Annotated in this window: 40 protein-coding genes and 1 pseudogene; 26 read left to right on the top strand and 15 right to left on the bottom strand. The window is 43.0% G+C overall.

The window, feature by feature from the left end:
* Positions 1-961 (bottom strand): annotated as a pseudogene (locus BA81_RS17725) (collagen-like protein); the annotation flags it as partial.
* A gap of 182 nt (positions 962-1,143) precedes the next feature.
* Here BA81_RS17725 and BA81_RS17720 point away from each other — a divergent pair.
* Positions 1,144-2,163, top strand: a complete 1,020-nt coding sequence (locus BA81_RS17720) for an LLM class flavin-dependent oxidoreductase (RefSeq protein WP_034284055.1) — start codon at positions 1,144-1,146, stop codon at positions 2,161-2,163.
* Positions 2,164-2,201: 38 nt separating this feature from the next.
* Here the strand turns inward: BA81_RS17720 and BA81_RS17715 are convergent, their stop codons facing one another.
* The gene (locus BA81_RS17715) at positions 2,202-2,822 is read right to left on the bottom strand and encodes an acetate uptake transporter (RefSeq protein WP_024425703.1); all 621 of its coding nucleotides are present in this window, start codon (positions 2,820-2,822) and stop codon (positions 2,202-2,204) included.
* A gap of 142 nt (positions 2,823-2,964) precedes the next feature.
* Between BA81_RS17715 and BA81_RS17710 the strand changes: the two genes are divergently transcribed.
* Positions 2,965-3,786 carry a uroporphyrinogen-III synthase gene (locus BA81_RS17710; protein ID WP_034284054.1) on the top strand — a complete coding sequence of 274 codons (822 nt, stop codon included), beginning with the start codon at positions 2,965-2,967 and terminating at the stop codon, positions 3,784-3,786.
* A gap of 38 nt (positions 3,787-3,824) precedes the next feature.
* On the opposite strand, the gene uptA is transcribed toward BA81_RS17710, so the two are convergent.
* Positions 3,825-4,427, bottom strand: coding sequence for an undecaprenyl phosphate transporter UptA (uptA, locus tag BA81_RS17705; protein ID WP_034284052.1), 603 nt, complete (start codon positions 4,425-4,427; stop codon positions 3,825-3,827).
* Between the two features lie 322 nt (positions 4,428-4,749).
* Here uptA and BA81_RS17700 point away from each other — a divergent pair, with 322 nt between their 5' ends.
* Both BA81_RS17700 and BA81_RS19990 read left to right on the top strand, forming a co-directional pair.
* Entirely contained in the window at positions 4,750-4,980 is a 231-nt protein-coding gene (locus BA81_RS17700; protein ID WP_034284049.1) for an excisionase family DNA-binding protein, read from the top strand.
* 497 nt (positions 4,981-5,477) lie between these two features.
* Entirely contained in the window at positions 5,478-6,038 is a 561-nt protein-coding gene (locus BA81_RS19990) for a hypothetical protein (RefSeq protein ID WP_227001662.1), read from the top strand.
* 6 nt (positions 6,039-6,044) lie between these two features.
* On the opposite strand, the gene BA81_RS17690 is transcribed toward BA81_RS19990, so the two are convergent.
* From BA81_RS17690 to BA81_RS17665, 6 genes are all read right to left on the bottom strand, one after another.
* Complete coding sequence (locus BA81_RS17690; RefSeq protein ID WP_051627374.1) at positions 6,045-7,145, bottom strand: Ger(x)C family spore germination protein; 1,101 nt, start codon at positions 7,143-7,145, stop codon at positions 6,045-6,047.
* Complete coding sequence (locus BA81_RS17685; RefSeq protein WP_034284045.1) at positions 7,142-8,242, bottom strand: GerAB/ArcD/ProY family transporter; 1,101 nt, start codon at positions 8,240-8,242, stop codon at positions 7,142-7,144. Before BA81_RS17685 ends, BA81_RS17690 begins: the two co-directional genes overlap by 4 nt.
* Before the next feature lie 12 nt (positions 8,243-8,254).
* Positions 8,255-9,739, bottom strand: coding sequence for a spore germination protein (locus BA81_RS17680; RefSeq protein WP_034284061.1), 1,485 nt, complete (start codon positions 9,737-9,739; stop codon positions 8,255-8,257).
* 73 nt (positions 9,740-9,812) lie between these two features.
* Entirely contained in the window at positions 9,813-11,156 is a 1,344-nt protein-coding gene (locus tag BA81_RS17675) for a (Fe-S)-binding protein (protein WP_034284043.1), read from the bottom strand.
* Positions 11,153-12,562: a glycolate oxidase subunit GlcD gene (gene glcD / locus BA81_RS17670; protein WP_034284040.1), complete on the bottom strand. Its 1,410-nt coding sequence runs from the start codon at positions 12,560-12,562 to the stop codon at positions 11,153-11,155. Before glcD ends, BA81_RS17675 begins: the two co-directional genes overlap by 4 nt.
* Positions 12,563-12,640: 78 nt before the next feature.
* Positions 12,641-13,774: a CdaR family transcriptional regulator gene (locus BA81_RS17665; RefSeq protein WP_034284038.1), complete on the bottom strand. Its 1,134-nt coding sequence runs from the start codon at positions 13,772-13,774 to the stop codon at positions 12,641-12,643.
* A gap of 125 nt (positions 13,775-13,899) precedes the next feature.
* Here BA81_RS17665 and BA81_RS17660 point away from each other — a divergent pair, with 125 nt between their 5' ends.
* The gene (locus tag BA81_RS17660) at positions 13,900-14,478 is read left to right on the top strand and encodes a hypothetical protein (RefSeq protein ID WP_034284037.1); all 579 of its coding nucleotides are present in this window, start codon (positions 13,900-13,902) and stop codon (positions 14,476-14,478) included.
* 17 nt (positions 14,479-14,495) lie between these two features.
* On the opposite strand, the gene BA81_RS17655 is transcribed toward BA81_RS17660, so the two are convergent.
* Positions 14,496-15,260, bottom strand: a complete 765-nt coding sequence (locus BA81_RS17655; protein ID WP_034284036.1) for a DeoR/GlpR family DNA-binding transcription regulator — start codon at positions 15,258-15,260, stop codon at positions 14,496-14,498.
* 145 nt (positions 15,261-15,405) lie between these two features.
* Here BA81_RS17655 and BA81_RS17650 point away from each other — a divergent pair, with 145 nt between their 5' ends.
* The 10 genes from BA81_RS17650 (at position 15,406) to BA81_RS17605 (ending at position 27,520) form a co-directional block, all read left to right on the top strand.
* Complete coding sequence (locus BA81_RS17650; RefSeq protein WP_034284033.1) at positions 15,406-16,212, top strand: tyrosine-protein phosphatase; 807 nt, start codon at positions 15,406-15,408, stop codon at positions 16,210-16,212.
* Between the two features lie 24 nt (positions 16,213-16,236).
* Entirely contained in the window at positions 16,237-17,775 is a 1,539-nt protein-coding gene (locus tag BA81_RS17645; protein WP_034284032.1) for a glycoside hydrolase family 10-like protein, read from the top strand.
* A 147-nt stretch (positions 17,776-17,922) separates the two neighbouring features.
* Positions 17,923-19,065, top strand: a complete 1,143-nt coding sequence (locus tag BA81_RS17640; protein WP_034284029.1) for an acyl-CoA dehydrogenase family protein — start codon at positions 17,923-17,925, stop codon at positions 19,063-19,065.
* Positions 19,066-19,107: 42 nt separating this feature from the next.
* Positions 19,108-20,745, top strand: coding sequence for an AMP-binding protein (locus BA81_RS17635; RefSeq protein ID WP_034284026.1), 1,638 nt, complete (start codon positions 19,108-19,110; stop codon positions 20,743-20,745).
* Between the two features lie 8 nt (positions 20,746-20,753).
* Complete coding sequence (locus BA81_RS17630) at positions 20,754-22,103, top strand: acetyl-CoA carboxylase biotin carboxylase subunit (protein WP_034284024.1); 1,350 nt, start codon at positions 20,754-20,756, stop codon at positions 22,101-22,103.
* Positions 22,100-22,315 (top strand): acetyl-CoA carboxylase biotin carboxyl carrier protein subunit, encoded by a 216-nt coding sequence (locus BA81_RS17625; protein ID WP_034284022.1) that lies wholly within the window; start codon positions 22,100-22,102, stop codon positions 22,313-22,315. Before BA81_RS17630 ends, BA81_RS17625 begins: the two co-directional genes overlap by 4 nt.
* A gap of 11 nt (positions 22,316-22,326) precedes the next feature.
* Entirely contained in the window at positions 22,327-23,235 is a 909-nt protein-coding gene (locus BA81_RS17620; protein ID WP_024427768.1) for a hydroxymethylglutaryl-CoA lyase, read from the top strand.
* Positions 23,236-23,247: 12 nt separating this feature from the next.
* Complete coding sequence (locus BA81_RS17615; RefSeq protein ID WP_034284021.1) at positions 23,248-24,030, top strand: enoyl-CoA hydratase; 783 nt, start codon at positions 23,248-23,250, stop codon at positions 24,028-24,030.
* Positions 24,031-24,048: 18 nt separating this feature from the next.
* Positions 24,049-25,572: an acyl-CoA carboxylase subunit beta gene (locus BA81_RS17610; protein WP_108909009.1), complete on the top strand. Its 1,524-nt coding sequence runs from the start codon at positions 24,049-24,051 to the stop codon at positions 25,570-25,572.
* Positions 25,573-25,585: 13 nt separating this feature from the next.
* Positions 25,586-27,520, top strand: coding sequence for an AMP-binding protein (locus tag BA81_RS17605; protein WP_034284015.1), 1,935 nt, complete (start codon positions 25,586-25,588; stop codon positions 27,518-27,520).
* 28 nt (positions 27,521-27,548) lie between these two features.
* Here BA81_RS17605 and cysI read toward each other — a convergent pair whose 3' ends face one another.
* Together cysI and BA81_RS17595 are read right to left on the bottom strand one after the other, a co-directional pair.
* Positions 27,549-29,267 (bottom strand): assimilatory sulfite reductase (NADPH) hemoprotein subunit, encoded by a 1,719-nt coding sequence (gene cysI, locus BA81_RS17600; protein WP_034284013.1) that lies wholly within the window; start codon positions 29,265-29,267, stop codon positions 27,549-27,551.
* Between the two features lie 33 nt (positions 29,268-29,300).
* Positions 29,301-31,121 carry an assimilatory sulfite reductase (NADPH) flavoprotein subunit gene (locus BA81_RS17595; RefSeq protein WP_034284011.1) on the bottom strand — a complete coding sequence of 607 codons (1,821 nt, stop codon included), beginning with the start codon at positions 31,119-31,121 and terminating at the stop codon, positions 29,301-29,303.
* A gap of 260 nt (positions 31,122-31,381) precedes the next feature.
* Between BA81_RS17595 and BA81_RS17590 the strand changes: the two genes are divergently transcribed.
* The gene (locus tag BA81_RS17590) at positions 31,382-31,780 is read left to right on the top strand and encodes a DUF3221 domain-containing protein (RefSeq protein WP_227001733.1); all 399 of its coding nucleotides are present in this window, start codon (positions 31,382-31,384) and stop codon (positions 31,778-31,780) included.
* 69 nt (positions 31,781-31,849) lie between these two features.
* Here the strand turns inward: BA81_RS17590 and BA81_RS17585 are convergent, their stop codons facing one another.
* Positions 31,850-33,277, bottom strand: a complete 1,428-nt coding sequence (locus tag BA81_RS17585) for an aldehyde dehydrogenase family protein (protein ID WP_034284008.1) — start codon at positions 33,275-33,277, stop codon at positions 31,850-31,852.
* A gap of 212 nt (positions 33,278-33,489) precedes the next feature.
* Between BA81_RS17585 and BA81_RS17580 the strand changes: the two genes are divergently transcribed.
* The 3 genes from BA81_RS17580 to BA81_RS17570 are packed head-to-tail and all read left to right on the top strand — an operon-like array spanning position 33,490 to position 35,116.
* On the top strand, positions 33,490-33,915 hold the full coding sequence (locus BA81_RS17580) for a DMT family transporter (RefSeq protein ID WP_034284059.1): 426 nt from the start codon (positions 33,490-33,492) through the stop codon (positions 33,913-33,915).
* A gap of 13 nt (positions 33,916-33,928) precedes the next feature.
* Positions 33,929-34,609 (top strand): Crp/Fnr family transcriptional regulator, encoded by a 681-nt coding sequence (locus tag BA81_RS17575; protein ID WP_034284006.1) that lies wholly within the window; start codon positions 33,929-33,931, stop codon positions 34,607-34,609.
* 21 nt (positions 34,610-34,630) lie between these two features.
* Positions 34,631-35,116: a DMT family transporter gene (locus BA81_RS17570; protein WP_034284003.1), complete on the top strand. Its 486-nt coding sequence runs from the start codon at positions 34,631-34,633 to the stop codon at positions 35,114-35,116.
* An 8-nt stretch (positions 35,117-35,124) separates the two neighbouring features.
* Here the strand turns inward: BA81_RS17570 and BA81_RS17565 are convergent, their stop codons facing one another.
* Complete coding sequence (locus BA81_RS17565) at positions 35,125-36,531, bottom strand: phospholipase D-like domain-containing protein (RefSeq protein WP_034284002.1); 1,407 nt, start codon at positions 36,529-36,531, stop codon at positions 35,125-35,127.
* 159 nt (positions 36,532-36,690) lie between these two features.
* Here BA81_RS17565 and BA81_RS17560 point away from each other — a divergent pair, with 159 nt between their 5' ends.
* The 5 genes from BA81_RS17560 (at position 36,691) to BA81_RS17540 (ending at position 41,287) form a co-directional block, all read left to right on the top strand.
* Positions 36,691-37,467: a MurR/RpiR family transcriptional regulator gene (locus BA81_RS17560; RefSeq protein WP_034284000.1), complete on the top strand. Its 777-nt coding sequence runs from the start codon at positions 36,691-36,693 to the stop codon at positions 37,465-37,467.
* A gap of 130 nt (positions 37,468-37,597) precedes the next feature.
* On the top strand, positions 37,598-38,512 hold the full coding sequence (pfkB, locus tag BA81_RS17555) for a 1-phosphofructokinase (protein ID WP_034283997.1): 915 nt from the start codon (positions 37,598-37,600) through the stop codon (positions 38,510-38,512).
* Between the two features lie 13 nt (positions 38,513-38,525).
* On the top strand, positions 38,526-39,941 hold the full coding sequence (locus BA81_RS17550; RefSeq protein WP_034283995.1) for a PTS fructose transporter subunit IIC: 1,416 nt from the start codon (positions 38,526-38,528) through the stop codon (positions 39,939-39,941).
* 15 nt (positions 39,942-39,956) lie between these two features.
* Positions 39,957-40,415: a PTS sugar transporter subunit IIA gene (locus tag BA81_RS17545; protein WP_024427781.1), complete on the top strand. Its 459-nt coding sequence runs from the start codon at positions 39,957-39,959 to the stop codon at positions 40,413-40,415.
* A gap of 2 nt (positions 40,416-40,417) precedes the next feature.
* Positions 40,418-41,287 carry a class II fructose-bisphosphate aldolase gene (locus BA81_RS17540; protein ID WP_034283992.1) on the top strand — a complete coding sequence of 290 codons (870 nt, stop codon included), beginning with the start codon at positions 40,418-40,420 and terminating at the stop codon, positions 41,285-41,287.
* 38 nt (positions 41,288-41,325) lie between these two features.
* On the opposite strand, the gene BA81_RS17535 is transcribed toward BA81_RS17540, so the two are convergent.
* Entirely contained in the window at positions 41,326-42,846 is a 1,521-nt protein-coding gene (locus BA81_RS17535) for an MDR family MFS transporter (RefSeq protein WP_034283991.1), read from the bottom strand.
* A 170-nt stretch (positions 42,847-43,016) separates the two neighbouring features.
* Here BA81_RS17535 and BA81_RS17530 point away from each other — a divergent pair, with 170 nt between their 5' ends.
* Positions 43,017-43,436, top strand: a complete 420-nt coding sequence (locus BA81_RS17530; RefSeq protein ID WP_051627375.1) for a MarR family winged helix-turn-helix transcriptional regulator — start codon at positions 43,017-43,019, stop codon at positions 43,434-43,436.
* 320 nt (positions 43,437-43,756) lie between these two features.
* Positions 43,757-43,955: T7SS effector LXG polymorphic toxin (locus tag BA81_RS19490; RefSeq protein ID WP_218012064.1), on the top strand; the 199-nt coding region annotated here is incomplete at its 3' end.

The following is a 43,955-nucleotide window of genomic DNA, read 5'->3' as shown; positions in this document are numbered from 1 at the left end:
CACCCGTAGGACCGGTAGCTCCAGTAATCCCGGTGGCACCGGTAGAGCCAGTTGATCCAGTGATCCCCGTAGCGCCGGTAGAGCCAGTTGATCCAGTAATCCCTGTCGCACCCGTAGGACCGGTAGCTCCAGTAATCCCGGTGGCACCGGTAGAGCCAGTTGATCCAGTGATCCCCGTAGCGCCGGTAGAGCCAGTTGATCCAGTAATCCCTGTCGCACCCGTAGGACCGGTAGCTCCAGTAATCCCCGTGGCCCCGGTAGATCCGGTAGCTCCAGTGATACCGGTGGCACCAGTAGGACCGGTAGATCCAGTAATACCCGTAGCGCCTGCAGGCCCAGTTTCACCTGGTGCTGCTAAAAGTGTGTAATCTGACGACGTATCTGGCGTACCTGAAGGTGGTGCAGAATCCACTATATACGTACCACCACCATAAGTGACCACTTGCCCTACTGAATATGTTGTTGCCATAACAGGATCATAGGCTTCAACACCACTTAATCCGATCCCAGTAGGCCCCGTAGGCCCAGTTTCTCCAGAAGCAGCCAAAAGGGTATAGTCGGGGGAGAGTCCAGGTATTCCTGATGGATCGTCAACATTGGCAATGTAAGTACTGCCATTAAACGTGACCACTTGCCCTGCATCATAATCTTGTAATTGTGAGGGATCAAAAGGAAGAGCGCCGGTTAACCCGCCAGCAGGTCCAGTAGGTCCGGTTGGTCCAGGGGGACCTGCTGGGCCTGCCGGGCCTCTTGGTCCAGCTCTTTGATTTGGTTTTGATTGTTTTATTCCTTTTGCAATCTGGCAAGGTTGATTCCCTTGAGATATCTTTTGTGTTGGATATTCTTGTTTAATGAATGGACAGTCTCTTTTTCGAGGACGGTCATGACGTGATCTTTTGTAATGAGGCTGTTCATGGTATTTACCGCAAAAGGGACATTTGTGTTCGAATTGATTGTACAAATTGCCCATCTCCTAGAATTGATATTTCATTCTATGTGCAAATTTTCAAATTGGAAGTAAAACCTAGGAAATCATCATTTCGAAAATCATCGAATCAAATCATTTAAATCTTTCATGAATTTGTGTTATGGTGTTGAAAGTATAAAATAGTATGATTTTTGACAGAAATGGGGACATCATTTATGAGTCAATCAGTTTTACAAGGCAAAGCCTATTCCGTTTTAAATTTATCCTCAGTGACAGAAGGAGGTACCATTAAAGAATCTTTTGATCGTAGTATGGATTTAGCAAAGAAGGCGGAGAAGTGGGGCTATCATAGATACTGGCTGGCAGAACACCATAACATGGAAGGGGTAGCGAGCTCTGCAACGTCTGTTTTAATTGGATATATTGCGGGAGGAACCGAAAAAATTCGAGTAGGATCTGGCGGGATTATGCTGCCAAACCACTCTTCACTTGTCATTGCCGAACAATTTGGCACACTTGAGACATTGTATCCAGGGAGAATTGATTTAGGTCTTGGCAGAGCACCAGGGACGGATCAGTTAACAGCAAGAGCGCTTAGACGTAATCTTCATAACGGAGAAGATTTCCCAGAGCAGCTTGAAGAACTTCGTCAATATTTCAAGCCGACCGGTCAGGTTAAAAAACATGTAAGAGCTGTTCCAGGAGAAGGTCTGGACATTCCGATTTGGCTCCTTGGTTCAAGTGGTTTTAGCGCCAGACTTGCAGGAGAACTTGGATTACCATTTGCCTTTGCAGCACATTTCTCACCTAAAAATACAATTCCTGCGTTAGAGTTGTACAGACAGTCCTTTAGACCTTCTGATGTATTAAAAGAGCCTTATGCCATGGTCGGTGTGACGGTTTTTGCTGCAGATGAAACAGAACGGGCTGAATACTTGGCAACCTCTCATTATCAGCGGTTTTTAAGTCTCATTCGCAACACACCAGGAAAACTGAAGGCGCCTGTCGACAGCATGGACGGTCTTTGGAGTCCATATGAAAAGGCGATGGTGGATGAACAATTAAGCTCGACTATCATTGGGGATAAAGAAAAAGTAAAAATAGAATTAGAAGCCTTTATTGAAGCTACACAAGCAGATGAAGTGATGATTAATTCTGATATGTTCGATCATCAAGAAAGAATGCGTTCGTATGAAATCATCGGAGAGATCTTTCAAGAGGCACAAGAAAAATAAACATAAAAAAAGAACTGCACAGAGCAGTTCTTTTTTATTTAAGCTTTTGTAAAAATGCGAAATGGTTGTCCGATTGGCAGAACAATACGGCCAAAATGTGTATTAAGGACAACAGCTGCAGAACCATAAAATGAAAGCAGGGAAATAATCAATTCTGCAATACCAGCCATGGTATGAGTCACATCGTACATCACACCAAAAGTGCTAAGGGAAAGACCAATGAATAAGAAATCAATAAAGACGAAAATCAAAAATAATACTTTATGTGTTTCCATTGCACCAATCGTCATAAACAAGCTGAAAATCAAATAACCAATAAACGCAAAACCTAACTGTTTTGGATCTGCTGCTCCCGCAAGCGTTTTCCCAAAAACGCCGGCTTGAATGAGCCAAGTTGTTCCAACGCCCATCCAGAAAAGACCGAATGCGCCAAAAGCAGTGGCTCCAAAAATATTATGATGCTTTGAATCTTGTATGGACGCGATCAGCTGCGCGATTCCTCCAAGGAAGATAGCCCAAGGTAAAATAAGGGAAGTGCCATCTGTGATTCCTAGTTTTTGTGAGGACGCAACGAGCGTCACCATTGCTAAACCAAACAAACCAAGTGGTGTTGGGTCTGCAATTGATAATCGAATTGCTTGAACATTCTGTTTTTCCATAATGACCTCCTACAATTTGCACTTACAAAAGATACTCGAATTCGATAGAAACGTCAAGCTCTTTTTTAGTAGACACTTGCATCGTCTTCCAAATAAATCTATATTTAATACATATCAAATGTGATAGAAAAAGAGGGATAAAATGAGGAAGGGCTTATCTGGAAAAACGATTGCCATTTGTGGAACGAGAAAAATAGAAGAAATGCGTACACTTGTCGAAAAGCAAGGGGGACAAGCCGTTATTCGTTCTCTTCAAGGAACCGTATTTTTAGCCAAAGAGGAATTAAAGCCAGGCATAGAAACCTTTGTGAAACAAGGGGCCGACTGGGTGATCTTGACAACAAGCATCGGTACAGATACATTGATTGAGAGTGCAGAAGAGCTGCAGCTTGGTAAAGAATTTATGAACATTCTATCAAATGCCCATATTGCTTCAAGAGGGTACAAAACCTTTGCTGCTTTGAAAAAACGCGGAATTCAGCCTGAGCTCTCTGATGAAGACGGTACAGTTCGTGACTTGATTTCAAAGCTTGAAGACAAGGAATTTCAAGGCAAACGTGTGATGGTGCAGCTTCATGGTGAAAATGCACCAGCTCTCATTCAGTTTTTACATGAAAAAGGGGCAGATGTTTTGCCGCTTTTACCATATCAGCACACACCTCCTGAACCAGAGGCAGCTGAAACGCTGCTGAAAGAAATGAAAGATGGACAAGTACATGCCGTTTGTTTTACAACCGCTGTCCAAGTTCACGCCTTTTTCAAACTAGCTGCAGAATGGGGAAGAAAAGAAGAATTGCAAGCATTATTCGAGCAGCACGTGCTTGCAGTAGCAGTCGGGAAAGTCACTGCTGAAGCTTTAAAAGAAGAGGGAATAGACCGAATTCTTGCCCCGTCACTTGAGAGAATGGGTGCAATGATAATAGAGCTATCCCGATATATGGAAAAACAATCAGCACACTCATAAAAAAACGCCTTTCACCAGATCAGTGAAAGGCGTTTTGGTTAGATTGTCCGTTTTCGATTCGTCCGAATTTTTTTGAGTACAAAGTAGAGAACAATCAGGACAATGGCAATGACCATAATAGGGGTTGTATAAGCATGAGCAACACTTTGAATATGATCCCATTTTGTCCCAAGCTGCATGCCAAGATAGATAAATAAGATAGACCAAGGGATGGCAGCTAATCCTGTCAAGAAAACGAATTTCAAAAAAGGCATCTTGGCAATACCCGCTGGAATCGAGATGGCATGACGGACAACAGGGATAAAGCGGGCGGTAAAAACTACACCGGTTCCATACCGGTCAAACCAGCGCTCTGCAGTCGCGATATGATGTTCATGGATGAACAAATACTTTCCATACTTTGTTAAAAAAGGTCTTCCGCCGTACAGACCGATCCAGTAAATAAAACACTGGGCGAGCGTACCACCGATGACGCCGGCAATCACAGCTCCTACAAAACCAATTGTGCCTGTTGACACCATATATCCGCCATAGGCAAGTACAATTTCACTCGGAATGATTTCAATCATCAGCCCTAGTGCTACACCTACATAACCAAGGCTTGTCAGCCAGGTTAAAATTTCATTAAAAAAGGTTCCCATTCATTTCACTCTGCCTTTAAATACGATTTTTCTTCAAGCATCCTTATAAGAGCCTATGCTTGTTTTGCTTTTCTCATGAGTATGCTTTCTATATATGCCAGGATGGCTTGCGGCTCATACAGACACCACTGAACCTGCCTTTTTCATCAAGTCTATGTTAAAAAGCTCTCGTCTAGCAGATTTTATCATACCATATTTGCCGGCATTTAGACGATCTACTTGCTATGTGAAAAATAGTCACCATAAAAGAATAGGCTGCATCCGTTTTTTCAGCAGAACATGATATAATTTGCTAGATGAAACGAACGGGTGGTGCACAAACATGTATTTAACAATTGCAGAAACAGCTGAATACTTGGAAGTATCAGAAGCGTATATTAAAAAATTAATCCAGCAAAAAAAGATCCGTTACGTATTTGACGGGGAATCTTATCTTATTTATCAAGGGCAGTTTCAAACGCATTTAAAGCAGCTCGAACAATATAAAGAGCTCGTCCAAGAGATCTTAAATGAACCGATTCCGGAAGACCCTGATGTAAAGGATGAAGATTAGAATATTGTCATTTTTTCAATTGATTCAACATGGATCAATGTAGAAAGAATAATCTTTATATTAACTTATGCTCAAATGGTTCCCGCTCTTTCTCGAATGACAATCATTAGCAGTAAAAGTGAAAATGGTGGGGACAACTACTTTATGTGACGCCTGTCAAAAAAACGAAATGAATGTTGTAGAAGCGTCTGATGAACCGAAACAGCCTTATCACTTAGCCGTTCTCCATTCTCCATTCTCCTAACCAATTTTTACTGCACGATTATTTTTATGGAGAGGACGGACAGGCTTTCCAATCAGAGAAGGACGTCATCGTCACCAAAAGTGAGAAAGCACCAACATTACACGTCGTTAGGCATGATTTGGCGTCTTTAATAGACTTTTCAATTACTAGATGGTTTCTTGAGGATGATGTCATCGATGCGCTGAAACAGCACGACCGCCAAAAAATCTTGGATTCTGTTCATAGTAGGTTTTATGAAACGGAGCATGCCGAAGTGAAATCACGAATGTTAGAAATCGCAGCTGATGTTCTAGGTACAGTTGCCGCTGAATGGGTAAGGGAACTTTTGGATCAGGCGGACGAAGAATTCCTTTATCCGCTTTCGTGGGCAGCAGCCAGCTGTTTGCCAGAAGATGAGGGATTACACCATATATTGAAAAAAATGAAATCGATCAGTGAAAAAGAATTGCCGTTAGAGGCTTTTATTTGCCTGCACCGTTTCCGTTCTCACAAAATATTGGATTGGATGAAGTCAAATTGTACCCATTTTCACGATCAGTGGGGAAGGCTGGCAGCCGTCAGCTGTCCAACCTGGGAAAGAATGAAATCTTGGCTAAACAAAGGAAGGCCTTTCAGCTTAATTGCACTAGATACAATGGCAAACTGTGCAGGAAATAGACCGGCCCTAGTGGAACAATTTTCACCTAAAATCCTTAAAACTGATAAAAATGAAGTAGAGAAGATTTTACATGATGTTAATCAAAAAGATCAGGTTCCACGAGTGAAAATGAAATTGTCCAATATCTTGGAGAACAAACAAGACATATTTGATTAAGCCTTTTTATTGGCTGACTCCCGTTTGAACAATTTTCATGCGGCATTTCACTTTTACATCCGCATCAGGATAAATGTCTTGCCATTTTTCTGGTGTCATTGCCTTGTCTTTTGATCTATATCTAAGGCCCAGTCCAAGCGGGTCTATGTTTTGCTTTTTAAAGGACTGTACAAGATCTTCTCCTTGCTGAGTGATACGTTTTTCAACTTCTTTTTCGACTTGGTCCAATATATTCGGTTTATCAATTTTTTTGGACTTCATGAATTCTTTTAATTCGCCTTTTAGTTTGATATCAATCGTGATATGAGGCTTTTTTGTTAGGTTTTTCGTCGGTTTGATCTGGTAAGACACATGTGATTTGATATTTTCAATGACAACATGAGTCTTCGCTCGATCATGCAATTGAAACTCATAGATGCCATTTTTATGATTTTCAATCATCGCTTTAAATGTGAACGTGTCTTCTCCTGGAATATGACCCACCATTTTTTCTTGATCAAATAGAGCAACGCCCGAGACCTTGATGGCATTGCTTGTTCTTTCAATGTAAGGGAGATAAGCATCGACCCCTTTTGCCATCATCTGATTCATAAAAATATGCTGATTTGTGACTGGCTCATTGCCATTTCGCATATTTTGCGCTAACAGATCAGAGAGATATACACCTATATTTAAGTTCGTTTGATTCATTTTTGTGTATAATAATTCTTCGACTTCTCCGCCAACAATCGCAAACACTTGGCGTGAACCAATAATAGGATCACGATAAATGTAATTCATTAAATCGATCATGCCGACTTCTTTTGCTAACTTTTCACTGACTAAAATAACGAGCACCTGGCCCATAACCACCGGAAAAGGCGATTTTTCTGACACGAGAAATTGGATATTACTAATCGTGTTTGACTTTGCACTTAATATTTGATAGCTGCCTTGCTCTTCACTTTTAAAGACGGGAAAGACAAAAAAGCCCTTCATTTCGCCATCTTCCATTAAATCAAATCCTGCCGCCTGAGAGATATTTAATTCATCTAATAGCCGGGGCTGTGCACAGCTAGTTAACAAAAGACTAAACAACATGAGACCTATGAGTACATACTGTTTCATGTTCGTTTTTTCACCCACCTTTTTTTCAGAATCAGTCCAATGACCATACAGACAATCAATCCATAGATCAGAATGAATCCGCTATATTCCACCCATTGATTAAAGGTTTCAAAAGAAGTTGCACCGGCAAAAAACGAAAACATGATCAGAATGAGAATGCTGAGACCGATTAAATTGACGCGCTGGCTTGTATGAAATACTTGTTTCGCCATTCGGCTCGCAGCCCATAATGGAATCGCGATATTTGGAATAATAAGAAGCAGCCAAAGAGACACTTCAATAAATTCAAAGCGCTGAATGAAGGGAAGTTTCACAATGCTTGTTAACGTCAATGTTGGCCATTTTGTTAATTTAAGCTGAGCACTCGAATAATACGCAATGGATACGAGAAAGACAAGTAAATTTAAGCATGTCGTGAATAATGCTCCCATGTGGGCAAATTTTTGTGACGTTTGTGCTTTTTTAATAAAGGGATAATAGACAAGCAGCGTTCCAAAACCAAACATGGGTAAGGAGGCATCTTTGACACCCATTACCAGCTGCGAGAATGTATGATCAAACATTGGAAACATAAAGCGAATGTGACTATATTTCATGACGTAAAAGCAAATAAACGTCATCCAATATGTAAGTATAATGCTAAAAAACGCCCATCCTGCAATGGTTCTAAAGCCGCCGGTATGAATGTAATACACTAGCACAAGCAGTACAGCAGCAAACAAAAAACCCGGAATTTCTTTAAACAGCCACACATGGATTACATCCATATAATGGACGAGGACAGTAAGCGACAAACATGAAAAGTATAAGATGTAGAGAATATTGAATAATTGCCCAATCCATTTACCAAATACGAATTTTGTAATATGAACAAATTCATCCGAAGGAGCCTTTTTAAACATCAAGTAAATTAGAAAGATCATCACATTGACACTGATGCCAGAAATTAGAATGGCGATCCATCCGTCATTATTCATGGAACGGACAAGGTTCGTTTGAAAGTTTAAAATGCCGACACCTACTTGATTGGCATTAATGAGAAAAAACACAAAAAAAGGGGATACTTGAAATTTCTCTTTGACAGAAGAAGAGCTCATGCCTTCACTTCCTTATTCATAAAAATCATTTTTCCCCTTCCGGCCTTGCTTAGGCTTTGGCTGGTGAATGGTTTTATTTTGTCCGCGTAAATTATCAGGCCTTTTATTCAAAAAGCGAAGCTGAGGGCGAATCAAACTGCTCTTTAAATCAGCTAGACGAGGTGGATAAATGGGTTCAAGGTATGGCTGCCCAATAGAGGTTAATTTCATCAAATGGGTGATCAGAAAAGCGCCCATCAGTGAAATTCCTAAGGCTCCCCAAACCTGTGCTGCAAATAGAAAAGGGAACCTCAAAAGCCGGATGGCATTTCCCATTTTATAGATCGGGGTGACAAAGGAAGCTAGAGCAGACAATGCCACAATAATCAGCAGGATATTACTTGTTAAGCCCGCTGCCACCGCCGCCTGTCCAATGACGATCCCGCCAACAATCCCGAGTGTTTGTCCTACCTTTGTCGGAAGCCTGGATCCAGCCTCTCTTAGTAATTCAATCGAAATCTCTAAAAATAGTGCCTCAATGATCGGAGGAAATGGCACAAGATAGCGCGAGGACACAATGGTTTCTAATAAATCCTTTGGGATCAGCTCATAATGAAAGGTTAAAACGGCTACATATAAAGGTGTCGCAAAAATGGAAAATATCACAGCAAATATGCGTAACAGCCTAAAGCAAGAAGCCGCAATCCATGACATATTATAGTCTTCCATAGTGGAAAAATACTCAAGTAAAATAGTCGGGGCAAGCAAGACATGAGGCGAACCATCCACTAATATGGCAATTTTCCCTTCCGATAAACCTGAAGACACGCGGTCGGGTCTTTCTGTATTCAAAAACAACGGAAAGATCGTATTGGACACATCATAAAGCATTTGAGCAAGGTAATTCGCATCTAAAATCTGATCATAATTAACGTCCTCAATTCGCTGAAGAACCGTTTCGATGTTTTCCGGGTTGGCGATTTCTTCAATATATAACACGGCTACTTTTGTTTGAGACAGCGTACCAACCGTCTTTTCCTCAACTTTCAGGTTAGGCGTTGGCAGCCGCCGCCTGACTAAATTTAAATTGGTATCTAAAGACTCTACAAATGCTTCCTGTGCACTAATAATCCCAAATTCAATCTCAGGCGGACCTACTTGTCTGCCTTTCTTTTCTTCAATCGGCAAAAGAAGCGTTTTGCCCCAGTCTGTCTCAAGTCTAATGGCAATGCTGCCCCGGTGAAGGGCTTCTTCCACTTTTTGAAGATCGCTCGTGATGACAGCCTGCTCAATGGGAATTCGTTCTTTCAGCTCTTCAAGAGTGGGTGTCAGATGCATTTGTTTGAGGGAGGGGAGAATTTGTTCATGTAGAAGATGTCCATTAATCAATGAACGAAAAAAGGAAGTCCTATACAGAAAATCTCCATTTCGAGACAGCTCATTTGTAAAATCAGCAGAACGTGACAATGCTTCAAATACTGAATTTGGGTCCTTTTGTTGTTTGTTTTTCTTCAGCATTTGAACCAGCTCCTTCGGCGATTTGCCTCTATTATCTAACCAATTGTCTAAAGATATGCATGAAAAAAAGCGTTCAGCTTGATGGGCTGGACGCTTTTTTTCCATATAGAACGGCTTCTAATAATAAATCAGCTAAATGGACCGCGCGCATGCTCGGCGAGTGCCCTGAGCGTTTGATGCCTGCTGCCATTTGCAGCTGACAGCCTGGATTAGATGTAACGATGGCAGCCGCCTTTGTTTGGCTGGCTTCTGTCATTTTATGATCTAAAATTTGCATCGACATCTTTGGCTGCAAAATGTTGTAAATACCAGCTGAGCCGCAGCACCGGCCCGCATCCTTCATTTCTTTAAATGATACACCCTGAATGGCCTTCATCAGCACCCTTGGCGTATGCTGTACACCCATTCCGTTCCGCAAATGACAAGAATCTTGATAGGTGATGACTTGCTCTGGCAAAGCAAGCGGCATGCGGCGGTGAAATTCCAGCTCCACTAAAATGTCTGATATATCCGTGATTTTCTTTGAGAAGTCTTCACTTCGCTTTTGAAAATCCGGATCATCGCAAAGCAAATGATCGTAATCACTTAAAAAAGCGCCACAACCGCCCGCATTCATGACAATGGCATCCGCATCTATCTCTTCAAAAGCTTCAATATTCCGCTTTGCTAACTGTTTCGCTTGTTCTTTTTCACCGCTATGGCCATGGAGCGCTCCGCAGCACGTCTGAATAGGAGGGACGATGACGTCACAGCCTGCCAGCTGCAAAAGCTGGATGGTCGCTTCGTTTGTGCTGGAAAAAACGGTGTCCATTAAACAGCCAGTAAAAAAGGCGACCCGTTTTCTCGCTGGGCCGGCGGCTTTGTATTCCGTCAAACGGCTTTTCTGTTGACGCGGCACCTTTGGAAGCGCCTGTTCCATCAGGCGTAAGTGCGGTGGAAGCACCTTCAGCATGCCAGTTTTGCGGGCAGCCGTTTGCAGACCAGATGTTTGATAAAATCGAAGAAGTCCTGCCGCTTTCCGCATTCGGCTTTGTGAAGGAAAGAGACCTTTAAACACTACACGTCTTACAAGTTTGACAGGGATGGATTGTTTTTTGTGCTGCTGAATGATGTCTCTTGCATCCTCAAGTAACCTTCCATATTTGACGCCGGAAGGGCAGACCGGTTCACATGCACGGCAGCCAAGACAAAGATTCAGTGAATGCTCGACATCTTCATCTGGTTCCATGACACCGTCTCTCACCGCCTTCATTAAAGCAATTCGGCCGCGGGGAGAGTGTGTTTCTTGCTGACCAGATTCAATATAAGTAGGGCAGGAAGGAAGGCAGAAGCCGCAGCGCATGCAATTGAGCAGCTCTTTTTCGTCCATTTGCTGCTGAAATGTTTGCTGAATCTCTGTTTGTTTAGAGGAACTCATGAGAGCACCACCCGCTTTCTTGCGGCTTTTCCAAACACTTTATCAGGGTTCATGATATTTTCCGGGTCAAGCGCTTGTTTGATCGCTCTCATTGCCACAATGCCTTCTTTTTTAACCTTTAGTTCTAAGTAAGGGGCTTTCATAAGACCCACGCCATGTTCACCCGTAATGGTGCCGCCAAGTGAGACTGCTTTTTCAAAAATGGCCTGAAAGGCTTCCTCTACCCGCTTCATTTCTTCTTCATTTCTTGCATCCGTTGCACAAGTAGGGTGTAAATTCCCATCACCTGCATGACCAAACGTACAGATTTTCACATCGTACGCTCTCGCAATGTCTTCGATCGCCCGCACCATGCTGGCAATTTCAGACCGGGGGACTGTGGCATCTTCTAAAATGGTCGTCGGACTTAACCGGGCGAGAGCTGATAAAGCAGATCGTCTCGCTGTTAAAAGGGCATTGGCCTCTTCTTCAGAATGTGCGATATTCACTTCTTTTGCACCGTGCTGCTGGCACACTTTTGCGATGCGCTGCATATCACAGGTAACCGCCTCAGGATGGCCGTCTTGTTCGATTAACAGCACCGCTTGAACGTCAGTCGGCAAACCGATTTTTGCAAAGTCTTCAACGACTTCCAAAGTCGGCTGATCCATAAATTCTAATGTGGCGGGGATGATACGCTCTGCAATAATCGCCGACACTGAAGCGGCGGCTTCCTCTAAACTTTCATATAAGCAAAGCATCGTTTGTTTTGTTTCTGGAAGCGGCAAAAGCTTCAGCGTGGCTTCAGTGACAATCCCGAGCGTTCCTTCTGAACCTACGAACAAACGGGTCATATCATACCCAGCCACGTCTTTTGCAAGCTTGCCGCCTGTTTTGATGATATCACCGTTTGGCAGAACGACTTCAAGTCCAAGTACATAATCTCTCGTCACTCCATACTTTAATCCCCGGAGACCACCTGAATTTTCATTAATATTTCCGCCTAATGTAGAGATTTTCATAGAGCTTGGATCAGGTGGATAGAAGAGGCCTTTCGCCTCTACTTGGCGAATGAGTTCCTGTGTGATCAAACCAGGCTGCACCGTTGCTGTCAGGTTTTCTTCATCTATTTCTATTAATTGGTTCATTCTTGTAAACAGCATCACAAGTCCGCCTTGAGTGGGACATGTGCCTGCACAAAGGTTCGTTCCTGATCCTCTTGGCACGATCGGAATGTTATATGAGGAGCAGAGCCGGACAATTTGCTGGATTTCCTCAGCCGTATGCGGGCTTACGATGACATCTGGCATATGCTGAAAATTTGGTGTTGCATCATAAGAGTAGGCAAGCCGATCGGCTTTACTGTCCTGCATGTAAGAAGCACCGACAATCTTTTTTAATTGATTTAAAAATTCAGAATGTAACATACGCATTCAACTCCTATTGATGAGACGTATCGTTTCTTTCAGTATAAAAAAAGAATCGCCTCATGCCTATGGACGATTCTACAAAATATCGGGCTGTTCGCTTCGTTTTTTTGGATCATGATCTAATAACATGAAAGCTAAATAAAAGAGCATTGCATCTTGCATGCGCTTTGGATCAAGTGTCGTTAAATCTTGGATTCGTTTTAGCCTGTAATGCAGTGTATTGATATGGACATGCATCGCTTCTGCTGTATATTTCAATGAGCAATCTGATGTCATAAGCACCCGCAATGTTTTCACTAATTCAGGATAGGGGAGAAGAGGGGCGATTGTTCGATCAAGAAACACTTCTTTTGTTTCCTGACTCACTTCCTCCATAAAAAGTTCAAGCGTTAAATCTTCATCAAATACAATCGGTGTATCAGCATGTGCCATTTTTAATGCTCGAAAGGCTTGTTGAAAGGATTGCTTCATCAAATGAGCAGCTGCTGGTTTCCCTGCTCCAATCAAAACCCCGGGAGAGCTCCGCGCCGTAAGGGAGGCATGGATGTGAAACAGGCGCTGCTGCAAGGCTTTACGATCATCTGCTGTTGTTTGCAGCATGAGCAAAAAACGGGCATGCCCCCAGCGGACGATGATCTCCTGCATAGTGAGATGCAGCGTTTCCTTCAATTCTTTGTATTGATTCTGCTTCATAAACGATTCATCCTGACAATCGATCAGAACAACTGCGCGCTCCTTATTGATATCAAGCTGAAGCCGCGACGCTTTTTCAGTGAGATCAATCGCTGTCTCTGGCAGATGAAGCCAGTCGAATACAAACGCTTCGAGCTGACGTTCATCCGTTTCAGTTTCTTGAAAAAATTCATGTTCATGAATAAGCAGCTCGGTCATTTTTCTTAATATTTCGCCAAAAGGAGACACATGTACAGGATCTCCTGTCATTCCAATGACCCCGATGACCTCTTGCTTAAAATAAATAGGCAGATTGATGCCAGCTTTGACGCCTTTCATGTGCTGCTGGTCATCCTTTGTGAGAATTCGTTTCTGTCCTTCAAAAGATGTCAGATACGCTCCTTCATGAAATTGTCCAACGCGCGCTGGATCTGTTGCTGCAATGATGGTGCCGTTTGTTTGTGCGATGATGATTTCCTCAGTCAGCACCTTTTTAACCTCGTCTACGATTTTTTCTGCCAGTGTCATTGTGAGCAAAACGTACCCCTCCGAGATGTTTCTTTTGACACTATCATACCATCATATGCTCGGACATATCTTTCTTTTCATGAGTTATGCTAAAATAATAAACACACATGAAGGAGAAGAAAGGAGACATAGCCATGTCACTGCAAAATCGCTTACAAGACTTACTAAAAGAAGGACAGGCGCTGACCGACTTTGAATATGATGAAGCGGCGCGCCGCAATTGGACATTAGAAGGGGCGAGAATAAAAGAAGAAGCCCGTTTTGGCGATGTATATATAGAGCGTGTAGACAAGGAATCAGAGAACATGATTCAAACAGAAAACGCCTCATTTCTAAACACACCGCTTACATATGTGAAAAAACATCAAAAAGAATTCATTTATATCGAATCCAAGTGGTTTGATGTCGTGAAAGTGGATGGCTTGGCCATTGAATGGGATGAAGTGTTTCAAACGTATACCGTCCTATTCGGTTTAAAACGTCCTAAAAAAGACACGAATATTCTAAAGGACATGCTATCGCCATTAAATGGTGCTCAGCTTCAATTTAATGGACAAGATGGCTTATTTGATGTGAATTTGCAGCTTCTTGAGCTTGAGGATATCCACGAAGATACGGCTTTCATTGACGTCATCTCGGCCGTGTATCGATTTTTATTCCGTATGATCATGCAGCTTGAAATCAATGAATCAAAAAACGGCTCAAATTCCTGAGCCGTTTTTTTGTCCATCTATTCATTCGATGAAGGTGTGACAAACCGTACATCATGCTCTTTTCCATATTGAAGATAATCTTCATTTGGCTCCTGATTGGTCACGACGATATCAATCTCGTGCAAATCACAAAACGTGGTCAATGCGTAATGATCGAATTTGCTATCATCCACTAATAAAAAGGTTTTGGCACTTTTTTGAACAAGCGTCTTTTTAATATCGGTTTCAAGCGGAGACGAATTCGTGACGCCGTGATCAATGGATAAACCAGTTGATGCGATAAAGGCTTTATTGACATTGTAAGCTTTTAAGCGCTCAACACTTTGATAGCCAACGAAAGAATTCGTTTTTCTTTCAAGCATCCCGCCAGTGGAAAAGATGGTGAGATTTTCATAAGGCATCGCCTGTGTAATGAAATCCACATTATTGGTCACAATGGTCACCTGTTTCTCAGTCAAATAGGGGAGCATCTCAAGCGTTGTCGTACCAGAATCAATAAAAATCATATCCCCGTTTTCCACAAAAGCGGCAGCCGTCTGACCGATCAATTGCTTTTTACTGAGCTGACGGGTCTTTCGCTCCTGATACACCACTAACGTTGAATGGTTCACAGCCACTCCGCCATACACTTTTTTGAGCACGCCAGACTCGACCAATGCCTGTACATCTCGGCGTATCGTGTTTTTTGAGACACCAAAATGCGCCACAAGCTCATCAAGTGAGGCAGATTCCCGGTCAAACACATACTCTTTGATTTGCTGAATCCGTTTTGTTTTTATCATACTTCATATCTCCAATCAATCCGAATGTCCTTTTTCCATTATACCAATAAATTCTCTTACTGGGATTAGGCCAATTGATTCTCTTTTCTCCTTTGATATAAAAGCGTATGATAGAAAAAAGAAACTAGAAAGGACTTTCACTTCTATGAATCAATCAAACAACCCATTTTCAAAGCTTGCGAATTTTAGAGAAGTAGGGGGACTTCAAACAACAGATGGGATGGTGATCAAAAAGGGAATGATTTATCGATCCGCAGATTTATCCCGTTTGACGAAACAAGACATCGAGATATTCTCAGCACTTGGGATTCAAACCGTTTGCGACCTCCGTACAGCCTCAGAACGTAAATCACATCCAGCAAAGATCAAGGAACACGACAAAATCGTTCATATTCCGATGCAGCCTGACAGTAAGATGCCGAGTAAATGGACCATGTTTCGTATGCTGGTAACAGAAGGGAAGTCTCTCTCATTTACACCGATCATGAAAGAGTTATATCAAAGCATGCTGACAGAGCGTAAAGAAGAGATTCGGCAGCTGTTCACACTGCTTTCAGATCAAAGCCATTACCCGCTGATGCTTCACTGCACGAGTGGCAAGGACCGTACAGGTTTTTTATCTGCCCTGATTCAGTTAACAGCAGGTGTACCGCTGGCTGTCGTTTTAAGTGAATATATGCGTTCCAATGAAGGCGTGCAAATGCTCGTCAGAAGGCAGGAACGATTTGTCCGATTGATGAGTTTATACCGGGTGTCAAAAGAACAAATTCAGCCGCTTGTCGGTGTGCAGCAAGATTATCTTGAAGATGTGCTGCACGAAATGCTGGAGACATACGGGAGTGCAGAGCAGTATTTAATTGAAGCCTGCAAAGTCCCTGAAGCTCAGCTCAATGAAATGAAAAACATTCTGCTTACACCATCTGCTGGCATTCCATCACAAAAAGCGGAATAAACTTAAGGTGAGGTGATGCAAAACATGCTGAAAAAGATCAGTATGACAGTTTTAACACTGATGTTGATGTTTGTATTTTTATTGATTCCTTCTAGCAGTCTAGCTGCTCGCCCAGTGCCAAAAGGAAAGCTTGAGAGCACAAGAGAGATGCGCGCGGTATGGATTGCATCGGTTTATAACTTAGATTGGCCCTCAAAGAAGGGGCTGCCCGTAGCAGAGCAGAAACAAGAGTTCATTCGTTTGTTAGATGAGATCAAAGCGATGAATATGAATGCCGTCATTATGCAAATTAAACCAACAGCAGATGCCTTTTATCCTTCAGCATACGGGCCGTGGTCAGAATATTTGACTGGAACACAAGGGAAAGATCCTGGGTATGATCCGCTTGAGTTTATGATCAAAGAAGCTCATAAACGCGGCCTTGAATTTCACGCTTGGTTTAATCCTTACCGAATCACAATGAATCATACTGATCTCAGCCGTTTGTCTGCCGATCACCCTGCAAGAGAGCATCCTGATTGGACGATTGCATATGGTAATCAGCTTTATTACAACCCAGGCATTCCTGAGGCTCAGGACTTCATTGTAGGCGGCATAGAAGAAGTTGTGAAAAACTACGATATTGATGCGGTGCATATGGATGATTATTTTTACCCTAATAAAATAGCTGGTGTCCCGTTTCCAGATCAAGAAACGTATGAAACATATGGAAAAAAAGCATTTACACATATAGAAGATTGGCGAAGAGATAATGTGAACCAGCTGGTGAAGCAAATCAATGACACCATTAAGAAAGAAAAACCTTATGTGAAATTTGGTATTAGTCCATTCGGTGTATGGCGCAACATAAAAGATGATCCGACTGGTTCAAACACCACAGCAGGAATGACCAACTACGATGATTTGTATGCTGATACAAGAGAGTGGATTCAGCAGCACGATATTGATTATGTTACTCCGCAAATTTACTGGAGCATCGGCTTTCAAGCTGCCGATTATGATGTGCTGACGAAATGGTGGTCAAATGAGGTGAAAGGGGAGCCGGTTCACCTGTACATTGGTCAGGCGGCATATAAAATTAATCAAAACAGTGACCCTGCTTGGTCTGACCCGGAAGAATATTTTAGGCAGATTGAGCTGAACAGGCAGACACAGCTCGTGCAGGGAAGCATGCATTTCAGCCTGAAGGATCTCAATCGCAACCCTTTGAATGTAAAGGATCGATTGATAGAAGAGTCTTACCGCAAACCAGCTCTCATTCCAGAAATGCCTTGGCTTCATCAGAAAGCACCTAAAAAACCAATCATTCAATCTGTGAAAAAGACAGCGGATGGTGCGGCTTTACAAATCAAAAATGATCATTCTACCGTATCCTATTATGCAGTCTATCGATTAACAAATAAAGGAACATATGAATTACTGCAAACAGTCAGAAAAGAAAAAGGCGCCATAACAACGATCAAAGACCTCCCAGTCAATCAAAAGAAAATGGATACTTACAAGATTACGGCTCTTAATCGTCTTCATCACGAAAGCAAGCCTTCTACAAAAATAGTGAAATAATAGAAAAAAAGCATGAATGAGGATTTTTCTTCAATCATGCTTTTTTTCTATTATTTTTGTTTTAATTTTCTGAATTCAATCAAGCTTGGCATGAAGCAGCTGCTTGATTAATAAATATGATAGAAAAGAGCCAAAGGGGGAAACAAGATGGATTTTGAATTAACGAAAGAACAACAAATGATCCGCCAGATGGTCAAAGATTTCGCCAAAGCAGAAATTGCACCACTCGCTCAAACCATTGATGAACAGGCCGTATTCCCAGTCAAAACGTTTCAAAAAATGGGGGAGCTCGGCTTTATGGGCATCCCCTTTCCAGAGAAATACGGAGGCTCAGGTGGAGATACGATATCATATGCACTGGCTGTAGAAGAAATCGGCAAACAGTGCGGTAGTACAGGTCTTAGCTATGCTGCAGCCGTTTCCTTAGGCGCAAGCCCGCTTTATTATTTCGGTACAGAGGAACAAAAGATGGACCACCTTGTCCCGCTGGCATCTGGAACAGCACTCGGTTCCTTTGGATTAACAGAACCAAATGCAGGGTCAGATGCAAAAGGGACAAAAACAAAAGCGGTCAAAGACGGACAAGAATATGTCATCAGCGGGGAGAAATGCTGGATCACAAACGCCAATTTTGCCAGAACCATTATCGTCACTGCTGTCTCGGATTATGATGAAAACGGCCGCCCAATCATCTCCGCCTTCATTGTGGAGAAAGGGCAAAAAGGGCTGTCCATTACAAATCCATATGACAAAATGGGTGTGCGCGGATCAGATACAGCAGAAATCATTTTAGACAGTGTACGTGTACCCGCCCAGAATATTTTAGGAGACCCAGCGAAAGGCTTTAAGCAATTTTTATATACATTAGATGGGGGACGCATTTCAATTGCTGCATTATCAGTTGGTATCGCACAAGCTGCACTAGATGCTTCGCTCTCGCATGCAAAAGAAAGAAAGCAATTTGGGCAGACCCTTTCTTCCTTCCAAGCGATTCAGTTTAAGCTGGCAGATATGGCGATGCAAATAGAGCTCGCCAGACAAATGGTTTGGAAAGCCGCTTGGCTGAAAGATCACGGCAAGCCGTTTACAAAAGAAGCTGCCTATGCCAAACTTTTCGCTTCTGAAATGGCGACAAAAGCAAGTCTTGATGCTGTTCAAATTCACGGGGGAACAGGCTACATGAAAGAATGTGGTGTAGAACGGCTTGTGAGAGATGCGAAGCTAATGGAAATTGGAGAAGGGACCTCTGAAATTCAGCGTCTAGTCATCGCAAGACAACTGTTAGCGTAATCCGATAATGAAAACGCTTACCATCAATGGAGGAGGAAAGCCATGATGTCGATTCATCCACAAACGATCGGTTCCTTATTAAAAGGGAAAATGGAGCAGCATCCAGCACATGAAGCCATTGTGTATCCAGAACGTTCCTTACGTTTTTCATATGAAGCGTTTTATCGAGAAGTCAAGGAAACCGGGAAAGGTCTTATGGCATTAGGTGTTCAAAAAGGCGATCATATCGCCATCATGGCGCCCAATGTACCCGAATGGCTCATGCTGCAATTCGCCTGCGCGTCGATTGGAGCCGTTCTCGTCACCGTGAATACAAACTTTCAATCACAAGAACTCGCTTATTTACTCAAGCACTCTGATAGCAGCATGCTGTTTATCGTAGACGGGTTTAAAGAGACATCCTATGTCAAAATGCTTGAAGAACTCATACCGGAGCTTCAAAACGCTCATCAAGGAGAGATCACATCCTCATCTTTTCCTTATTTAAAAAGTGTCGTCTATATAGGTGAGCACACGCCAAAGGGCATGCGCAGCTGGAACAGTATTCACGCAGCTGCTAAAAGAACAGAGGATCATGAGTGGGAGAAACGAATGGATGAACTTGCACCTGATGATGTCATTAATATGCAATATACTTCAGGCACAACCGGCTATCCAAAAGGAGTCATGCTCAGCCATACAAACATTGTCTGCAATGCCAGCCAAATCGCAGATTGTATGAAGCTTACCCAAAAGGATCGAATGTGTATCCCTGTTCCTTTCTTTCATTGCTTTGGATCCGTTCTTGGCGTGCTTGCTTGTCTCACAAAAGGAGGAACGATCATTCCAATTGAATCCTTCCATCCAGAGAGAGTTCTTCAAACAGTGGAAAAAGAAAAGTGCACCGTCCTTCACGGCGTCCCGACAATGTTCATTGCAGAGCTCGACCATCCGAATTTTCACCAATACGATCTGTCCACATTACGAACGGGCATTATGGCAGGATCTCTTTGCCCATCCCATGTGATGAAAGCCGTCATTGAACAAATGGGATTGAAGGAGCTCACGATTGCCTACGGACAGACCGAAAGCTCTCCTGTCATTACCCAAACAAGAACGGATGATTCATTTGAAAGACGGGTTCAAACGGTCGGCCGGGCGCTTCCTCACATCGAAGTGAAAATCACCGTTCCAGGCACATCGGAGGAAGTACCAAGAGGAGAACAAGGCGAGCTGTGTACAAGAGGTTATCATGTGATGAAAGGCTACTATAAAAATGAAGAAGCCACAGATGAAGTGATTGATCAGGACGGCTGGCTTCATACGGGTGATTTAGCAGAGATGGATGAGGACGGCTATGTGAAAATCACAGGACGGCTGAAAGATATGATCATTAGAGGCGGGGAGAATGTTTACCCAAAAGAGATTGAGGATGTTCTTTATACTCATCCGGATATTCTTGATGCACAGGTCGTTGGTATACCTGACGAGACGTATGGAGAAGAAGCCGCCGCATTCATTCGGCTCAAGCAAGGCAGGGCGGTGACAATTGAGACACTCACCAGCTATTGTCAGTCGCAAATGGCACGCTACAAAATTCCTAAATATTTTTTCATCACTGACGAGTATCCAATGACTGCATCAGGGAAGATTCAAAAATTTCGTCTGAAAAAGCAGGCGCTTGATCTAATAAAGGAGTGAAGGCAGCAATGTTTCAAAAAGTACTGATTGCAAATCGAGGCGAAATTGCCCGGCGAATTATTCGAACGTGTAAAAGGCTCGGGATCTACACCGTCGCCGTTTATTCAGAAGCAGATCAGCATGCACTTCATGTGCAAGAAGCAGACAGCGCCTATCCGATTGGAGGCGCGAAAGTATCTGAAAGCTATTTAAACATGGAAGCAATCATTAGGGCAGCCAAACAGACAAATACAGATGCCATCCACCCAGGATATGGCCTCTTATCAGAAAATGCAGCCTTTGCGGAACGCTGCCGCAGCGAAGGAATCGCCTTTATTGGCCCATCCGCACAAGTCATTCAGCGAATGGGGAATAAAATTGAAGCAAGAAAAACGATGGCTCAAGCAGGTATCCCCATTGTACCAGGCGTTTCAGCTCCGCTGCATGATGCAGAAGAAGGGGTCAGTCAAGCGCAGTCACTCGGTTATCCGATCATGCTCAAGGCATCAAGCGGGGGCGGAGGAATTGGCATGCAGCTCGTGCAAAATGACGATGAGCTGTACAGGGCTTTTGAAGGGAATCAAAAAAGAGCGCAAAGCTTTTTCAACGATGGGACGCTGTATATGGAAAAGGTCATTGAAAACGCGCGTCACATTGAAATTCAGGTCCTTTTTGATTCCTTCGGCCATGGGGTCCACTTATTTGAGCGCGACTGTTCACTCCAGCGAAGACATCAAAAAATCATTGAAGAAGCACCAGCCGCCTGTCTCGATGAATCGGTGAGACATCAAATGGGGGAGATGGCCGTCAAAGCAGCTAAAGCGATTGGGTATGAAAATGCAGGAACGATTGAATGTTTAGTCGATCAGCATCAACAATTTTATTTCCTAGAAATGAACACGAGATTACAAGTAGAGCATCCTGTCACAGAAGAAATTACAGGCATTGACCTTGTCGAGGAGCAGCTGAAAATCGCTGCACGTGAGCCGCTTTCCTTTAATCAGGAAGATATTCATCAAATTGGTCATGCCATCGAGGTTAGAATTTATGCGGAAGATCCCGTCACCTTTTATCCATCACCAGGAACAATCACTCGGCTCTCCACACCTGAAGCTCCGTATATCCGTCATGAGTCAAGTGTGACAAATGGAAGCCTCATTACCCCTTTTTACGATCCTATGATTGCGAAAATGATCGTTTACGGTGATACGCGAAAACTTGCAATAGAACGATTAAAAGAGGCATTACAAGCATATGAAATAGAAGGGATCAAAACCAACTTACCGCTTTTAAGGGAAATGGCCGGATCTTCTGCTTTCTTACAAGGCAGCATCACAACCGATTTTCTCATGAAAAAAAGGGAGGGAAACCGTTCATGAAAACTGTCACGATTCAAATGGCCGGAAACTTATGGAAGCTTCTTGTGAAACAAGGCGATGAAGTGCAAAAAGGACAGGAGGTTGCCATCTTAGAATCAATGAAAATGGAGATTCCGATCGTTGCTGAAGAGACCGGAACCATCAGCAAAGTGCATAAGGCAGAGGGAGAGTTTGTCGATGAAGGAGAGGTTCTTCTAGAACTGACAGAATAGGAGGGAGCCAGATGGCATTACCAAAGAGTGTGCTTATCAGGGAGGTCGGCCCGCGGGACGGACTGCAAAATGAATCAGTCTGGCTGGACACAGGCGAGAAGCGAACGTGGATTGACCTGCTCGCAGCAGCCCAGCTCCCTTATATTGAAGTCACATCATTTGTTCATCCTAAATGGGTTCCAGCCTTAAAAGATGCCAAAGAACTCACCCAATCCTTTAACAAAAAAGACGACATCACCTATGCAGCACTCATTCCCAATGAAAAAGGCTTAGCTCATTTTTTTGAAGCCAATCTTGACACAGGCGCTATGTTTATCTCTTCGAGTGAAACACATAACAAGAAAAATATGAATCAATCCATCCATGAAACACTTCCTGTCATCAAACAAATGACAGCTGATTTAAAAGCAGCAGGAAAAAACACGCGCGCGTATATTTCCACTGTGTTTGGCTGCCCGTATGAAAAACAAGTGCCAATGGATCAAGTCCTCCGGTTAACGGATATTTTGCTTTCTTATGGCATTGATGAAATATCTCTCGGTGACACCATCGGTGAAGCCCATCCGCTTCAAGTAGAAAGGCGCTTAGACATTTTACTTGAACGTTTTCCTGCTGATAAAATCGCTCTTCATTTTCATGATACGAAGGGGATGGCTCTTGCCAATATTTATACGGCATTAAAAGCAGGGATTACCATATTTGACTCCTCCAGCGGCGGGCTTGGCGGATGTCCCTATGCACCTGGTTCCAGCGGAAATGTGGCGACAGAAGATGTGGTGCATATGCTTCAAAAACTAGGAATTGAGACAAATATTCACCTTCCTGCATTAATTAAAGCGGCAGAATGGATTGAAGCAAAAGTAGATCGAACCCTGCCTAGTCACTGTTTACGCGCTTTTCACTCTCAGACTACTTCATAAAGGATGAATAACATGACATCATTGGTCCATTTTTCGATACAAGATGAACAGATCGGCATCATGACCTTAAACAGGCCAGAACAAGCGAATTCCCTATCTGCTCTAATGCTGGAGGAGATCAATCAAATCATTCAAGAAATCAAACACGATGAAAGCATTCGCTGTCTGCTCATTACAGGAGCCGGTTCAAAAGTCTTTTGCGCTGGAGCAGATTTAAAAGAACGACGATTGATGACAGAAGCAGAAGCGAAAGGAGCTGTTCTTTCGATTCAGCAAACGTTTATCGAGATTGAATCCATTCCTGTACCTGTCATTGCAGTGATGAACGGACACGCACTTGGCGGAGGACTTGAGCTCGCGCTCGCTTGTGATCTCCGCATCGCACGAGCCGGAGCAAGACTCGGCCTGCCAGAAACAGGACTAGCTATCATACCAGGAGCCGGAGGGACGCAGCGGCTTCCGCGCCTCATTGGACTCGGTAAAGCAAAAGAACTTATTTTCACAGGCACATCATTACAAGCAGAAGAAGCCATTCAAATCGGGCTGATTGAGCATATCTCTTTAGCAGATTCCCTCATGAACGATGCCATCTCTCTTGCAAAACAAATCATCAAAAATGGCCCGCTTGCCTTAAAAGAAGCGAAACAAGCGATTCAATCAAGCCTTGATCACGATTTGCATACAGGTTTGACGAAGGAGTACGAAGCCTATCTACGGCTCATTGATACAGAAGATCGAACGGAAGGTCTTCAAGCTTTCCAAGAAAAACGCACGCCTCAATACAGAGGCAGGTAGCAAGAAAGGGGAATGGGTATGATCGAAGAATATGAACTGAAAAAACAACGGATTGTAAAAGGCGGGGCTGAGCGATACCATCAAAAAAACAAAGAAAAAGGAAAATTGTTCGTCCGTGACCGCCTCCAATTGTTATTAGATGAAGATTCTTTCATTGAGGATGCCATGTTTGCCGAGTGTCAAAATGAACATTTACCAGCAGATGGTGTTGTCACAGGGACGGGGCGGATGAATGGGCAGACTGTTTGCGTCATGGCAAATGATTCTACCGTCAAAGCAGGATCATGGGGCGTCAAAACGGTAGAAAAAATCATTAGAATCCAGGAAACAGCCGAAAAGCTCAACTGCCCGATGCTGTATTTAGTCGACTCTGCCGGTGCTAGAATCACCGATCAAATCGCCATGTTTCCAGGCAGAAGAGGCGCAGGCCGCATTTTTTATAACCAGGTGAAGCTGTCTGGACGTATTCCGCAAATTTGTTTACTATTTGGTCCTTCGGCAGCCGGAGGTGCTTACATTCCTGCTTTTTGTGACATCGTCGTCATGGTCGAAGGGAATGCCTCAATGTACTTAGGCTCACCGCGAATGGCCGAAATGGTGATTGGAGAGAAAGTATCACTTGAAGAAATGGGCGGGGCAAAAATGCATTGCAGCATTTCTGGATGCGGCGATATTTTAGCAAAAACAGAGGAAGAAGCCATTCAAACCGCCCGCACTTATTTAACTTACATGCCTGCCAACTATACAGAAAAACCAAAACGGGCAGCCGCAATCGCACCTAAACCATCAGAGATCACCCTCCAGGACCTTATCCCTAAAGGGCAGAATACCCCTTTTGATATGTATCAGCTCATTGATTTACTCATTGATGAAGGATCATTTTTTGAAATCAAAAAACTGTTTGCCGCAGAATTGATCACAGGCTTTGGCCGCATGAATGGTCAGCCTGTCGGTCTTATTGCCAACCAGCCGAGGGTAAAAGGCGGCGTTTTATTCCACGATTCAGCCGACAAAGCCGCCAAGTTTATTCAGCTATGTGACGCCTTTCATATTCCACTCCTTTTCCTTGCCGATATACCGGGGTTTATGATCGGAACAAAAGTGGAACAAGCAGGCATTATCAGGCACGGGGCGAAAATGATTTCCGCCATGTCGGAGGCAACAGTTCCGAAAATATCCGTCATTGTTCGTAAAGCATACGGTGCAGGTTTATATGCAATGGCAGGTCCAGCCTTTGAACCGGACTGCTGTCTCGCTCTTCCATCTGCGCAAATTGCTGTCATGGGGCCAGAAGCCGCTGTAAATGCTGTCTATGCGAATAAAATTGCCGAACTGCCTGCTGAGGAAAGAGCAGCATTTATTCAAGAGAAACGCAAGGAATACCAGGAAGATATGAATATATATGAGCTTGCCTCTGAAATGATTGTCGATGGTGTCATCCCATTTGACCATTTGCGAGATGAGCTTTGTCATAGATTACAAGCCTATACCTCTAAAGAAATGACATTTACAAGACGAAAACACCCGGTTTATCCGGTCTAAAGGGGGCGGCCTCATGATGAACCTAAAACCAGCGTGGATACCTGAGAAGCAGATGATGAAACAAACACGTCTTTACAAATGGATGCATTCACTTGGTTTTACTACTTACGATGCGTTCTATCAAGCTAGTATCGAGCGCACCGATTGGTTTTGGAGAGAAGCCGAAAAGGCGGTCGGAATCGTGTGGAAGGAGCCGTATGAAGCCGCATTAGGCCAAGATTCATTCATGTGGCCCAATTGGTATAAAGGCGGCGGGCTCAACGTGGTCGAAACGGCTGTTGACAAATGGGCAGAGAATGAAGAAACCCAGCATCAACCAGCCGTGATTTGGAGAAATGAAGCGGGCGAAGAGAGAAGATGGACGTTCCTCGAACTTCAGGAAAAGGTCAATCGTCTCGCTGCTGGTTTTTTGAAGAAGGGGATTCAAAAAGGGGATGTGGCAGTCATTTATATGCCGATGCTTCCGGAAACGGCTGCTGTCATGCTTGCCTTTGCAAAGATTGGTGTCATCTTTAGCCCAGTCTTTTCCGGCTATGGAAGCGAGCCTCTAGCCGTACGTATTCGTGCTTCCGGTGCAACCATTGTCGTCACAGGCTCGAGCGTGACGCGCCGGGGAAAGACGATCAACATGCGTGAATGTGCGGCAGAAGCAATCGACAAAACCAAGACTGTCCAAACAGTCATTGTACATGCTTCCTCTCCTACTGGATATAAAGAGGATATTCAGCTCAACGATTTGTTAAAAGAAGAACCAATGAGTGAAACGACTTATCTTTCAAATGAAGATCCTCTTATGATCTTATACACTTCTGGAACAACCGGTACACCCAAAGGAGCTGTCCATACACACGCAGGTTTTCCTGTAAAAGCAGCTTTTGATGCCGGTCTTTGTATGGACGTTGCAAAAGGAGACCGTTTGTTTTGGCTCACAGACATGGGATGGATGATGGGTCCCTTTCTCGTCTTTGGCGGCTTGATCAATGGAGCTGCAATTGTTTTATATGACGGCGCCCCCGATTATCCAGATGAACAGCACATTTGGTCATTCATCCACGATCAAAAAGTCACCCATTTTGGACTTTCACCTACTTTTGTTCGATCTGCGATGCAGCAAAACCTTTCAGAAATTAAGCTGCCGCACGTGAAAGCCATCATATCTACAGGTGAACCGTGGAATGAAGCACCATGGCAATGGCTTTTTGACACAATTGGTCAAAAGCACATTCCGATCTTAAATTACTCAGGGGGAACAGAGGTTTCTGGCGGAATTGTAGGAAGTACGCTGCTTCGCCCAATCAAACCGATCCTTTTTAATGCGGCAATCTTAGGAATGGCGGCAGATGTGTATAATGAGGCAGGAGAGAGCGTCCTGAATGAAGTAGGAGAGCTTGTTGTGAAAAAGCCGTGGGTCGGCATGACATGTGGGTTTTGGAAAGATCCGAAGCGATATGAAGACACCTATTTTAAACGATTTGATGGGGTGTGGACGCACGGTGATTGGGTGATGCAATCAGAGGATGGCGCATTCCATATCACGGGCAGATCGGATGATGTCATTAATACAGCTGGTAAACGCATTGGTCCAGCTGAAATTGAATCCATTCTTGTCGGGCATCCAGCCGTACATGAGGCTGCTGTGATTGGAGTAAAGGATGAGGTGAAGGGAGAAGCACTAGTTTGTTTCATTGTGGCAAGTTCACAGTCTTTCGAAGAAGCAGCATTCATTCAAGAGCTCAAAATACATGTTGGTTCATATGCGGGAAAAGCGCTCACACCAAAGGAAATTCATCTCATTTCAGCTTTACCGAAAACAAGAAACGGAAAAATCGTCCGTCGTTTATTAAAAGGAGCTTATGAACAGCAGCATTCACCAGATCTTTCGTCTCTAAATAATCCTGATGTGTATAACAGCATTTGCGAATACTTGAAAAGAAAACAAAATCCATAAAAAAAGACAGGAGAGCATCCTGTCTTTTTTATTGCACATGAAAATTCGTGCCATCTGTTGTTTCTTTTACAATACCTGCCCGAATCACAAAATCACCGAAATGTTCATGTTCCTCGCGTTCTTTTGCATAGCGGGGGAGAAGAGAGCCAAGCTCGTTTAAAATGTCTTCTTCTCCTACATTTTCTCGGTACAGTTTACTTAATCTGCTGCCATCAAACGCAGCGCCAAGATACATGTTGTATTTACCAGGTGATTTCCCGATAAAGCCAATTTCACCAAGCGCATGACGGGCGCATCCATTTGGACATCCAGTCATACGAATCGTGATTTCTTTATCACTTAAGCCATTTTCTTCGACAATCTCTTCAATTTTGTCAATCAAGCGCGGGAGGTAGCGTTCTGCCTCTGCCATTGCTAAGCCGCATGTCGGAAGAGCAACACAGGCCATTGAACTGCGGCGCAGTGCAGAGTGCTGCTGTCCATCTGACAAACCAAACTCCTCAATGAGCTGCTCGATTTGTTTCTTTTTGTGAGATGTGACGTTTCCAATGATCAAATTTTGATTCGCTGTTAAGCGGAAGTCACCTGTATGAATCTTTGCGATTTCACGAATGCCTGTCATCAGCGGGTAGTCATCGTAATCCGTGATGCGTCCGCCTTCTACAAACATCGTATAATGCCATCTGCCATTGATGCCTTTTACCCAGCCATAGCGGTCACCGTTATGATCGAAGTGATAATCTCTTGCATCTAATAGGGTAAATCCAAGGCGGCGCTCAAGCTCTTCTTTTACATTCTCAAGACCGAGGCGGTCCACTGTATATTTAAAGCGGGCATTTTTTCTCACCGAACGGTTTCCATAGTCACGCTGAATGGTGATCACTTGTTTGGCAATCTCTACAACTTGTTCCGGTGTACAAAAGCCAATTACTTTTGCAAGCTGAGGATAGGTCGCTGTATCACCATGAGTCATGCCCATTCCGCCGCCAATCGCGACATTAAAACCGACTAATTGATCATTTTCAATAATCGCAATGAAGCCTAAATCCTGCGAAAACACATCAATATCGTTAGCAGGAGGGACCGCCACACCAATCTTGAATTTTCTTGGCAAATAAAGCGGACCATACATCGGCTCAACCTCTGTATCAGGCGTTGCTGCTACCTTTTCCTCATCAAGCCAAATTTCATGGTACGCTCTTGTTTGCGGAAGCAGGTCATCACTTAATTTTTTGGCGAGCTCGTATACATCATGGTGTACTTCTGATTGATAGGGGTTTGATGTACACATGACATTACGGTTCACATCGCCGCAAGCAGCGATCGTATCAAGCATAGTGGAATGAATGTCTTGAATGGTCTTTTTCATGTTCCATTTTAAAATACCGTGAAGCTGAAAGGTTTCACGAGTTGTCAGCTTTAACGTACCGTTTCCGTATTGATGAGCAAGCTCATCCATCACAAGCCACTGCTTAGATGTAGCGATTCCGCCAGGCAGGCGGACGCGCAGCATAAATTGATAGGCAGGCTCAAGCTTTTGTTTTTGCCGTTCATTTCTCAGGTCACGATCATCCTGTAAATAACTGCCGTGATGCTTCATCAGGCGGTTGTCATCATCAGGGATACCCGCTGAAATCGGATCAAGCATCACTTCTTTTAAAGTACCCCGTAAATAATCACTTTTTTCTTTGATTTCCTCTACGTCGCTCGGAGGTCCATCCGGCGCTGTTAATGCTGTCTTCACCATGTAAGTAAAAGCTCCTTTCTTTCAAGCATTCAATCAATATACGTCACGCTGATAGCGTTTTTGCTGCTGCAAGTTGGCTAGATAGCTTTCAGCTTTCTCTTTGCTCATCGCACCTTCTTCTTGGATGATTGATAGAAGGGTATCATGAACATCATGCGCCATATGTTTTTCATCTCCGCAGACATATACATAGGCACCTTGCTCCAGCCATTCGAATAATTCTTTACTTTGTTTCTTCATTTGATGCTGGACATATACTTTTTCCTCTGAATCTCTTGAAAAAGCCACATCCATTTTCGTTAACACACCATCTTTTAACCACTTTTGCCATTCGGTTTGATATAAGAAATCCGTCACAAAGTGCTGATCACCGAAGAACAACCATGACTTTCCGTCTGCACCGACTTCCTCGCGCTCCTGCATAAAGGAACGGAAAGGCGCAATGCCTGTGCCTGGTCCTACCATAATGATCGGTGCATCAGGGTTTTCAGGAAGCTTAAAGTTTTGATTGTGCTGAATATAAACAGGCAGCTTATCACCTGGCTCTAAGCGCTCCGCACATAAGATTGAGCAGACACCTTGACGTTCTCTTCCGTGAGCATCATATCTCACAGCACCGATTGTCAAATGAACTTCTTCTTCATTTGCTTTAAGGCTGCTTGCAATGGAATAAAGGCGTGCCGGAATTTTTCTTAAAATGGCAGTGAAGTCTGCCGCTGTTCCTTCAAAAGGACCGAAATCACGAGCAGCATCTACTAAATCTCTTCCTGCTATATATGCTTTTAACTTTTCTTCGTTTCCTTCTTCTAAAAGGGCCTGCAAGGCTTCGCTCTTTGTAAAGGACGCCATCTTTTGAAGAAGAGGTTTTGTTAAGACAGTAATCTCAAAATGAGAGGTGAGTGCTTCCTTTAAAGGAAGCGTGTCGCCGTTTTTATGAACGGTTACGGCTTCCTCTGCATCCCATCCGCATGCCTTGATCAGTTCATCAACAAGGGCTGGATCATTTGTTGGATAAATACCAAGGCTGTCACCCGGCTCATAAACAAGTCCTGATCCTTCAAGAGAAAGCTCCAAATGACGGGTTTCTTTGTTAGAACCGCGACCATTTAGATTGATATTTTCAAGCACTTCAGCATAAAAAGGATTTGTTCTTGAGTATTCAGATGCAGCTGTTTGAGTGTTTGCTTCCGCTGATTCCTGCGGGGCTGCTGCGGCTCCGCCTTCGCTAAGTGAAGATGCCACCCCTTGAAGCCATTCAGAAAACGGCTCATCATAATCAAGATCACAGTCCACTCGATCGAAAAGACGCGTTCCGCCAAGTTCTTTTAAGCGCTCATCAAATTCTTTACCTGTTTGACAAAAGAATTCGTAAGAGCTGTCACCAAGTGATAGGACAGAAAAGCTTAAATGATCAAGCTTTGGTGCCCGTCTGCCGTGAACATATTCATGGAAAGAAAGGGCATTATCAGGCGGATCTCCCTCGCCATGTGTGCTGACGATAATTAGTAAATTGTTTATTTTTTTCAGACTATTTGGTTTAAAATCTGACATAGAAGAGAGCGTCACTTGAAAACCTTTCTCTTCAAGATGCTGCGCTGTCTTTTTTGCTAACCCTTCAGAATTGCCTGTTTGCGAGCCATAAAGCACGGTCACATCTTTATTGACAGGCTGCGCTGGTGCTGCAGCAGAAGGAGAAGGGGTTTGGGCAGTATTTTCTAATCCGGTTAAAGCTGCCTGTGCTGATAAATAACCGGTAAGCCAAATTTTTTGCTGATCTGTTAAAGTCGGAAGCAGCTGATTAAGCAGTTCTGCCTGCTCCTGACTAAACGGACTGTTCAATACATGAAGTTGCAACGATATCCACCTCACAAGGAATATAAACATAGATTAATTCGATAGGAATTATATATATAGGTTCAATTTGAACTTTACCGAAAGTTTGCCATTAAGTAAAATATATAATATTGATTGTCATGATTAAGATTTCTAATACCTTTGCAAGGTGAAGGAACATGAAGGTGAATCGTTTAGCTGGATAAAGCACCTTTAGAAAAATGAGCCGTTTTGAATGAAGAAGCGATCGTAAGGAATTGAAAAGGGGTGTATGAAAGTTGATGCAGCTAAAATTTAAAAACACAAAATATTTTCGGCTTGTCATCTTGATTTTTCTCATTTTATTAGTAGCGTGCCATTCTCCAAAGGGCAATATAAAGGATTCAGACAATAAGAATAAAATAACAGCACCTTTTTCAAAAAAAGGCATCCTGCTAAGAAAAGGGGAGACGAACTTACTTCTTATTAACAATAAAACGCCTCTAAAAAGCGATGATTCATTGAAAACTCATCTTCTTATTGAAAAGTATAAAAATGATCTCATCGTTATGGATTTAACAAAAGTAGATTCTAAACAGCTGTCACAGGGTCAAACGATTGAGGTTTGGTTTGATGAGTTACAAGAATCGTTTCCTCCTAAAGCAACGGTCAAAAAATATCACATCATGATGGATAAGTAGGGGAGCAGGGGCAGATTCTTTCTATCAAGAAAAAGGAGAAAAACCCTAAGGTTTTTCTCCTTTCTCAAATTATGCTGTTGGAAGTCCCATCACAGCTTTCACTTCTAAATATTCCTCGATCCCGAAGTCTCCCCATTCTCTTCCAATACCAGATTGCTTAAAGCCGCCAAACGGGGCAAAGTAATCTGTTTCGGCATTGTTGATGGTAATTTGACCGGCACGAATATGTTCAGCTACATATTTTAATGTTTTTTCATCTTTTCCAACCACATAGCCAGCAAGGCCATACACTGTATCATTGGCAATCTCAAGGGCATGATCAAGGTCCTGATATGTGATCACACTCATGACGGGTCCGAATATTTCCTCTTGCGCAATGGTCATATCATTTTTCACATTTGTGAAGATAGTATGCTTGGCGAAATATCCTTTGTCTAGTCCGTCCGGCTTACCAGTTCCCCCAGCAAGTAGGTGAGCACCTTCTTCAATTCCTTTTTCAATATAAGACTGCACGGTATCCCATTGCTTTTTGGAGACAAGCGGGCCAGTGGCGTGATCTTCTCTCGGATCACCAACTGTAAACTTCGGCAGGGCATTCAGCAGCGCTTTTTCAAATGCGTCTTTCATTGATTCAGGAATCAGCACACGTGTAGCTGCGGAACATACTTGACCTGTATTCATCGCAATATGATGAACGGCTGTTTCGGCTGCCTCATCCACATCTGCATCATCTAAGACGATAAGAGGGGATTTCCCGCCGAGCTCAAGAGCCACTTTCTTAATATTGTCTGCAGCATTTTCCATTATTTTAGAGCCGACAGCACCTGATCCCGTAAATGAAACAAAGTCAATATCAGGGTGGGAGCTAATGCCGTCACCAATGACATCACCAGTTCCGTTTACTAGGTTGAAGACGCCTTTCGGTACGCCAGCTTCATCAATGATGTCTGCAAGAATCATTGCGGCAAAAGGTGTAATTTCCGCAGGCTTTAAGACAACTGGCGAGCCTGCTGCAATGGCACCCGCAATTTTAAGTGATGTTTGATTCGTTGGGAAATTCCAAGGTGTAATCAATCCGCTGACACCAATCGCTTCTTTTATAATGGTGTGTCCGCCGCGGTCCTCAGTAAATGTATACGATTTAAGTGCTTCCGCTGCTTTAGAAAAATGTTCATATCCCATTTTGTAATGAACCTCTTCTGATACTTTCAGCGGTGCACCAAGCTCTTGTGTCATGACTTCTATCAGTTCATCCTTACGCTTTTCGTAGCCGCGCACAATGTTTTCCAGCATCTTTACGCGTTCATTTCGAGATGTTTTTGAGAAAGAAGGAAAGGCGGCACGAGCAGCTTTGACTGCCTTATCTAAATCTTCTTTTGTTCCTAAACTAATGGTGCCAATGACTTCCTCCGTAGCAGGATTGATGACTTCCGTCGTTTCGTTTCCTGTTGATGCGATCCATTCTCCGTTAATAAAATGTTTCTCTTGATTTCTCATTCTGACATGTCTCCTTTTTATATGTGATTCCATTCAATATTCTGTTTTCAGGTGATATAAAACTGTACCCACTGTGAAAAATCTAAAACGATGAAACTGCAAAAGAAAAAGTTTCTGATATAATACGCAAAGTGGGACATATGTCCTTTTCAACATCAGGGCATCTATCATTTAATGGAACTAGACTGAAAAAAGAAGGAGCATTTGAACGAATGAAAGGTGTTATTTTCGCTTTATTAGGAGGCGCTTGTATTACACTGCAAGGCGTAGCAAACGCAAGAATCAGCCAGGATATCGGGACATGGCAGGCGGCAACCATCACGCAGCTGACCGGTTTTATTATTGCACTGATCATTTTACTGATCGTACGTGACGGACACTTCAGGGAATATCGAAAGGTGAAGCCACTGTATTTAATTGGAGGCGCATTTGCAGCCATTATTATTTTCAATGAAGTCACTGCAATTCAAAGGATCGGTGTCACACTGACCATCGCTGCTTTACTCATTGCACAGCTTGCATTTACCTTTGCAATCGATGCAAAAGGATGGTTTGGTGTACAGAAGAAGAAAATGAAATGGCCGCATTATGCAGGAATTCTATTGATGATCGCAGGCGTCATCATTTTAAAGCTATAAAGGAGGACGTCAGATGGAGGAGCTTCATGATGAATCTCTATTTTCCTCTTATCTCAAGGCACATGAATTAGAAACCGTCTTTCATCAGAAACTCATATCACACGTCAGCTTATGGCGCTATGAGCAAGGTGAGCTGATTTGTTCAAAGGGAGATCAGAGGGAGCACTTGTACTTGTTAGTAAAAGGAAAATTAAAGATTTTCACCACCACAAAAGAAGGGAAGACCTTTATTCTTTGTTTTAAACATCCTCTTGAAGCGATTGGAGATATTGAATACGTTCAGCAGACTGAGATGGTCAATACAGTGGAGGCTGTCACAGAAGTACATATGCTAAGGATTTCTCATCAAGCGCTCATGCGCCATGCAAAGGATGACCCCCGCGTGTTAACCTTTTTACTAAAGGGCATCACAAACAAATTTTATACGAAATCAAACGATTTGAGCTTCCACCTTTTATATCCTGTAGAGGTCAGGCTTGCAAGCTACTTATTGTCTGTGTTAACAGGGGATAACAGCGCGAGCGCACTTCGTCTTACTGATGCGGCGAGCTTAATTGGTACAAGCTACCGTCATATTAACCGGGTGATTCAGCAATTTTGTGAAAAAGGGCTGATAGAGAGGCGAAGAGGGAAGATTACGATTCTTGACCGGGAAGGACTCTTAGAAATAGCGGAGCGAAACATTTATGAATAGAAGAAATGAAGGGATTCAGACATGATCATAGGAATAGGATTAGCCATCACGGCTGGCGCACTCGTCAGCTTACAAACCATTTTTAACAGTAAGGTCAATGAGCAGACAGGCTCTTGGTCAACGACCACTCTCGTTCTAGGTATGGGCTTTATTGCTTCACTTTTGATGGGTCTTTTGCTAGAAGGAACCGGCATGTTTCAATTAAGACATATGGAAGCGTGGTACTGGATGAGCGGAGCCATTGGAGTAGGGGTGGTCATCTGCCTCGTTCAAAGTATCAAACGTCTTGGTCCGACTTATGGAATCTCGATTGTCCTGATTTCACAGCTCGGTTCTGCGCTTTTGTTCGATTCGCTTGGCTGGCTTGGGTTAGAGAAAGTGGAATTTTCTCCCGCAAAACTATTAGGTGTCATTGTGATTGTTGCGGGGATCCTAGTGTTTAAATTGACCAAATTGGAGTCAGCAGAAGAGGATCAATCAGAAGAAAAAGGGCTGCCACAAGAGTAAGCTGCCCTTTAGATCAACCGCCGCCATAGAACAGTGATCGCGGATAAACCATTTAAAAGGAACCTTTTCATCAAAGGCTTTTTTTTCTGCCCATAGGACTGCGCTTTATAGGCTGTTTTGTCCTTCGCGACAAGTATACTATAGGCAATTTTACGTTCTATTGCCTGAGTAAGTGATAGCGCAAAAGGGGCACTATCAATGACCAAAATTGACTCTGTATTTAAAAAACTAGACCTCGCATCTAAATTATATGTGCCAATAATACTTAAATAATCATCAATGACCATTGATTTCGCATGAATGGAATACGGGCCTTCATATTCGTACAAATGAACGCCTGTTTTCATCAGTTCCTTTTTCGTGCTTAAGTAACCTGCAAAAGCTAACGGATTTGGCGTCGCTGTAAGAGAATTCGTGACAACTGTCGTTTGAATCCCGCTGGCTAAGGGAGTGAGGCCGTCTTTCATGGGTCGTGTCGGGATGACATAAGGCGTCTGTATGAGCACAGAACGCTTTGCCCGGTGGGCTAGATCGTTTAGTTTTTTGAGCACAAGAGGACGCTTATTGAAGCGCTCCACAGGATTTGTAAAAAATGCAATCTGCTTTACTGAGGTGCCATCTGCTGCCCAATTAAAGGACGACATCACAAAAGGTTCTTTCGCATGCACGGCCTCCTGATAGGATCTAAGCAGTTTCTTTCTTAGTTTTAAGCCTTTCTTTGCTTTTTGTTTGGAGAACACAGCTTTTGTTCTTTTCGTAAAGTCATGATTCCATAAATAAACGAAGTATTGCTCCATTTCATCTAATACTTTTCCTTTTTTGTCGTTATAAAGCAGCACATCGCGGTCAAATGCAAAATCTTTCGGGGGCTGATCTGCAAAGTATTTATCACCGATATTTCTTCCGCCCATCACAGCCACTCGGCCATCTGCCAGCAGCAGCTTATCATGAAGGCGGTTATGCCACGTCCATGGCTTAAATAACCGAAAGGGCTCATAAAAACGAATGGCCATGTTCGGGTGATTTGCCACGGCATATCGTAAATGCTTCAGCGGTCCACGCAAACTGTGGCAGATGCCGTCTAAAAGCAGCTGAACTTTCACCCCTCGATCAGCAGCTTCAATTAAAGCACCTAGTACCCATTCGGCTGTTTTTCCCTTTTGAATGGAATAATAACTAAGGCGGATCATCCTCTTTGACTCACGAATCATTTGGATTCTGACCTGACCAGACTCAAATCCATCGTCAAGAAGCATCACTTGATTTGTGCCCTGATCGTCTCCTGAGATCGAAGAGGCTTTATAGATACAATGTTCTTTGCATGTTTTTTGGATCGGTAAATAAAACAAAACAAATGCGGTCAAAAAGACATAAACGACATAGAGAAGGATCAGAAAAAACAAAAGATGAAGCATACGGATCAGCTCCTTTCACATAGACACAACTTTTCCTTAGTTTATGTCAAAAATAAAATTTCACTCATTTTCGCCTTTTATCTAAATACATGACAAAAGAATCATCTTGTTTTTATTGGGCATTTAATTATAGTATGAAATGAATAAGGGGGAATCGAATTGAATGAATCATTATTTAACATCCCAAGTGATGTATATCAAACGTTAAGTGAAACAGAACGATATTTACTCAATTATATTCACCAGCATTTAGAGGATATCTCCACCTTATCCATTGTCACTTTAAGCGAAAGAGCCAATGTTTCAACGGCCACGATAGTCAGGCTGATGAAAAAAATTGGCTATAACGGCTATACATCCTTTAAATATCGATTGAAACAAGAAAAGAAAATGACAGATGCAAGCGACCAGCTCAAAAATATTGATGAAGACATCAAACTAGCAATTCGGAAAAATGAAGAAGAGGTTTTAAAAACGATACAGCTGCAAAGTATTGGACAAATTGAAGATGCCGTTCAAAAAATACATAATGCAGACAAAATTTATATTTTCGGCAGGGGCTTCTCAGAGATGATCGCCAAAGAGATGACCATCAAATTACAGCTCATCGGGAAAACATGTGAAGTACACGACGATCCGAATATCATTCGGCTGAAATCGCGAGACATTGATAAAAGTGAGCTTGCCATCTTTGTTTCATTAAATGGCGAAACAGCTGAGCTTGTTGAAGCATGTCAAAACCTCAGCATGAAGCAAGTCACAACTATTACGCTTACGACAAGAATAGATTCTACATTAAGCAAAATATCAGATATGACACTAGTCGGATATAAAGGGGAACAATCTTTCTTCCCAGATTATGAAGTGAGGTCCCGCCTGTCTCTTCATGTCATTGCCCGCATTTTACTTGATGCTTATGTGATCCGAATGAAATAACCAATAAGAAAGCCTTCGAGACTTTGATCTGGAAGGCTTTTTCTCATGAAAACCTTTACACATTCTGAAAACATTTTCACTGAATCGTATGAGATACTTTCTTTAGAGAAAAGAAAGAAGGTGAAACCAATTGATTTATACATGCACCTTAAATCCTGCTATTGACCTATATATTGCATTAAAAGAAATGCGGGCAAATGCAGTCAACCGGACGGAAGATGAAGATTATCAGCCGAATGGAAAAGGCGTGAACGTGTCAATTATGCTAAAGAAATATGGCTTCACCAGCACTGCATTAGGATTTATCGCTGGGTTTTCAGGCTCTTATATTGAACAATCTTTAAAGGATCTCTCCATTCAGACCGATTTTATCTCGGTTGAAGGAATCACACGAATTAATGTTTTTATCAATACGACAGAAGAATACAAGCTCGTGAATCAGGGCCCTGCAATTGAAGAAAAAGCGCTTCACGCCTTTCGTGAGAAAATTGCGGCTATCCCGCAGGGAGGCATCCTCATCATGTCAGGCAGTCTGCCAAAAGGCGTTCCTGCCAGCATTTTTTCAGAAGTAGCAGCTATTTGCCATCAACAGAAGGTCAAGTTTATTTTAGACACAAGCTCAGCAGCAGTTCTTGAGACGCTTCAATACAAGCCGTATTTACTAAAACCGAATGAAGAAGAAATTGCTGCTTTTTTCGGCAAAACACATCCTTTGTCAGAAAAAGAACTCATTCAATCAGGAGAAAAGCTCATTGAGATGGGTGCAGAGCAAGTGCTTATTTCCCGAGGCGAGGAAGGGGCTTTATTCATTACGAAGGGCGCAGTGTTTAAAGGAAACGCACCAACAGGCACTGTCGTAAACACAGCTTGTTCTGGAGATGCGATGCTCGCAGCTTTTCTTAGTAAACACCTTGAAGGACACTTACCTGAAGAGTGCTTACGCTACGGGATTGCAACGGGAGCATCCACTGCATTTTCAAAAGGCTTAAGTGATTTACATGATATTGATTCATTGATTGAGCAAGTACACATTCAGAAGATATAAGGGGGAATAACACATGAGCCGTAAAAAAATTGTCGCTGCAACCGGCTGTCCAACAGGTATTGCACACACATTTATGGCAGCTGAAGCATTAAAAATCGCTGCTGAGCAGCTAGGGGTCGACATTAAAGTCGAAACGCATGGTCAAGTGGGAATTGAAAACGCTTTAACTGATCAAGACATTATGGAAGCAGATGGGGTCATTGTGGCAGCTGACAAAGATGTAAATACAGATCGTTTTCACGGCAAACCACTCATTGAAGTGCCTGTAGCCAAAGGCATTCGCACGCCGGCTGAGCTGATCCAAAGCATTATAAATGGAGATGCTCCCGTTCATCAAGTGAAAGGAAGAGCTTCTGGAACAGAAAAACCATCTGCTCCTTCATCCTCTCAACAAAAGTCGGCAAATAAATGGATACACACCATCTATAAGCACTTAATGAATGGTGTATCACACATGCTGCCATTTGTCGTTGGAGGCGGGGTCTTAATTGCCCTTTCTTTCTTATTTGGTATCTACTCTGCTGATCCTAAGCACGAAACGTATCATCCGTTTGCTGCCTATTTGAAAAGCATTGGCGGACTTGGCTTCAGCTTAATGGTGCCAATTTTAGCAGCATTTATTGCTGATTCAATCGCAAGACGCCCAGGGATGGTCGTTGGATTTATAGGGGGTCTCCTTGCAAATGATGGAGGTGCTGGTTTCTTAGGCGGTATTATCGCAGGTTTTGCAGCAGGTTATATCATTTTATTGCTTCAATTCTTGCTTCAAAAACTACCAGCATCACTTGATGGATTAAAATCGATCTTCATCTATCCTGTCATCGGTATTTTCTTAATCGGGGCTGTCATGACCCCGCTGTTAGTTCCAATCACAGGGCTAAATAATTCCTTAATGGATTTTCTCTCATCTGTACAATCCACAAACCCTCTGCTTTTAGGCTTAATTGTTGGAGCGATGTGTGGATTTGATATGGGAGGACCTTTTAACAAAGCAGCCTATGTCACAGGAACGGCTTTACTTGCAGAAGGTAACCTTTACTTCATGGCAGGTGTGTCAGCAGCATGTATCACACCGCCGCTTATCATTGCGATTGCTACAACGATTTTCCGAAAACATTTCACGCCACAAGAACGAAATGCAGGGGCAATCAACTATATTCTAGGAGCGACACATATTACAGAAGGAGCCATCCCATTTGCGGCCAAAAACCCGGTTGTTGTCCTGCCAATTATCATGTTTGGCTCGGCTATCTCTGCTATATTGACGTATCTCTTTGGCGTACAGGTTCCAGCTCCACATGGCGGGTTCCTTGTCCTCCCAGTTGTCACAGGTGCATTCCAATGGGTGCTTTCCATACTAATCGGATCACTCGTAGGTGCGATTCTCTACGGACTTTACCGTAAAAAAATAGACAAACCAGCAGTTTAAAAGGGAGGAAGAGAAATGATGGAACATATCTATATGAATCTTCACGAAACAGCTTCTTCACAGGCTGGCGTGTTCGCAGCCATTGCAGACATTGCCTATAAAGCAGGTATTTGCACCTCACCAGAGGATGTCAAAAAAGGCTTAGCGGAAAGGGAAGCACTTAGTACAACCGGATTTCAAGATGGATTTGCCATTCCGCATACACAAACAGAAGCCATCACGAAACCAGCACTTGTGATCGTCCGCACGGAAACAGGAATTGAATGGGACGCTTTTGATGGGAAGCCTTGCTTTTTCTTCTTATCCTTACTGATCCCTAAAAGTGAGGCAGGGACGACTCATTTAAAAGCACTTTCAGCCCTTTCACGAGGCTTAATGGATGAAACGAAACGTCAAAAACTGCTGGAAACAAGAACAAATGAAGACATGCTTGCTGTATTAGAAACGGATATTTTAACTAGAGAGGATGTTTGATCATGCCTTTACTTTCAACAACACCAATGCTTGAGGCTGCGAAAAAAGAAAAATACGGAATTGTGGCATTCAATGTACACTCCTTTGACAGTATCTATTGGGTGCTCGAAACTGCTGCAGAATTAAAGTCACCTGTGATTTTGCAAACAACGGTTGGAACGGTTCAATCTCTTGGAGCAAAAGCGATTGCAGATACAGTGAAGGCGGCGGCTGATCAATATCAAATCCCAATCGGTCTTCACCTGGATCACTGCACAGACTTTGATGTGATTCTCACCTGTATCAGGGCTGGATATACATCCGTTATGATCGATGCATCTATGCACTCATATGAAGAAAATGTACGCCGCACAAAAGAAGTCGTAGATCTTGCCATAAAAGTCGGTGTAAATGTCGAAGCAGAGCTAGGCAAGGTAGGCGGCGTAGAAGATGATATCGTCGTCGACGAAAAGGATGCTGAAAAAGCCGTTCCATCAGAATGCCGCCAATTTGTAGAAGAAACTGGGGTGCCTACTTTAGCGCCTGCGATTGGTACTGCCCATGGCATTTATAAAGGGGTGCCGGATATTGACTTTGCCCGCATTGAACAAATTGCAGCGCTTGTCGATGTACCACTTGTCCTGCACGGTGGTTCCGCTGTACCAGATGAGGATGTCAAGCGATGCGTTGCACTTGGTATGGCAAAGGTGAATGTCTCAACTGAACTGAAAAATGCGTATTCCGAAGCAATACGTGATCATTTCTCAAACGAACCTGAAAGCTTAGATCCGCGTATGTATTTACAAAAAGCAAAACAAGCAGCAAAAGACATGGTCCAATCGAAAATACGAATCGTTGGCAGTGAGGGCAAAGCCCTTCCGTTATATCAATAAGAAAAAAAGCAGAGCTGCTATCGCTCTGCTTTTTCCCTTTATTCGTTTTCCTTCATTTCATTAGATGTGCGTACCCGTGCATTTCCCATAAATACGACCGTAATCGCCGCAAGTGCAATCGGGAATAATGCAAGCATAAATACGTACGTAATACTTTGTGACATCGCATCGATGACTTTATTTAAAATATCAGTCGGAATTTGTGAGCGGGCACCTTCTTGGAAAATAGCCTGTGGATCGCTTATTTGAGAAGGGGCTCCTTTCATTCCGCTAAAGGCATCAGCTAAACGATTTGTCAGCACATTGGTTTGAATCGTCCCGAAAATCGTTACACCGAGCGTCATTCCAAGTGATCTCATAAATGAATTGGTCGAGTTTGCACTGCCTCGGTAGCGCGGCTCAAGATCATTCATTGAAGCTGACGGCAGCAGGGAGAAGCTGAACCCGACGCCAAAGCCTGATATCATCATAAAGAGTGTGAGCCACAGTCTTGCTGTATCTGGTGACATATTGGCAAGCAGCAGCATCCCAGCGAAAAATGAAATGACAGAAATAGTCATAAGACGTCTGAAAGGCACTTTCGTCTGCATCGTTCCGCCAATCATACTGCCAATGACTGATCCAATCATCATCGGTGTTAAAATGAACCCTGCACTTGTTGCAGATTCACCGTACACAGCCTGCACGAAAATAGGGATAAAGACAGCAAGAATAATAAATGTCCCGCCATATAAAAACGCCAAAATTTGAGATGTTGCAAATAATCGATTTTTAAACATCCAAAATGAGATAATCGGCTCCTCAGCCTTACGCTCAACAATAAAGAAGATCGTACCGAACACAAGAAACACAGCAAAAAGTGTGAGGATTTGCACCGAATCCCAAGCATAAGATTTACCGCCAAGCTCAAGCGCGAACATTAAGCTGACAACCGCAACGACAAGTGTAATAGCACCTGACCAGTCGATTTTCTGCTTACGATGTTCAAGCGATTCCTGATAGTATCTGGCGATCAAGAAGACACTGACAATACCAATTGGCACATTAATATAGAAAACCCAATGCCAGCCGATCGAATCCGTAATAATAGCACCTAAAAGCGGTCCGAGTACACTTGATAAACCAAAGACTGCTCCAAACATACCAGACATTTTTCCGCGCTTTTCAGGCGGGAAGATGTCAAAGATAATCGTAAATGCGATCGGAAGAAGTGCACCGCCCCCAAGCCCTTGAATGGCTCGGTAAATAATGAGCTGATCCATCGTTTGCGCGATACCGCACAGCGCTGATCCAATTAAAAAGAAAATAAGTCCAAACAGAAAAAAACGCTTTCGACCATACATATCAGAAAGCTTTCCGTAAATCGGCATTCCCGCCATCACTGCCACCATATAAGAAGCCGTCACCCAAGCAAATTTATCAAAACTGCCTAAATCTGCTACGATGCTTCCCATTGCTGTTGCAACAATGGTATTGTCCATCGCTGCCATAAAAATCCCTAACAGCAAACCGATGACAACAAAGCGAGTGGATGCCTTGCCTTTATCCACATGATTCATTTCATTTACCTCCTGCTTACGTTCTCTCATTATTTTTGCTATGATCAACTTAACCATAAAGTAAGAGAACATTTATCTTGATGATCAAGATAAATTGATTTTAAAGGGAGGAGAACAAGTTGTCAATAAAGAACGAGGCTGAAGACAGAGCAGCCCAGATCATCCATACAATGAGGCGCCTCGCCACACGAACCGTCTTGTTCCACCAAGCGGCCGCTCAATCGCTCGGCCTTTTTCCAACAGATCTCAAATCCGCCGATTTATTAAACGAACTCGGTCCTCTCACAGCAGGAGAATTAAGTGAAAAAACAGGTCTTAGCTCAGGTGCGGTCACAGCTCTTATTGACCGCCTTGTCAAAGCGGGCTACGCCAAAAGAGAAAAAGACCCAAAGGACAAACGAAGAGTCATCATTGTCCCACTAACAGCAGGAAAATCACAAGTGAAAGAACTTTTCCAATCCTTATCAGCATCAACTAAACAGCTTACAAACGAATACAAAGCAGAAGAATTAGATTTAATTATTCAATTTATAACTGAAGCAGCAGATATCATGGAGCAAGAGCTGCAATTGCTGAAGTCTAAATCGTAAAAAGTACACTGATGCGGGTGTGCTTTTTCTAAGTGCATTCCTAATTCATGTAGGGATTGCCTCGACTAGTGACATCTTCCTTACCATGGAAGTGCTCTATAACAATTTTATAATGAAGTAGCTTAAAAAAATATTTATTTAAAAGATGTTCTAAATATCGCATCATAATTATTACTGACAAAAGTGGAGCTAAAGTATTCTATTGAAACATTGTCCATTTATATAATAAGTACTGTTTTTTGTATCAATATTCCTATTTAATGACAAAATTTTTATTGGTAAAATTGACCTTGTCAATGAATAGGAAGGAGTGAATTCTTCTGGGTAAGATACTTGATGCAAAAGCACTAACCAGTGCCATGGACACAAGGGCAAAACACTATCAGGAACTCCGCGAACAAATGATAGATTTAAAAAAGGCATTACAAGGTGTGGCCAATCTCGGTGATGATTTTACTGGGAAAGGTGCCGATAACATTAAAAGCTTTTATAAAGAGCTCGCTGGAAATGTAGACATGT

The organism is Bacillus safensis FO-36b (assembly GCF_000691165.1).
Classification (GTDB): domain Bacteria; phylum Bacillota; class Bacilli; order Bacillales; family Bacillaceae; genus Bacillus; species Bacillus safensis.
This window is presented reverse-complemented; position numbering and strand designations above follow the sequence as displayed.

Excerpts from the sequence above, each read along its gene's own strand:
- BA81_RS17720 (WP_034284055.1), top strand. The coding sequence starts at position 1,144 with ATGAGTCAATCAGTTTTACAAGGCAAAGCCTATTCCGTTTTAAATTTA.
- BA81_RS17715 (WP_024425703.1), bottom strand. The coding sequence starts at position 2,822 with ATGGAAAAACAGAATGTTCAAGCAATTCGATTATCAATTGCAGACCCA.
- BA81_RS17710 (WP_034284054.1), top strand. The coding sequence starts at position 2,965 with ATGAGGAAGGGCTTATCTGGAAAAACGATTGCCATTTGTGGAACGAGA.
- uptA (WP_034284052.1), bottom strand. The coding sequence starts at position 4,427 with ATGGGAACCTTTTTTAATGAAATTTTAACCTGGCTGACAAGCCTTGGT.
- BA81_RS17700 (WP_034284049.1), top strand. The coding sequence starts at position 4,750 with ATGTATTTAACAATTGCAGAAACAGCTGAATACTTGGAAGTATCAGAA.
- BA81_RS17690 (WP_051627374.1), bottom strand. The coding sequence starts at position 7,145 with ATGAAACAGTATGTACTCATAGGTCTCATGTTGTTTAGTCTTTTGTTA.
- BA81_RS17685 (WP_034284045.1), bottom strand. The coding sequence starts at position 8,242 with ATGAGCTCTTCTTCTGTCAAAGAGAAATTTCAAGTATCCCCTTTTTTT.
- BA81_RS17680 (WP_034284061.1), bottom strand. The coding sequence starts at position 9,739 with ATGCTGAAGAAAAACAAACAACAAAAGGACCCAAATTCAGTATTTGAA.
- BA81_RS17675 (WP_034284043.1), bottom strand. The coding sequence starts at position 11,156 with ATGAGTTCCTCTAAACAAACAGAGATTCAGCAAACATTTCAGCAGCAA.
- glcD (WP_034284040.1), bottom strand. The coding sequence starts at position 12,562 with ATGTTACATTCTGAATTTTTAAATCAATTAAAAAAGATTGTCGGTGCT.
- BA81_RS17660 (WP_034284037.1), top strand. The coding sequence starts at position 13,900 with ATGTCACTGCAAAATCGCTTACAAGACTTACTAAAAGAAGGACAGGCG.
- BA81_RS17655 (WP_034284036.1), bottom strand. The coding sequence starts at position 15,260 with ATGATAAAAACAAAACGGATTCAGCAAATCAAAGAGTATGTGTTTGAC.
- BA81_RS17650 (WP_034284033.1), top strand. The coding sequence starts at position 15,406 with ATGAATCAATCAAACAACCCATTTTCAAAGCTTGCGAATTTTAGAGAA.
- BA81_RS17645 (WP_034284032.1), top strand. The coding sequence starts at position 16,237 with ATGCTGAAAAAGATCAGTATGACAGTTTTAACACTGATGTTGATGTTT.
- BA81_RS17640 (WP_034284029.1), top strand. The coding sequence starts at position 17,923 with ATGGATTTTGAATTAACGAAAGAACAACAAATGATCCGCCAGATGGTC.
- BA81_RS17635 (WP_034284026.1), top strand. The coding sequence starts at position 19,108 with ATGATGTCGATTCATCCACAAACGATCGGTTCCTTATTAAAAGGGAAA.
- BA81_RS17630 (WP_034284024.1), top strand. The coding sequence starts at position 20,754 with ATGTTTCAAAAAGTACTGATTGCAAATCGAGGCGAAATTGCCCGGCGA.
- BA81_RS17625 (WP_034284022.1), top strand. The coding sequence starts at position 22,100 with ATGAAAACTGTCACGATTCAAATGGCCGGAAACTTATGGAAGCTTCTT.
- BA81_RS17620 (WP_024427768.1), top strand. The coding sequence starts at position 22,327 with ATGGCATTACCAAAGAGTGTGCTTATCAGGGAGGTCGGCCCGCGGGAC.
- BA81_RS17615 (WP_034284021.1), top strand. The coding sequence starts at position 23,248 with ATGACATCATTGGTCCATTTTTCGATACAAGATGAACAGATCGGCATC.
- BA81_RS17610 (WP_108909009.1), top strand. The coding sequence starts at position 24,049 with ATGATCGAAGAATATGAACTGAAAAAACAACGGATTGTAAAAGGCGGG.
- BA81_RS17605 (WP_034284015.1), top strand. The coding sequence starts at position 25,586 with ATGATGAACCTAAAACCAGCGTGGATACCTGAGAAGCAGATGATGAAA.
- cysI (WP_034284013.1), bottom strand. The coding sequence starts at position 29,267 with ATGGTGAAGACAGCATTAACAGCGCCGGATGGACCTCCGAGCGACGTA.
- BA81_RS17590 (WP_227001733.1), top strand. The coding sequence starts at position 31,382 with ATGCAGCTAAAATTTAAAAACACAAAATATTTTCGGCTTGTCATCTTG.
- BA81_RS17585 (WP_034284008.1), bottom strand. The coding sequence starts at position 33,277 with ATGAGAAATCAAGAGAAACATTTTATTAACGGAGAATGGATCGCATCA.
- BA81_RS17580 (WP_034284059.1), top strand. The coding sequence starts at position 33,490 with ATGAAAGGTGTTATTTTCGCTTTATTAGGAGGCGCTTGTATTACACTG.
- BA81_RS17575 (WP_034284006.1), top strand. The coding sequence starts at position 33,929 with ATGGAGGAGCTTCATGATGAATCTCTATTTTCCTCTTATCTCAAGGCA.
- BA81_RS17570 (WP_034284003.1), top strand. The coding sequence starts at position 34,631 with ATGATCATAGGAATAGGATTAGCCATCACGGCTGGCGCACTCGTCAGC.
- BA81_RS17565 (WP_034284002.1), bottom strand. The coding sequence starts at position 36,531 with ATGCTTCATCTTTTGTTTTTTCTGATCCTTCTCTATGTCGTTTATGTC.
- BA81_RS17550 (WP_034283995.1), top strand. The coding sequence starts at position 38,526 with ATGAGCCGTAAAAAAATTGTCGCTGCAACCGGCTGTCCAACAGGTATT.
- BA81_RS17545 (WP_024427781.1), top strand. The coding sequence starts at position 39,957 with ATGATGGAACATATCTATATGAATCTTCACGAAACAGCTTCTTCACAG.
- BA81_RS17540 (WP_034283992.1), top strand. The coding sequence starts at position 40,418 with ATGCCTTTACTTTCAACAACACCAATGCTTGAGGCTGCGAAAAAAGAA.
- BA81_RS17535 (WP_034283991.1), bottom strand. The coding sequence starts at position 42,846 with ATGAATCATGTGGATAAAGGCAAGGCATCCACTCGCTTTGTTGTCATC.
- BA81_RS17530 (WP_051627375.1), top strand. The coding sequence starts at position 43,017 with ATGAGGCGCCTCGCCACACGAACCGTCTTGTTCCACCAAGCGGCCGCT.